This is a genomic window from [Clostridium] aerotolerans DSM 5434 (assembly GCF_000687555.1).
GTDB classification, from domain to species: Bacteria; Bacillota; Clostridia; order Lachnospirales; family Lachnospiraceae; genus Lacrimispora; species Lacrimispora aerotolerans.
Window position 1 is genome coordinate 1 of record NZ_JHWJ01000002.1, and the last position, 57,671, is coordinate 57,671.

Genomic DNA, 57,671 nt, shown 5'->3' on the forward strand with positions numbered 1-57,671 from the left:
CACATTTTGTTGGCATTACACAAGAGGGCTTTTCTACACATTTTGCCGGCATTACTCTTGCTGGCATCACGCAAGAAGGTTTTTCTGGGCATCTTGCCGGCATCACACAGGTTGGTCTCTCCGGACATTTTGCTGGCATCTCTCTTGCTGGCATCACGCAAGTGGGTTTCTCTGGGCATCTTGCCGGCATCACACACGTTGGTCTCTCCGGACATTTTGCTGGCATCTCTCTTGCTGGCATCACGCAAGCAGGTTTTTCTGGGCATCTTGCCGGCATCACACACGTTGGTCTCTCCGGACATTTTGCTGGCATCTCTCTTGCTGGCATCACGCAAGCAGGTTTTTCTACACATTTTGCAGGCATTACACAGGAAGGTCTCTCCGGACATTTTGTAGGCATCTCTCTTGCTGGCATCACGCAAGAAGGTCTTTCCGGACATTTCATTGTGCAATTATTTGCAGCGCTGTCTGATACATTACAGCATGGTCTTTGGTTCCAAGAACATGGGCCTACAGAAATATCCTGGCGGCTCATTGGTATGGGAGCTGGTACCGGATCATTGGTCCTTGCCGGGCCTGAACCGAGAGGCATATCAGGGCGGATTACCGTACCGGGGCTCATAGACATATCAAAGCCCATAGCAGGCTCCCATGGGTAGGATGTACCGTTACGGTCGAAACCGTCGGGATATCCTTGTTTTGCATAACAATCCATAGGATGTTTGACTCCTTTCAATTATGAAAAGTTTCTACTATCAATCTATGAAAGGAAGACTCTGTTGTGCAGGGCCAGCAGAAATTTTTCCATTTATTTCGAAGCCTGAGCCATGGCAGGGGCATTCCCAGCGCTTGTCATATTGGTTCCAGATCAATCTGCATCCCATATGGGGGCAATTGACTGCTCCTGGCTTAACTCCTGCTGACAATCCTTTTACTGACTCCAGACCATGTTCTGCAAACCGCAGAGCGGACGCTTTTACATTATGTCTCTGAGGAGAAAATACGGCATCATAAGGCGTTCTCTTACCTGTGATCTGCATAGAAAGCATTTTAGCGGCTACCATGGAGGAGCTCATTCCCCATTTGCCAAAGCCGGTAGCAACGTACCAGTCCGGGCGGAAGGCAGAAAATGTTCCAATATAGGGAATACTGTCTAAGGTCATGCAGTCCTGAGCTGTCCAGCTTCTAAACTCTTCTGCCTGATGAAATAAATGCTCTGCCGTATGCCGCATTGTGATAAATGGGTCCGTATCCGGTGCTTTCCCCGTCCGGTGGCTCCCATAACCCAGGAGAAGCTTTCCATCGTAATTTCTAAATGAATATGCTTTTTTATCCACTCCCAGATACATACCTTCAAGATCCTCTACCGGACCAAGCTCCATGACATAGCTTTTCTCCTGATACATTTTTGCAAAATAAAATCCAGGCACATTAACAAAAGGATAGTGGGAAGCAAAGACAATCTTTTCTGCCTTTACGATACCTCTGTCCGTTATTACATCATGTCCCTGTACTTTTAAAACTTTTGTCCGTTCATATACAGTTATCCCGGAGGATATCTCTTTTATAAATTCCAAAGGGTTAAATTGTGCCTGACCGGTAAATTTGACAGCTCCGCAAACTGGAAATGGCAGCTTTGTCTCTCTGACAAAGGAGGCTGGCATACCAAGTTCTTTTGCTGATTGGGCTTCCTCCAACAGCTTTTTTGATTCCTGGACGGAATAGAGATAAGCATCTTTTTTCTCGTAATGGCACTGAATGGAGTATCGTTTGATCAACTTACCATACTCCTCCACCGCTAACTGATTTGCTTTTCCGTAAAGTCTGGCACGTTCTTTTCCAACGGATTTTTCCAGTTTATGATAAATTAAATTGTGCTGAGATGTGATTTTTGCAGTGGTAAAGCCTGACTGTCCGCTTCCTATGCGGTTCGCCTCCAATACAACGACGTGGACTCCATGTCTTTGCAGATAAAATGCAGTTAAAATTCCAGCCATTCCAGCCCCTATGATCACAACCTCAGTCCGTTTGTTTCCTGTCAGGGAATTACGTCTGGGAATTAATGTTGAATCCATCCAAATTGATTTCATTTTTTACCTCCTGCATGCGTTCCATACCAATAGTATTCTCCCAATTTTTAGAATAATGCTTATGAATTTCCTGCCAATTATTTCTTGCTTTCACCCATTAATTGTCATACAATAACTTAAGACACAGACAGAAGAAAACAGGAGGCAGATTCAATGAGTTGGTTTCGAAAAAAAGAAAACAAACCAGACGGGATGGTGGTTAAACCTCAGGTTGAATCACAGGCCGAATCAACGGCAGAATCAGCAGCTGAGAAAAATAAGCTGGAACGGGATTCTTGCTATAAGCATTTAAATCAAGCCATGGAATCAGGAGAACGAGGCGTTGTATTAAAGCTTTACATTGAAAACTTCAAGCGTCTGAATCAGATTTTCGGATATGATTACTGTGAATCTCTTTTAGAACAGATTCTTGATTTTTTAAGGGAATTGACACAAAAGAACGTTTATCATTATATCGGTGTGGAGTTTATCATTATTTTGGACGGATATACTCAGGGTCAGGCTCTTTATTTGGCAGAAGATGTGGCAGAACGGTTTGACCGGGCATGGAAAGTGAATGGAACCGACTGTTTATGCTCCGCTCAAATGGGAATCTGTCCCTATCCCGGCCATGCACAAACGACGGATCAGATGCTTAAATGTCTGGATCTTGCTGTTTCAAAAGCAGGAGAAGGCGGACCTAACCAGGCCGTTGTTTTTGATACCGCCTTGTATCAGCAGCTTCTGCGCAGACAAACCATTGCACATTATTTAAAGACTGCTCTTGATAACGATGAGGTGGAAATTCGTTACAGACCTACTCTAAATGCAGGTACAAAGGTATTTGTCCGGGCAGAGCTTTATATGCGCATCTTTATTAAGGGTCTTGGACTGATCGGTGCAGGAGAATTCCTGCCCGTGGCGGAAGACTCCGGGCAGATCAAAGCCATACAGTATTATGGACTGAAACAGGTGTGTGAGTGTATATCAGAGCTCCTTAAAAATGGATGTGAGTTTGAATCAGTGGCTCTTCCCATCTCCCCGGTACTTCTTTTGCAGGAAGATTTTCCCCAGGAAGTGAAGCGGGAGCTTAAAGAGTATGGAATTCCCAAGGGAAAGCTGGCTTTGGAGATTCAGGAATCTGCTCTGACCACCGGGTATCTAAATGCGAATGTCACCTTACAGACCTTAAAGGATTTAGGGGTTGAGCTGATTCTTAATGAGTTCGGTTCCGGCTATTCGGGAATTTCCACGATTTTAGACCTTCCGGTGGATACCTTAAAGCTGGAGCGTTTATTTGTGTGGCAGCTGGAAACCAATCCGAAATCCCGGTACATCATGGAAGGCCTCATTCGAATGGCAAGAGATTTGAACCTTACCATAATTGCCGAGGGTGTGGAAACAGAAAACCAGGTAACACTTCTCACGGAAGCGGGGTGTAATTATCAGCAGGGATTTTACTACTCTCCTACTCTTGAAAAACTTGCTTTGTTGCAGATACTTGGAACTTCCTTAGATGATTCCATTCCTCTTCTGTCTGAAGAAAAACAAAAGATGAGCCGAACATAAAAAAGAAGCGCTTCCTGCCACTTCGGCGGGAAACGCTTCTTTTTAATATTCATTTCCAATCACTGACTGGCTTTTCACAGCCGGTTTTTGTACTTCCTGAGACTTTTCATAGAAATAGCGGATAATATCCTTGCGAGTAATTATCCCGATGAAATTCTTCTGGTCATCTACCACAGGGACGAAATTTTGCTTTAGTGCTTTATCAATTAAGCCTTCCATATCAGAATCCGCATAGACCGGGCGATTGTCAGATCTTCTGTCAATGGCCGCCACAGTTACCCGCTCTGATTCTTTCAGGCTTAGATTCAGCTTGTTCTTAATCCCCCAAAGCATGTCCCCTTCAGTTATGGTACCAACGTATTTCCCCGTACGATTAATAACAGGTATGGCTGAGTACTTATGATACTCCATCTTCTCCAGCGCCTGGCGCAGAGAATCATCCTCGTAAATATAAGCCACTTCGTTCTTTGGTGTTAAAAAAAATAATATGTTCATAGCCACACTCCCCGTTTATTGTTCGGTATCAGTATAGCAGATGACTCTTAATCGTGTATGAACAATTTATTATTTTTTTATAACTTTTTTCCAGAAGTTTTTATTGTTATTTCATCTGATTCAGAGGATCAATGGCTTTGTCCTCATGGGTAATTTCGAAGAATATGTTTGCTCCTTCTACGGAATAATACTTGGTAGGTTCAGCCACATAGCCTAATACCTGACCTTCTTTCACATATTCATTTTCCTTTACCTGCATCTCTTTTAACTGACCGCAGACAGCAGTATACTTGTTGCCCATATCAAGAACAACGTAGTTACCAATTTCTTCATTGGCTCCGATTTCTTTCACCTTAGCATTGGCTGGTGCGACAACCGGTGTGCTTACATCTCCCTGGATCACAACGCCTGGATTGCATTTATACTGGTCCAGAGTTGGGAAGTAGATGGTTGAATCCATGCTGTAGTCTAAAATGACATTTCCCTTTACCGGCCATGTCATTCTGGTTGCATCGGTAAAATTAAGTACCATAGACTTTGCAGCATTTTTGTCTGTTCCGGCTTTTACTGCTGGTGCCTGTGTTTCCTGCTTTGCAGTTGCTTTTGCTGAATCAACTGCCTGCATTTCTTCTTTGCTCTTGGTTGCATTGGAATCTCCTGCAACGGCTACTTGTGTTTCCTGGGGAACTGATTCCTGAACAATCATATTGCTCTGATCCGGAACTTTGAGATAAGGGCTTTCTCCTCCACCATTTCCTCTTTGTACAGTAATAACTCCTGCTGCAGCTACTATAGTCAGCAGGCCTAGAACCAACAGGACAAGGAATACTTTATCCTTGAACATTTGACCTATTCTCTCTTTCACGTTTATCACCTCGGTAATATTCTTACCAAGTGTGAAAGAGTTATACAGGATTAATCACAATATTTTTATAAAAATATGAGAGAATTTTTTCTGCGGTCCACCCCTCGTCTGCTTTGCATTTTGCCCCGAACTGGCTCATGCCGTATCCATGGCCAATTCCCTGGCATACAATGCGGATTTTGCCCTCATATTCTTCAAAGGAAAAGGAAGTGGAAGGCAGCCCAAGGGCACGCTGGATATCTTCTCCGCTGTATGTTTTGGTACCAATCTGAATCTGTCCCACATAGCCGCCTTCATCCCGGCTGATGATCTGAATGCTTCCTGGAATCTGATCTGCCTTTACCGGCACATCTCCTGCTATCTGATTGATTTTACCTGCAAAATCTTCTTTGCTTAATTCATTCACCGATAAATATCCCTCTGCTTCCACATCTCTTTTGCATTCAACAGGCTGCAGATAAGGGTGGTTATCATCTCCCTTTCTTGTCTTGCCGGTGCTGGCACGATGAAACAGGGGATCTATCAAGGTATCGTTATAGGTCATGACCATTTTTGACGTAGAGCGCACGGCATCCTCAATGAGTGTATAGCTTGCCACAAATGATTCGCTGCCCCAAAGCCGCTCCATCTGCTTTTTTTCCAGGTACTCCATGTGAAGCTCTGATTCGTTAATTTCATTTTTGCCATTCATTTTACCGTAGATATAGGTTCTTGCAATGATTGCCTGGGCTCTTAATGCTTCCTTTCCATAATCAGCTGGCATCTGTTTTGCCACTACTCCTGGTAGATATTCCTCCACATCCATGGACGAAGAAGCGCCTTTTCTATCAAGAATAATGGTCTTTCCGCTCATTTCCAAAGGAAAGCTCTTTTTTTCTTCTATTTTACCCGTCCAGGCCAAAGTTATTATATAAGGAAATAACAGAGCGATGATGCATGCCATTGTCATTTTTTTCACCATAAACATACCACCTTTCTGCCTGGATACAGATTGTAACTTAATTTTGTCCAAGGCCTTTTTCAATATATGCAAAAAAACGCCCCGGAATCACTTCCGAAGCGTTTTAATCTTTAATCCTCCAGCTCGACTTTTACCTTACTTAAGTGCCAGATGTCATTGACATATTCTGTTATGGTACGGTCTGAGGTGAACTTGCCGCTTGAGGCTACATTTAAAATCGCTGCCTTGGCCCACCATGCTTCATCCTGGTATGCAGAAGCTATCCTGCTTCTTGCCTCTGCGTAGGACTTAAAATCCTTCAGTATAAAATAGGTATCCGCCCGGTCGCTGCTTATGGTATTTAATAAGGAATTGTAAATGTCCCGGAACAGCTCCGGGTCTTCCGGGGAATAGTAGCCATTAATCAGCTGCATAAGCACCCGGCGGATCTCATAATCCTGATTGAAGATTTCCATAGGATCGTATCCGCCTTCTTTTTCATAACGGATCACTTCATCCGAAGTCATGCCAAAGATGAAGGCATAATCAGCTCCCACTTCCTCTACAATCTCCACATTGGCTCCATCCATGGTTCCAAGGGTGAGAGCGCCGTTTAACATAAATTTCATGTTGCCGGTACCAGAGGCTTCCTTACTGGCTGTGGAAATCTGCTCGCTGACATCAGCTGCCGCAAAAATAATTTCTGCATTGGAAACCTTATAATCTTCAATAAAAACCACTTTGATCTTGCCACCAATACTCCGGTCATTGTTGATTACCTCAGCAACTGCATTGATCAGCTTTATGGTAAGCTTCGCTCTCTTATATCCGGCTGCTGCTTTGGCTCCAAAGATAAAGGTTCTTGGCACCATCTCCAAATTTGGATTATCCTTTAACTGATTGTATAAGTACATCACATGAAGTATGTTAAGCAGCTGGCGTTTATATTCATGGAGCCGCTTCACCTGAACATCAAAGATGGATCTTGGGTCTATCTCGATTCCGTTATGTTCCCTGATATAGTCTGCCAGACGGACCTTGTTCTGATACTTGATATCCATAAATTCCTGCTGGCATTTAGGATCCTCTGCATAAACGGCCAGACGGCGGATGTGGGGAAGGTCAACAATCCAATCCTTACCGATCTTCTTCGTCACCCAGTCCGCGAGGAGAGGATTACCATGAAGAAGGAAGCGACGCTGGGTAATGCCGTTTGTTTTGTTGTTGAATTTATCCGGCATCATCTGATAAAAATCTTTTAATTCCTGATTTTTTAAAATCTCTGTATGAAGCCTTGCAACTCCATTGACGGAAAAGCCGCCTACAATGGCCAGATTTGCCATGCGGACCTGCCCATCATAGATGATTGCCATGCTTTTTACTTTATCCTGATTGCCGGGATACATCTCCATGATCTTTAGCTGGAACCGGCGGTTTATTTCTTCTACGATCTGATAGATTCTTGGAAGGAGTCTGGAAAACAGCTCGATGGGCCATTTTTCAAGGGCTTCCGACATAATGGTGTGATTGGTGTATGCACAGGTCTTTGTGGTGATTTCCCATGCCTCATCCCAGCCCAGACCATACTCATCAAGAAGGATTCGCATGAGCTCTGGAACGGCTACGGTGGGGTGGGTATCATTGAGCTGGAATACGGTCTTTTCAAAGAACTTATGGATGTCCTCATGGGCCTCCATGTACTTTTTCACTGCCCTTTGAACGCTTGCAGAGATAAAGAAATACTGCTGCTTTAAGCGGAGTTCTTTTCCAGCATAGTGGTTGTCATTGGGGTATAAGACTTCTACAATGGTCTTTGCCAGGTTTTGCTGCTCCACGGCCTTTTGATAGTCGCCTTTATCAAAGGAATCCAGGCTAAAGGTGTTGATGGCTTCTGCATCCCAGATACGAAGGGTATTCACCACGTTATTTCCATAGCCTACAATGGGCATGTCATAAGGCACGGCACGGACGGACTGATATCCCTCCTGCACAAACCGTTCCTTTCCATTTTCCCATACAGTATTGACGTAACCGCCGAATTTTACTTCGGTGGCGTATTCGGCCCGGCGGATCTCAAAGGGATAGCCATTTTTCAGCCAGTCATCCGGCACCTCTAACTGGTATCCATTCTCGATCTTCTGTTTAAACATACCGTAACGGTAGCGGATTCCGCATCCGTATGCCGGATAGCCAAGAGTTGCCAGAGAGTCTAAGAAGCAGGCCGCAAGACGGCCAAGGCCGCCATTGCCAAGAGCCGGGTCCGGCTCCTGGTCTTCTATGGCGTTTAAATCAAAGCCCAGCTCATCTAAAACTTCCTTTACCTCTGGCTGTGCCATAATGTTTATGATATTGTTTCCTAGAGCGCGGCCCATTAAAAATTCCATGGAAAGGTAGTAAAGCGTTTTTACATCCTTCTTTTCATACTCCTTATGGGTCGCGATCCATTCATCGATAATCACATCTTTTACTGCATAGGCAACTGCCTGGTACATCTGCTCTTTCGTTGCTTCATCTACTGTCCTGCGAAACACGTTCTTCATATTAAAGAGAACGCTTTTTTTAAAGGTTTCCTTATCAAATCCCATGCCCATTCCACAAAACCTCCTCACCGTTTACTGAATCTTTTCCACTCCTAAGGTCACGTTTTCCCCGTTAATGTTCCATTCTTTCACATATCCGGCTGCTGTTCCAAATTGAATGCTGTCTGCAAGGACCTCGCTCTTTACTTCCTCTTCGTTGTCCTTTAAGATTCCTTCAATGGTTTCATTGTCCTTACTGTACACCAGAATGTGGTCCATGACTTCAAAACCAGCTTCCTTACGCATGGTCTGAATCTTGCTGATCAGCTCACGCACAAAGCCTTCTGCAAGAAGCTCTGGTGTCAGATTGGTATCCAGTACTACGGTTATGGTGTTATCTCCCTCAGATACATATCCTTCTGTCTGAGCGGTATCAATGAGTAAATCTTCTTTGGTGAGCACTACTTCTGTTCCGTCAAAGGTAAAGGTCAGCGCTCCGGTTTCATTTAAGGTATCCATTGCCTCATTTCCGTTGATTTCAGAAAGGGCATTTTTAATACTTCCAAGCTGCTTGCCGTATTTTGGACCTACGGTCTTTAACTGGGGCTTGAAGCTGTAGGAAGTGAAGTCACGTACATCATCGGTAAATACTACCTTTTTCACATTCAGCTCTTCCTCAATGATCTCCTGATAAAAGACAGGAAGACTGTGAGGTGCTTTTACGAACATCTGGCCGATAGGCTGGCGGTTTTTGATGTTGGCTGTATTTCTTGCGGCACGGCCCATTACTACGATTTTTAATACTTCATCCATATCCACTTCTAACTGCTTGTCGATAAAGGATTCTTCTGCAACAGGATAATCACAAAGGTGAATGCTTTCCGGCGCTGTTTTATCCACTGCGCAGACCAGGTTCTGATAGATCTGCTCGGTCATAAATGGAATGAGCGGAGCTGCGATCTTACTTACGGTCACAAGAGATGTGTAAAGGGTCATATAAGCATTGATCTTATCCTGCTCCATTCCCTTTGCCCAGAAACGTTCTCTGCTTCTGCGTACATACCAGTTGCTCATATCATCTACAAATTCCTGAAGAGCTCTTGCAGATTCTGGAATCTGATAATTCTCAAGGCAGGTATCCACGGTTTTCACCAGCGAATTTAACTTGGAAAGCAGCCATTTATCCATGACCGGAAGCTTCTCATAATCCAGAGTGTATTTTGTCGGGTCAAATTCATCAATATTCGCGTAAAGCACAAAGAATGCATAGGTATTCCAAAGAGTACCCATAAACTTACGCTGTCCTTCCATAACGGCTTTCCCATGGAAACGGTTTGGAAGCCATGGTGCACTGTTTACATAGAAGTACCAACGGATGGCATCTGCTCCATATGTCTCAAGAGCATCAAACGGATCCACCGCATTGCCCTTTGATTTACTCATCTTCTGACCATTCTCATCCTGAACGTGGCCAAGAACGATAACATTCTTATATGGCGCCTGATTGAAAATCAGAGTGGAGATGGCAAGAAGGGAATAGAACCAGCCTCTTGTCTGATCCACAGCCTCGGAAATAAAGTTAGCCGGGAACTGCTGTTCAAATAAGTCCTTGTTTTCAAATGGATAATGATGCTGTGCAAATGGCATGGAACCGGAATCGAACCAGCAGTCGATAACTTCCGGGACTCTCTTCATCTCTTTGCCGCACTCCGGACAGGAGATGGTCACTGCATCGATATATGGGCGGTGAAGCTCGATTTCATCCGGGCAGTTCCCTGACATCTTCTTTAATTCTTCAATGCTTCCAATGGCATGCTGATGGCCGCACTCACATTCCCATACATTGAGTGGAGTTCCCCAATAACGGTTTCTGCTGATACCCCAGTCCTGAACGTTCTCCAGCCAGTCGCCGAAACGTCCTTTGCCGATGCTTTCCGGAATCCAGTTGATGGTATTGTTGTTGCGGATTAAATCCTCTTTTACCGCTGTCATCTTGATGAACCAGGATTCTCTTGCATAATAGATCAGAGGAGTGTCGCATCTCCAGCAATGTGGATAGCTGTGCTCAAAGACGGGAGCTGAGAAAAGGAGTCCTCTTTCTTCTAAATCCTTTAAGATCATTGGATCTGCCTTTTTACAGAACACACCGGCCCACTTGGTTTCCTCTGTCATCTCTCCTGCTGCATTCACCAGCTGTACAAAGGGAAGATCGTATTTTCTGCCTACCTTGGAGTCATCCTCACCAAAGGCCGGGGCGATGTGAACCACACCGGTACCATCGGTCAGAGTTACGTAGGTATCACAGGTAACAAAGAAAGCTTTTTTATCTGGATTTACAAAGTCAAATAATGGCTCGTATTCCTTATACTCTAAATCCTTGCCCACAAAGGTCTCAAGGATGGAATAGCCTTCTTCTAACACCTTTTCGCAAAGAGCTTCTGCCATATAGTAGGTGTATTCTCCGCTTTTTACCTTTACATAAGTCTCGTTTGGATTCACACAAAGACCTACGTTGGACGGAAGGGTCCAAGGAGTTGTGGTCCATGCTAAAATATAGGCATCTTCTCCTTTTACCTTAAAACGCACGATAGCGGAGCGTTCTTTTACATCCTTATAGCCCTGAGCAACCTCGTGGCTGGAAAGAGGAGTTCCACAGCGTGGGCAGTAGGGAACGATTTTAAAGCCTTTATAAAGAAGGCCTTTTTCCCAGATCTGCTTTAATGCCCACCACTCTGATTCAATAAAATTATTTTCATAGGTAACGTAGGGATCATCCATATCGGCCCAAAAGCCAACCGTCTTTGAAAAATCCTCCCACATTCCTTTGTATTTCCAAACGCTTTCCTTACAATATTTAATAAATGGCTCCAGACCATATTCCTCGATCTGCTCTTTGCCGTCAAGTCCAAGGAGCTTCTCCACTTCCAGCTCTACCGGCAGTCCGTGAGTATCCCAGCCTGCTTTACGTGGTACGTCATACCCTTTCATGGTACGGTATCTTGGAATCATATCTTTAATGACACGGGTTAAAACGTGTCCGATGTGAGGCTTACCATTGGCCGTTGGGGGACCGTCGTAAAACGTATAGGTCTCCGCTTCCTTCCGGTTCTCCATGCTCTTTTTAAAGATCTCACGGTCTTCCCAGAATTTTTCAACCTCTTTTTCTCTCGCTACGAAATTCAAGTCTGTAGGGACTTTTCTGTACATATTTGCGACCTCCATTTCTTTCATATAAAAAGTCTGGCATGCCAGACTCTGGCGCTGCCACCTTCGTGACAATCTTCCTTAAAAGCGTTATATGTCTCCCGCCCGGCAGGACTTTTATGCAATAAGACGTATTTCTTTTTACATAAAAAAAAGCCACGTCCGTAATCAGGACGAAGGCTATACTTACGCTTCGTTATACCACCTATTACCGCATACCAACATATGCTTTCCTTTAACGCAGAAACTACGTCCTGACCTAATGCCAAAGCGTTCAGCCGGAAACTCCGGAGTGATATTCGATTCCAGCTACTTTCACCAGGTTTCCACCCTCCCCGGCTCTCTGTCCATTTCGCTGAGACCTACTGTCTCCATCAACGTTTTTATTTTTAATATAAGGAGATATTTTTCTTATATACTTCCTAATTATAGGGATTTGGAAATGAAATGTCAAGGCCATTTTAGATTGGTATCAGAAAGGCAAAAAAGAAGAACGGGTACCGAATCATATTCATGAAATTCGATACCCGCCCTACATGCTTTCATCCATTCGTTTCTAATTACCTTTCTCTCGTTATTTTCCTTTGGCAATCCTTGGATGCTCTATATGAATTTGTTCCGTTCCCTTTTGTCTTTAAAGCCTTATCTACCAACTTATTTTAACTGCTTTCCTGATTTATTCTTCTATATTGTTATTTTACTGCCTGGGTAAATTTGATTACGTGAATCAAATGATTTGATTCGGGGAATATTCCCTTGCAGTTATAACGAATGATAGGCATATATGAGATTGGTAAATGTTTGTTCTGCAAAAGTGAAACGGTTAGTCCTATTGCCTGATGCTTTTAAAAATCAGGCTAAGTTTACATTTTTGGTGGAATCGACCTCCTTTTCTACCTGCCATCTTTCGTAGTACCATTGGAAAAATGGTTCTGTATTTATCTTTTGTTGATGACTTTATTATATACTATACTTTTCCTTTTTGCAAGTCTTTTTTATATTATTTTTAAAATAAATTATTAATTGTCATATTATATAGCTTTATTCTGATAATTTAAACTGTTTCAAAAACTTATTTATTGTTTCTGATCTTGTCGACATTGTTATTTTTTTATCAAATCCATTGTTTTTTTGTAATCTTGTGGTATAATGTGCGAAAAGGATTTGTAAAAGGAGAAAAACTATGAGCCAGCGAAATTTGACTTTATTAACAGATCTCTATGAATTAACCATGATGCAAGGGTATTTTAAAGAAAAGGACGCCAACGAGACTGTCATATTTGATGCTTTCTACCGCAGTAATCCCAGCGGTAACGGATATGCCATCTGCGCTGGCTTAGAGCAGGTCATTGAATATATAAACGAGCTGAGCTTTAATCAGGAGGATCTTGAGTACTTAAAATCAACCGGACTGTTTGAAGATGACTTTCTTGAATACCTTCGTCATTTTAAATTTTCCGGCGATATTTATGCCATTCCGGAAGGAACCGTGATATTTCCAAGGGAGCCACTTATTAAAGTGATTGCTCCTATTATGGAAGCGCAGCTGATTGAAACAGCTCTTTTAACCATCATCAATCACCAGAGCTTAATTGCAACGAAAACCGCCAGAGTGGTCTATGCGGCTGCCGGGGATGGGGTCATGGAATTCGGACTTCGCCGGGCACAGGGGCCGGACGCCGGAATCTATGGGGCCAGAGCTGCCATGATTGCAGGCTGTGTGGGAACCTCCAATGTATTGGCGGGCAAGATGTTCAATGTTCCCATTCGCGGAACCCACGCACACAGCTGGATCATGAGCTTCCCTGATGAGCTGACTGCATTCCGTAACTATGCAAGGCTATATCCTACCTCCTGTATTCTTCTGGTGGATACTTATGATACCTTAAAATCTGGTGTACCAAATGCTATTCAGGTGTTTAAAGAAATGAAGGAGGCCGGAATTCCACTTAAGAATTATGGAATCCGGCTGGATAGCGGAGACTTGGCCTATCTTTCCAAGAAGGCAAAGCGCATGCTTAACGAAGCAGGCTTTTCCGATGCCATTATTTCAGCTTCCAATGATCTTGATGAGACCCTTATTAACAGCTTAAAGATTCAGGGAGCCACCATCAATTCCTGGGGTGTTGGAACCAATTTAATCACGTCTAAGGACTGCCCTTCCTTTGGAGGCGTATATAAGCTGGCTGCCATCCTTGACCGGAAAACAGGGGAATTTGTACCTAAAATAAAGCTATCAGAAAATGCAGAAAAAATCACGAATCCAGGAAATAAGGTCATTAAGCGTATTTACAGCAAAGAGACCGGAAAGATTATTGCAGATTTGATCTGCCTGGATGGAGAGACCATAAAGGAAAGTCATTCCCTTTTACTCTTTGACCCCATTGAGACATGGAAGAAAACCCATCTGGCGCCGGAGACCTATACCATACGTGATCTTATGGTTCAGGTATTTAAAAAGGGAGAATGTATCTACCACTCTCCTGCTGTTATGGATATTCAGGCTTACTGTACCAAAGAGCTTAACACCCTTTGGGAGGAGTCAAGACGTCTTGTTAATCCTCACGAGGTCCATGTGGATTTATCGAAGAAGCTTTGGGAGATGAAAAATGAGCTGCTGGACAGCTATCATTTTACCAACACCTGATAAAACGTTACAGCAAAAGAACAGGAGCATGACCGAATAAAGGGACATGCTCCTGTTCTTTTTAAATTATTTTCTGTTAAGAAAATGATAAAGGGCTCCTCTTAAATTGGAGTCGTTATAATACTCACATGCTGTAATCTTAGGCTTCTTTACCGCCATTCCATAGGCTGAACTTGGGTGGGCTTCAAACAGGTAATCAATCTCTTTTTTTATCTCTTCTAATAAGATTGGCTGCTGGCTGATGCCTCCGCCTATGGCGAAGATCTCCAGATCCAAAAGCGTCTGGAAATTATAGATGCTCCCTGCAAGCTTTTTCACATAATTGCGAAGGACTCTGCAGGCTGTCTCATCTCCTTCATTGATCAGTTCAAACATCCTGTGTCCGTCGATTTCAGATGGGTCGATTCCGGTCTCTTTGGCATAGGTGCGTCCCAAAGCCAGGGAGGAACCGTTTACTGCCATATAGCTGTCTGACTGCTTTGGCTTATCGATATAAAGGTTTAAAAAGCTGATTTCTCCAGCCGTATAATTAGTTCCCCGGTATAGCTTACCATCAATAATAATGCCCATTCCAACACCGGTTCCAAGAACAATGACAGCTCCGTTCTTTACCCCCTTAAGACTTCCGTTCCATTGCTCTGCCATGGCAGCGCATTTAGCGTCATTGTCTACGGAAGAGGGCAGATGGTAGCGTTTCTCTATCTCCTCACACAGGTTAAGGCCCATAAGGTATACAAGTCCGCCTGCGGTATGCAAAAAGCCCGTTAAAACATCTACCTGTCCGGGCGTGCTGAATGCAATCCCTTCTATCTCCTGTTTTCTGGGCAGAACAATCTGATCTAAGACATGAAAGTAATCTTCTGCTGTTTTTTTATGGTCCGGGGTAGGCTCTTTGCCTTTTTCCAAAATATTACCGGACTCATCCATTACAGCATACTTGATAAAAGTTCCTCCGTTGTCAACTGCCAAGTATTTCATCCTTCTCCTCCTGTCATTCTGATTCGTACATGATTCTGAAACCATCGGTATCAGGAATCCATAACCCCTCCCAGATTCTTTTTACGGCTTCAGATATGTCCTATCTTATTATTTTGTGAAATAAAAGGCAATATGTTTTTGTTATATTTTTTAGTTTTTTGATGCCTCATGAAGTCTGGCATAGAGACCGCCCCGGGCGATCAGCTCCTCATGAGTGCCGGTCTCTGCAATTCCCGTTCCCTCTAACACCACGATCTGATCTGCATTTCGAATGGTAGAAAGTCTGTGAGCCACCACCAGCGTGGTCCTCTCCTTGGAAACCTCATCAAGTGCCTCCTGGATCTCCTGCTCTGTTTTCGTATCCAGGGCAGAGGTCGCTTCATCAAGGATTAAGATAGGAGAATTACGCAGTATGGCCCTGGCAATGGAGATTCGCTGCTTTTGGCCTCCTGAGAGCCGGATTCCCCGCTCCCCGATTTCTGTCTCATATCCCTGTTCCAGTTCTTCTATGAAGCTGTGAGCATTGGCAGCCTCAGCCGCTGCAATGACCTGCTCTCTCGTAGCTTCCTTCCAGCCATAGGCGATGTTCTCATACACAGTGCCATGAAATAAAAAAGTATCCTGAAGCACCATGGAAATGTTATCTCTGAGACTTTCTAAGGTCACTTCCCGGATATCTACTCCATCCACCAGCACAGATCCCTTCTGGGGATCGTAGAACCGGTTCACAAGATTTGCTATGGTACTTTTGCCCACACCGGTAGCTCCAACCAGGGCCACGGTCTGACCTGGTTTTATGGTAAGGTCTACATTTTCTAAAATGGGAATTTCCTCATTGTAGGAGAAGGATAAGTTCTTTAACTGAATCTCACCCTTAACACGAGGCAGCTCCCTGGCTTGCTTCCCTTCCTTGACATCTGATACCTCGTCTATGACCTCAAAGACACGACGACACCCTGCTGCTGCTTCTCCTGCCTTTTCCACAAGACTTGAGAAGTTTTTGACCGGGCCATAAAACATGGAAAGATACATGACAAAGCCTACGATATCAGCAATGGAAACGGTGCCTACGCTGATTAAGTGGCCTCCATAAACAATCACTATAACAGTTCCAAGGGCTGTTACAAAGGATAACAGGGGATATGTAGTCTCAAAAAAGAAGCTGGCGCGAAGGTATGCCATGCTATGCCTTTTTGCTAACTCAGTTACTTTTAATTCCTCCTGCTTTTGCTGGTTGAAAATCTGAATTTCCTTAATTCCGGAAAGGTTATCCTGTACGGTTCCAGCTAACTCTCCTCTTATTCTGGAATTTTCTTTCCATACGGGAGAAACATGATTGCTCTGCCAGATGGTAATCCATACCAGTATGGGAACAGTTACAAGGCTTACAATGGAAAGTCTCCAGTTGATGGTAAAAAGAAGGGCTCCGACCCCTAAAAAGGTCAGGATATTCGTAACAAAATCAGGGATCACATGAGCCAGTAAAACCTCTGCATCCAGTGCGTCGATGACCACACGACCCGTTAAGTCTCCGGTACGGCTTTTATGAAAATACTTTAGGCTCATGCGCTGTAGCTTGCTGTAGAGCCGGGTTCTTAAATCAGCCACATAATGTAAGGCTGCATAGTGATTTAAGTATCCGGAGGCCGAACTGCCTGCTGCCTGGAGCGCAGTGGCAAATAAAAGAAAAAGGCCGATACGGAGAGCTTCTTTCCCGAAATCAGCAGTGCCCTCTGTAGCAAGCTTCGTCAGTTCCCGAAGCGCCCAGGGCGTGTAAAAGCCTGCTGCGGTTGAAACAATCAGGGAAAGCAGAGCTACGATCAAATGTACCCAGTATTTTTTTGCTTCTCTGAATATTCGAAGGGAGGTCTCCATGATCCTTACACCTCCTTTTCGCCAGCTGGTTCTGCAGATAATAAATCATAGGTAAGACAAACAGGCCGTCCGGTCTTTGGCTCAAGAACAATCTGAGCGTCTATGGAGAACGCTTCTTTTAGTACCTCCGGCACCATAACTTCTTCTGGTGCTCCATGTTTGATTACCTTGCCGGAACGGATTGCAATCATATAGTCGGAAAAACGAGCGGCCAGGTTTAAATCGTGCAGCACCATGGCTATGGTGCAGCCCTGTCTGCGGTTTAAATCGTATAACAGCTCCAAAACCTCAAGCTGATGGGCAAGGTCCAAATAAGTCGTAGGCTCGTCCAGAAGAATTAAATCGGTCTGCTGGGCAAGGGCCATGGATATCCATACTCTCTGTCTTTGTCCGCCGGAAAGGGTATCAACCTCCCGGTTCTCAAATTCTGTCAGCTTTGTCACAGAAAGAGCCCACTGTATGATTTTTTTATCCTCTGGTGTCAGCTTTCCAAACCCTTTTTGATGAGGAAATCTTCCGTAGGCGACCAGTTCACTGACGGTCAAACCGCTTGGAGCTGTTGGAGTCTGTGGAAGAATCGCCATTTTTTTGGCTATTTCTTTGGTGGGGAGCTTTCTGATATCGTCTCCATTTAAATAGACCATTCCGTTCTTTGGTTTTAAAATACGGCCCACGGCCTTTAATACCGTTGATTTTCCGCAGCCGTTGGGACCAATGATGGTTGTTACCTTTCCTTTCGGTATATTTATATCCAGGGATTTTACAATCATGGCATCTTCATATGCAATATCTAAATCTTCTGTTGTAATGCTGTTCATAAATCCTCCTTTTCTAAAAAAGCTACCCGTTTGATTTTCCTAATAGATATAAGAAGTAAGGGGTGCTTAATACGGTGATGACAATTCCTGTGGGCACATCAGTGCCAAGGCTTATGGTTCTGGTTATGGTATCGGCAACGAGTATGAGGATGGCTCCTGATAAGCAGGATGCAGGCATTAAAAGCTTGTGGTTTGGTCCCACCAGTTTTCTTGCCATATGAGGGGTTATCATTCCCACAAAGAAAAAATTGCCGCCAAGTGCAACACCGCCGGAAGCAAGAGCTACGGCTGCAATGGAAAGCCCTATGAATTCAGGCTTTACTGCAACGCCAAGTCCGGAGGCGGTCTCATTACCAAGGTGAAGCGTATTGATGATACGTGATTTATAAATTACGTACAGGATTAAAATGAGGGTCCAGGGAGCCAGCACCGCTAAGTATTTCCAGTCATCTCCCCAAAGGCTTCCAGCGCCCCAGCGCTGTATAAAGTCCATTTGATTCTGATCCAGCTTTAACGTTAAAAGTGTAGTTAAGGCACTGTACCCGCTTGATAAGGCAACACCAGTTAAGATCAGTCCAGTGGGTGAAATATCTCTTCCTCTCCGATAGGAAAGTATGAATATCAGTCCTGCAGCAGTCAGACCTCCGACAAAAGCAAGAAGAGGGAGGACAAAGGCAGAGGATACTCCTTTGGAAGCAAACATTACGACAAAAATAAGGACGAACAGACCGGAGCCTGAACTGATTCCCAGGGTACCCGGACTTGCCATATCATTTCTTAAAAGGCTTTGCATGATGCAGCCGGAAGCCCCCATACCAAAGCCAACAAGGATGGCCAGGATAATGCGGGGAAGACGGAATTCAAATACAATAAGATTTTGCTTATCCGTTCCTTCTCCCAGGAGAACACGAAATACTTCAGAGACAGACAGGCTCATTTTACCCGTATTGATACTGATGATTGCAGCTAACACCATAATAAGGGCCATTAATATGAGAATCGTAATTCCCCGGCCATAGGTGAACCGTTTCTTTTTCATTCGAATTCCCTCCTTTGCTTTCTTGCGAGGTAGAGGAAATAGGGAACTCCAATGACAGCGAAGATAATGCCGATGGGAGTCTCATACGGTTTATTGATCAGACGTCCTGTGAGATCTGCAAATACAGTTAAAAGGGCTCCGTAAAGCCCTGAGGCTGGAATGATGTACCGGTAATCCACGCCAACCATATAGCGGACAATATGAGGGGTAATAAGGCCGACAAAGCCAACAGGCCCTACCACAACTACGGAAAGACCTGTTAAGACCAGTACGATCACTGTGGAAATTATTTTTAACAATCCAGTATTAAGTCCAAGACCGATTGCCACATCCTCACCTAAACTCATCAGTGTAACCTGGGAGGACACTCCTATGGCAATCAGGAGACCGCACACAAAAAAGGGTGCAACTATGGCAAGCTCACTCCATTTAGCACCCGCGGTCCCGCCTGCGGTCCAGTAAGCCAGTGCCTGTCCTAAATGGTACCGAATGGACAGGTATTGGCTGAATGCCCCAAATAACATGGAAATGGAGATACCTGCAAGTACCAGTCTTTGAGGCGTCATCCCCCGTTTTCCCAGGGAGGCAATGAAATATGTGATCCCAGTGGCGATTGCTGCTCCCAAAAAGGCAAATGCCATGGTCTGACCATAGGTACGTGCTGGAAAAAATGCCATAGCAACCGCGATGGCAAAGGTTGCACCGCTGCTGATTCCCATAAGGCCGGAATCAGCCAGCGGGTTTCTGGTGGTTCCCTGCATCAGGGCACCGCAGACTGCAAGGCTGCATCCCACGATAATATCCGCCACGGTCCTTGGAAACCGCAGGGACTGAATGATCTGATGTTCTGTGGATGTGGGATCAAAGTTAAAAACCGCACCCCAGGCGGTGGACAAACGCATATCGGCAGCGCCAAAAGAAATGGATGCTGCCGATACCAGTATAAGTAGTCCAACCCCCAATATCATATAGAAGGAAAAGCGGGCCACGCCTTTCCACTTGTTGGGGAAATTCTGCATTATTTTCGTTCCTTTCCAGTCTATTTTGTTATGGAATTAATGGCATCTACAATATAATCCATCTGGGCGGTCAGGCTTAACACATCTGAATAATAGAAGAGTCCAGACTTACTGCTTGGTATGCTTACCACCTGATTGTTCACCACTGCTGGAAGGCTTTTCCATATGTCAGACTTTTCATATTCGCTGGGCTCTCCCTCAGCGGAATCATAGGGGTGGAACCAAAGCATGTAATCACCGAAATAATTGGCTGCCACTTCATAGCTTAAGCCTTCTCGATTTTCTCCTTTTTCTTTAATGAGCTGCTCCAGCTTTTCCGGCTTCTTTAAGCCAAGATATTTATAAACAAGGGTGCCTCCTCTTGATTCTGTTTCATAGAATATGCCATAAGAGCCAGAACCCCAATCCTCATTGATGCTGAATGTTTTGTCTTTAAACTTATCGCTGTGAAGGGTCTCCTTTGCAGCCGCCAGTTTTGTCTCGAAGGTATCTACCACTGACTGGGCTTTTTCTTTTGTGCCGGTTGCTTCTCCCAGAAACAATACCCTGTCGATGGAACTTAAGTCTCCCTCAGGAATTACAATAACAGGGGCAATGCTTTTAAACTTATCGTAATCTTCATCACTATAGGTTACAATAAGGTCCGGTTCCAAGGCCATGACCTCTTCCTGCTCCCAGTTTTGGATTTTTGTTGTAGCCATCATCTTATCATAGTAAGGCATACCTTCATGTTCCCAGCCATAATAGCCCACTAAATTTAAGTCGAGTGCTACTACATCTCCAACATACCAATTTACTATTACCCGCTTTGGGTCTGAGGGCACTTCAATCTCTCCCTTTACTGTCTGTACCCTCCGGGTCTCTTTTGCCTCAGACTGAGTCGGTTGTTCTGTCTCTGTCCCAGTGCCCGCCTGTGTGCTGGTTTGGGAGGCTTGTTTTGTGCTTTGACAGCCAGTCACTGCTAGTAACATGGTCATGCCTAAAAAGGCAGTAAGAATTTGTTTGCTGCTTTTCTTCATCATAGTATCTCCTTTTATCCTGATCCCTGAAATGGTATTTATTATATTGCACGAACATTAGTTAGACTTAGCTAACTCGCGGTGATATTCTATCATGTTAACTCTATTCTGTCAATGAGAAAGAGCTATTATAAGGGTAGGTGGATTCAGGTAATATAGATTGAATATGTCCCGTTTTATATAGCTTTTCATCTATAAATCACAACTTTCTTATTACATATTTGGATTACTCTTATCACATTTTGGATTATATCAGCTTGAAAGCCCCGGGGAAAGCATGATATACTTTTAAGAACTGACGGAAGGAGGAATTGACTTGGAATATACCGATGAATACAATTTAGGGTGGGGCGCTTTTTCAAAGCATTTTGGCTTTGATACGAAAAGAGAGGGAAATTATGCCATGCATACGGTACCCGGCAACTGGGAAAATGGCTGGATCACAGAGGTGAATCCTGCCGAAGGACTGTTTATTGCCAGTGCATGGTTTAAAGCGGATGAGAGGCTGGATTATAAGATGTATACAGAAAAACCATGTCTTCTTATTCTCTGCATAGATACCGGTGATATGACAATCACCCAGAAAGGTAAGAAGGCCAAGACCCTAAGCCCTTTCACCCAACTGATCATCAGCAAAGGAACCCCTCTTCGCCTGACCATACCGGCAGGTATGCATATGTGCTTTACCAGTGTGCTGATCTTTGATTCCTGCATCGAAAAATTTCTCTCTGCCACAGGATATTCCTACCCCATTCGTGTTCTTGATGCAGTCAAATGGAAACCTGGGAATATAGACGCCCCCAATGTCATGCTGGTCATGGAGCAGCTCCGCTGGGGGGTCCGCGGAAACCGGCTTCCTCTCCCGGCATACCTTTGCAAGGCCATAGAGCTTCTTTGCCTCTTTGCACATAACAGGGATAAGGAAGCGAAGAAGCCAGAACGCCGCAAATACGTCACCTGGAGCGATGAAATAAAGCTTTACCGGGTCAAGGAACGGATTGATGAGTCTCCTCTCTCCCTCCCCTCCAACGAGGAATTATGCCGCTTGGCTCAAATGAGCGGAAGCAAGCTGCGCATTTCCTTTAAAAGCCTCTACGGCAAAACGCTTTACGCATATATCAGGGAATCCACTATGAAACGGGCCATGCAGATGCTGGCTGATGACGATTTGAACATCAAAAATATAGCCCACCTTTGTGGATATGAAAATGCCGCAAAATTCGCTGCGGCATTTAAAGAAGTTCACGGAATCACACCAAGTGATTTCCGAAAAGGATTTGATTTGTAGGGTTTTTGATTTATTTACCGGTCAGCTCTTTCATGAGGAAATCAAGCTGTACATTGGAAGAATATAAATCAATGTCATAGAAAAGGTCGTGGTTAATCCGGATTACATGGCCTTCCTTTACCGCAGGAATGGAGTTCCAGACAGGATTATCGGAAAGAAATCCCAGTTCACCGCTTAAAATAATATAGTCACCGGCATACTCTTTGACAGACTCCATGGAAAGTTCCCGGTACTGGTCTTTCCCTATGATATCTTTCTGGATCACATCAGGTGCTTTCAGTTTAAGCTGGCTGTAAATCAAATCTCCGCCCCGGCCCCATTTATCCCCATAGACAAATATGCGTCCGTCGCTACTGGTATCAAAAATACTATAGGTCAGGGTGTCAAGACCGCTCTCTTTCATGGTCTCCTTTGCTTTTCCTATCTTTTCCTTAAATTCTGAAAGAGCTTTCTTTGCCTCTTCCTCTTTATTTAAGACTTCGCCCAGGTATGTAACACGTTCTTCCAAGGATAGCTCTGTGAAAGGAATCATAATAGTAGGTGCAATTTTAGAAACCTGGTCATACTGTTCTTGATTGACAACAAAAATCAAATCCGGTTCATAGGACATAATCTCTTCTGACTCAAACTTATCCCATACCGGCAAATCTGCCACTTCTTTTTCGTAGGCTGTTCCCTTGGCATTATTGGTGGCTACCGGTTTTACACCCAGTGCCAGCAAATCTCCCATTCCGTAGGTAGCGATGACCCGTTTTGGTTCTGCGGGTACCTCCACATCTCCCTGAGAGGTGTTAATAATTCTCCCTGAATTCTTTAAATCATTGGAAGCATCCGTGACTGCATTGGCTGCCGGAGCCTTGCTGCAGCCAGAGATAATGAGGGAAAGGGATATTGCAGATATTAATACTCCGGCAATTCTTTTCATTTTGTACATGATAGTTGCTCCTTTTATATGAGTTCGTTGTGACTAACTCGAAAAAGTATATCATGGAAGGGAATAAAAGTACACCCTGTCAGTGGACAATGTTCACATTCTGGTCATAATCTTTTTACAACATGGTCAAACTCTCTTCATATTTGACCGATATACTAAGTTTATCAGATAAAGATGTTGCCAACATACTTTAAGAAAAAATTTTTTTCATAATTGCCGGTGTTCCAGATTGGAATACCGGCTCCTCCCTTTTTATAGGGCTTTTTTTATATCTGCTTTCTTACAATGGTGTACTCATCTCCGAATTTGTAATAGGGACACTGCCTGGATGAGCTGGTGATAAAACGCATATACTCGTCCTCATCTAAATTCATTTCACATTCGTAGTACTCATATTCTTCGTTATAATTATAATACATACAGCTTTCGCAGCTATCTTTTCCTGCCATGTCTAGTTCTCCTTTTTTAATTTCCCTTTTCTTTTGAGAGCCTCCGCCCCCTTTTTCAACAACTTTACCACTGTTTCATCTAAAATGACCGCCACTGCCAGGGAAATTAAAAAGGTCAGCGCCGTCTCAAGCAGTATCCTTGGGATATAGTAATGACGAAATCCTGTTTTTTCTATGATTCCTTTGACCACCTGATTTAAGATCAGGTAATGAATCAAATAAATAGAAAAGCTGTAACGGCTGATAACGGTCACAAGTTTCCTAAAAACCGGAATTTTTATATCGCCGAAATGCTCAAAGAACAAAAGTATGGATATTGACATGGCGATCATGGGATAAGCCATATCGTGAATTCCGGGAGTAAAGCCAGGAGTGACGATTTTTTGAAATAAGGTAATGAAAAAGCCTGCCGCCCCAAGGACTCCAAAGGGCAGATACGTTTTTTTTCCGTATAATCGAATGATGATGTATCCTAAAACAAAATATATCAGCCAGCCTTTAAATATCAGGTATTCCATAACCGGCCCAATCTCAAGACCAAGAGCCGGCAAATAGGTATGAATACCCTGAACCAAAAGAATCATGATGAAAAAGCTTTTTAATTCCCGGTCCGTCATGGCATGGAACATACGGGCAAGAAACGGGGTGCACACGTAAAGTGCTAAAATGACATACATAAACCACAGATGGGGTGCCGAAGGGATTGACTCTGTGATAAATTCCTGGATAAAGAGTCCTGCATGTTCCTGTAAGGTCCGGGGTGTAAGGGAAAGATATATATTATAATACCAGTAATAGATTCCACTATAGACTGCAAAGGGAATGAGTATTCCCAAAAATCTCTTCCAGTAAAATTCTTTGATATCCTGTTTGTAGGATTGCAATAAAAAAAGGCCGCTTAGCATAAAAAAGGTGCCAACTGAGGTTAAGAGCAGGGGAGTGAGGGCAGCGGAAAACAGCCATTGCTTTTCATTTGCCGTCTCTCCTGGAATGGCATGGACCATGATGACTGCAAGGACAGCCAGGGTTCTTAAATAGTCGTATTTGATTTCACGTTTCTTTGATTCCATGGCAGCTTACACCTCCCTTTTTAGTAGAAAGTATATCATAAAAATACGGTCATTGACAAATTTTTTATTTTTTTCAAAAAAAGTGTAGACAAACGAAAAATCCTATGGTATTATTATGAAGCTGTCAGCAAGGACAGAGAAAAAACGGCCTATTGGTCAAGCGGTCAAGACGCCGCCCTCTCACGGCGGAAACCCGGGTTCGATTCCCGGATAGGTCATAAAACCTGATTTTCCTTTTTGGAAAATCAGGTTTTTTTTGCGTTCATTGCTAATTGATTGAAAAATAGATATCGTTGGATATGAATCCATCTAAAAGGAATAATAAGGAATATAATTTTTCAAAATACGTCTTGACTTATTCCTTATTATTCCCTATAATCAGATTATAAGTAACAATAAGGAGCAAAAACATATGAATGAGACATACTACTCTGTGGAACAGATTTCAGAAATGCTTCACATTCACCCGAAGACAGTTCAACGCTATATCCGGGAAGGAAAGCTTCGGGCTGCCAAGCTGGGAAAAAGCTGGCGTGTAACAGGACATGATTTAAGTGTTTTTATGGAGCTTACGAAAACAACCGTTGATTTTGATAGAGACAAGAAGGAAGTGAAAGGACAGTATGATATAAAAGTATCTTCTGTGATTGATATTGAAGTAAAAGGAATTGACGAGGCTGACCGCATCACAAATATGCTTCTTGCGGCCCTTAATTCCCCTCACACCAATTACGATTATCCAGCCGTTCACGCTCTGTTCATTCAGCCAGAGAGTAAGGTCCGAATTACGTTATATGGAAACTTGAAGCTGGCTCAGGATGTGCTTCACTTCATTGATACTATGACAGAAGGAATGAAAGGAGAAGATTCTTATGAATCGTAAAACCAATAAGGTGTTTAAAACACCAGAAGGAAAAGAGAAGTTTTTAACTTATTACAATCAGATTTTAAGCCATCTCCCTGGAGAATCTATTTATCTTGATACCACATATGGAAAAACGTTTGTGCTTGCCTGCGGACAGCCTGATCTTCCGCCTATGGTATTGCTGCATGGCTCCTGCAGCAACAGTGCATTCTGGGCTGCTGAGATATCCCGGTTTTCAGATAAATACCGGGTGTATGCCATTGATACCATTGGAGAAGCTGGTAACAGTGAGGAGAATCGGTACGATATAAACGACAGCGACTATTCCCTTTGGATGAAAGAGGTATTTGACCAGCTTATGATTTCCCATGCTGTTATTATAGGCAATTCTTTTGGCGGATGGATGGCTCTTAAATTTACAACTGCATTTCCGGAATATGCTGATAAACTAGTGCTGATCTCCCCTTCCGGCTTATCTCCTATTAAGCCTGAATTCTTATCAAAATCATCTGAGTATGTATCTCAGGGGTCCGATGAGCTGGAGTCTTTTGACGATTCCATTATTGGAGAGAGCGATATTCCTGATAAGGCAAAAGAATTTATTATGCTGATACTAAGAAACTTTGACCCTATGACAGATCCCCTTCCCGCATTTTCAGAGGAAGAATTAAGGAAGCTTCGTATGCCGGTTCTCTTGATTGCAGGAGAACAGGATGTGACCATTGATGTTCACCAGGCGGCTGACCGGCTCACTGCTCTTACACCTTCCCCTGAAATCCATATCCTTTCCGGTTATGGTCATATCATTGGGGATGCAGGTGGCATCATCGCACCATTTCTTTTAAAGGAGGGTAACAAATGAATGTGATTACAAGAAACAATCGCTCCATCGGAGTGGTGGATAAGGAAATGAGAATTACCGACGTTCAGACCATGCTTGATCTTATGGCTTCTGCTCATTACAACAGTGAGTGCATAGGAGTCGTTCTATATAAGGAAAGTCTTGATGAAAGCTTTTTTGAGCTTAAAACTGGATTTGCAGGTGAGATTTTGCAGAAATTTGCTAATTATAATATGAAGCTGGCTGTGGTCGGGGATTATTCCCATTATACCAGCAAAAGTCTGAGAGATTTTATTTATGAAAGCAATAAGGGGAATCTGGCTTTCTTTAAGGATACTTTAGATGAGGCGCTTGTGGCGCTGGTTCCGTAAATAAATGTGCTTACGGCTGAAAGAAGGTGCTGGGACTTGCGTCCTGGCACCTTCTTTGTCTACAGTCTGACCTGATTTTCCTTTTTGGATAATCAGGTTTTTAAATATTTATCAATTCCTTTTGCGCCGGCCTTCCCTGCTCCCATTGCGAGAATGACAGTGGCCGCTCCTGTAACGGCATCACCGCCTGCAAACACACCTTCTTTTGTGGTCTGTCCGTTTTCTTCATCTGCAATAATACATTTCCACCGATTAATATCAAGACCTTTTGTAGTGGAAGAAATTAACGGATTGGGAGAGGTACCCAGAGACATGATTACCGTATCTGTTTTTATTTCATATTCCGATCCCGGTATTTCCTCCGGGCGTCTTCTTCCTGATGCATCCGGTTCCCCAAGCTTCATCTTAACGACCTTCATGCCCTTTACATAGCCGTTCTCATCCACAAGTATTTCTTTCGGATTTGTAAGAAGGTCAAAGATAATGCCTTCTTCCCTGGCATGATGAACTTCCTCTGCTCTGGCTGGAAGCTCTGCTTCACTCCTTCTGTAAACAACGTGCACGGTTGCACCTAGTCTTGCCGCTACTCTGGCCGCATCCATGGCAACATTACCGCCGCCTACTACAGCAACGTTAGTCCCCGCAAATATGGGGGTGTCATAATTTTCATCGAACGCTTTCATGAGGTTGGCTCTTGTTAAATATTCATTGGCTGAGAAAACACCATTTGCATTTTCTCCCGGAATTCCCATAAACATCGGAAGTCCGGCGCCGGAGCCTATGTAAACAGCTTCAAATCCCTCATCTTCAAACAGCTGATCAATTGTCGTTGATTTTCCAATGATTACATTGGTCTCAAACCTTACGCCCAATTCTTTTACCTTTTCGATTTCTTTTGCTACAACTTTCTCTTTTGGAAGACGGAACTCCGGAATTCCATAGACAAGCACTCCGCCTAATTCGTGAAGAGCCTCAAAGACGGTAACACAGTAACCCAGCTTTGCCAAATCCCCTGCGCAGGTTAGACCTGACGGGCCAGAACCGATTACAGCCACCTTGTGTCCGTTTTTCTCTTTGGGGCATTCTGGTCTGATGTCATGTTCCAGGGCATAATCTGCTGCAAATCGTTCCAGCTTACCAATGGAAACCGGCTCTCCCTTGACTGCGCGGATACATTTCCCCTCGCACTGGGATTCCTGTGGACAGACACGCCCGCAGACAGCAGGGAGGGCAGATGCCTTGCTGATTACCTGATATGCTTCTTCTATATTTCCTTCCTGTAACTCTTTAATAAAACCGGGAATATCAATTGCTACAGGACAGCCCTGAATGCATTTTGCGTTTTTACACCCGAAGCATCTGGAAGCCTCTCTGACTGCTTCTTCCAGATTGTATCCTTCACAGACTTCTTTAAAATTTGTAACACGTACTTTTGCATCCTGTTCTTTGACAGGTACTTTCTTTAACATATCAGCCATTAGTTACCTCCCCCGCAGTTCCCGCAGCCGCCATGATGTGTGTTTCCTTCCTTCTGCTTCAGCATGACACGGCCTTCCTCTGTTTTATACATCTGGCTTCTTTTGATTGCCTGGTCAAAATCAACCAGATGTCCGTCAAATTCCGGTCCGTCAATACATGCAAACTTAACCTGATCTCCCACCATAAGACGGCATGCTCCGCACATTCCTGTGCCGTCTACCATAACCGGATTCATGCTGACAACTGTTTTTAAATCATACTTTCTGGTCAGCAGGCATACAAATTTCATCATTATCATAGGTCCGATTGTTACACACGCATCATACTTCTTCCCCTGGTTCTGGATTAAGTCTTCCATTAAGTTAGTCACAAGACCGGTTCGTCCGTAAGAACCATCATCGGTTGTTACATACAGATTGCCGGAGACTTTTTTAAGCTCATCTTCCAGGATAAGCATATCCTTTGTCTTTGCTCCAATGATAACATCTGCCTCAATTCCATTCTCATGCAGCCATTTCACCTGGGGATAAACCGGTGCTGTCCCGACTCCTCCCGCAACAAAAAGGAGCTTTTTATGTTTTAATTCTTCCAGATCTTCATGGACGAAATCAGAAGGGTTTCCTAAAGGTCCTGCGAAATCACGGAAACTGTCATTTTCATTTAAATCTGCCATCTTTACGGTGGAAACTCCTACTTCCTGAAATACAATGGTGATTGTTCCTTCCGCCCTGCTATAATCACAGATCGTAAGCGGGATTCTCTCACCATTCTCTCCCATCTTAACGATTACAAACTGTCCAGGCTGGCAATTGGCTGCTATGCGCGGCGCATACACGTCCATAAGAACTATTTTATCTGCCAGCTTTTGTGCTTTTAATATTCGATACATCATCTTCTCCCTTCTTTTGCGACCCGCTTTTCCCATAATAATCGTTGTATTCTTACCGGATTATTTCTATCATGACCAGTATAGATAATTTATTAACACTTTGCATCGGAGCATGATGACAAAAAAGAAAAAGCGGTTTATCCAACTTAGATAAACCGCTTAAAGTCTATTTCTTATTATAGTTTTCAATCATTCTGTAAACTACAAGACCGATTCTCACGGCCAGCCTTTCGTTGGCATTATCAAAATCAATCCCTGTTATTTTAGAAATTTTTCCAATCCGGTAAGCAGCTGTTTTATAGTGAACATATAAGTCCTGAGCCGTCTTGGAAAGATTTTGATTGTAGTTTAAATAAGTCTTCAGCGTTATAATAAGATCCTGCTGCTGGGGCTTTTTATAGTTAAACAGCTTCTGAAGGGATTCGGGAACATATTCCATTAAAAGCGCCGGATCGTCCACCTGACACAGAAGCTTAAAGATTCCCAGATCGGAAAACATCATGATATAGGCGTTCCCCTCATAAGAGATATCCGCTGCAATGTCAATAAAGGAAAATGCATCTGCAGCTTCCTTATATGACCCCTCCAGCTGCATGATTCCCTCTACGATCTTGCCTACACCTGCCTTTACTACAAGCTTTTTGTTATGCTGTGCCATACCTGCCTGAACCTTACTCCACATCTCTTTTAAATCTTTGCGGTACTCGGCCTGGGTCCGGTTGGGATTGGCAGTTTTTATGGCAACCACTTTGTCCATGTCCGTATGTACTTTTACATCAGTCAGCCTCTGTCTTACCACATCTTCCAGCCAGTTGATCTGCTGAAGCTTTTCATTCATTTTCTTCTGGGTGCTTCCTTCGTATGTGACTCCAAAGACAATCACACGGTAATGGTCATTGGGATCCATACCAAGGAGGCTGGCATTCTTTTTCAGCTCGTCTACAGAGGTGACTTTTCCATTTAGAATATTATTTAATAAGTCGTGCTGGTACTTTTTCTCCAGTTTTGATACCGCGAACTTTCTTGAGAATTCATATTGGAGGGCAACAATGGCATTTTCCACCGCAATGCAGTCCATCATATTAAATTTATCGTATTTTTCCGTTATAACAAGATACATCTGTATTCCCACATTCAAATTCATTCTGACAACATAACAGGGGCATTCCCCCTCCTGCCTGGTATATTCGTAATTGGAGAAAATACCCGGATCAAACTCAGCTGCTTTAGGGGATAATTCAAATTCATATTCCTCGCTGCCAGTTGCCGCATAACAGGACATATCCTGATTATAAAGAGCAATGGGATTGCGGATCAGCTTATTTAACATATCAAGAATATCCCCTACCGGATTTTTCTTAAAATTATTGGAAAGGGATAACGCCATAAAATTATCATGAGTTGTTTTATAATACTTTAATTTTGTCACTTCCTCATTAAAAAGCCGTTCCATAACCAATGACATAATGGTCTGGAAGGAGACTTCAAAGGAGACTTCAATCAATGGAATCCCGAAGTTCTCTGCGTATTCCCGAAGAAGGACAATCTTGCTTTCCACGCCTTCTACCAGTTTTCTCTTTTTTAAAATCAGTCCGCTGACATTCTTCTTCTCAAGCTCGGAAATATAGAATTTAAATTCTTCAATGGTACAGGTGTTAAATGCATATAAACCAGTCAGCAGCAGTTCTCCTCCATTAATAAATTTAACAATATCCGGTGCCTCAATGATCGTCGCGCCCTTAATTTCCTTCCTTAAGCCACTCTCTCCGCAAATCAGAGTCATTTTCCCCAAGTTCTCTGTTTTGAGAAATTCTTCTACTGTAAATTTCATTTCCTTCTCTGCACAGCCCCTTCTTATTATTTTTTCTCCTTTATCAGTATAACATAATGCAGCGGTAACTGTTAGTTCATGCAAGAAAGGCCGGGCTTTCCTGCCCGGCTGATTCCCTGCTGTATAAACGTCTCATTGCCCCCCGGCTCATTTATACAAGCAGTTTTATTGCAAGTTCCTCCATTATAATAGAAGCTTTGGCGAAATCGCTGAATTTAGTAAATTCTACCGGACAATGGCTTCTGCCATCCTTGCTTGGTACAAAAAGCATCACAGTGGGTATTACCTGTCCGATTTCCAGTGCATCATGCCCGGCTCCGCTAGGAAGGTACTTATAACTGAAGCCATGGTTCCTGCAGCTTTCTTCCATTGTGCTCAGCATTTCCTGGGATAAGTTCACAGAAGTAATGGTAAGCTTATTGTCCATTTCGTAAGTGCCCCCGATCGCTTTCACTTCCCGATCTAAAGCGGCACGGATTCTTTTCGCAATATCATTAATATGTTCGTTGTTTCTGGACCGTATATCAACGGTAAACTGGCATTCTTCCGCTACGATATTCATACCGCCCGGTACTGTATTGATATAACCAACGGTTGCAACGGTTCCATCGGCTTTTTCTCTTGCCCAGTCTGCTATCTTTGAGATAACCTTGGAAGCTGCATCCACGGCATCCTTTCTCATATCCATGGGAGTTGTTCCCGCATGGTCTGATCTTCCGTGTACGGTGACCATATATCTTTGAATTCCAACGATACAGTCCACCAACCCCAGCTCAATTCCTTCTGCATCAAGGACTGGTCCCTGTTCAATGTGGGTTTCCAGGAAATATCCGATGGAGCCGATAGGCCATCTGGCTTCTTCCACTCTTTCAGGATCCAGACCATATTCTTTCATGGCGTCATAGATGGAAATGCCATCCGTATCTTTGTATTTTCTGCAATACTCTGCATTCCTGTTTCCTAACATTGCACCGGAACCAAAATATCCGGTTCCAAACCGCATGCCTTCTTCATCACAAAATCCAACAACCACAAAGTTTCTTTTTGGTGTCAGGTTTTTGCTCTTTAATTCCCGTGCAACTTCGATTGCACATACTATTCCGGCAATGCCGTCAAAATCTCCGCCGTTTACTACGGAATCGTAATGAGATCCCATCATAACACAGGGCAGATCAGGAGCTTCCCCCTTAAGAATCCCAAATACATTACCTGCCGCATCTTCCTGTACCAGAAGTCCGGCTTCTTCCATAACTGTTTTAAGATAATTCACCGCAGCTCTGGACTCTTTTGTGAAAGGAAGGCGGGTGCAGCCTTCTCCCGGAGTCGCAGTAAACTTTTTTAAACATTCCAAATCCTTGGCAATTCTGCCTGTTTTTTCTGCAACAGCCATTTATTTACCCTCGCTTATTTTGATTTATCGTATTTCAGGCAATCGTAAATATACTTTTTACAAGGTGAATAAAGCATTGCAGCAATAATAATTACTAAACCAGAGAAGCACAATACTTTATTGGCATGATTAAGTCCAACTATTATTGTAACAAATGCAACCATAATTGCAAGAAAGGCAATGGTTAATCCCCCTTCTTTTGTCCGAAAAAAATCATTCTTTTTCATCTCACATTTACTTTCACTTTCTATGTATTTCCTAAATTGCCAGCATGAAGAACAAAAATACTCCAATTGCAATTGTCACAGGGACTGTAACCATAAGAATTCTTTTTAACACTTCCCCTTCGCTTCCAAGAATATTGGCTGTTGTGGTCCCCAGTATGATTTTGCTTGGACTGACCGCACTTCCGATGGAACCGCCGGCTGACTGTGCCCCCAGAACCGCTGCCGGATTCACATGCAGAAGATTTGCTGTGGTCATCTGAAATCCTCCGAACAAAATATTGGAACTCATGTTGCTTCCAGTCATAAATGTTCCTAAAAGCCCTACAAAAGGCACCAGAGCGATATATGCTTTTCCCAGCACCTTTGCTATTCCATCTGCCAGTACTGCAGTCTGTCCCGTTCCGTCCATGATCTTAGACATAATGACCAGACCGATTACTGCAATTCCCGATGGCATGGTCATCGAAACCGATTTGACAAATACACGCTTTGTTCCTCCCTTTTTAATCCAGCCATTCTTCTTGTAATAAATCAGTCCGGCAAGGGAAGATACCAGCAGGAAAAAGCTTGCTTGGGTAAATGGGGACAACGGAGAGAAGCTGCTGCTTGCTTTGTTTACATGTCCGTATCCGGTTACTGTCTCCGGGAATGCAAAACCAAACTGAAATTTTGCTAAAAGATCATGTACCGGTTTTATGGTAAGAACAATCAGAGTAATCGCTGAAAGAAGAAAATAGGGAACAAACGCCTGTACAAGTGTCATACCCTGGGGAAGCTCTTCCCCTTCCTGCTTTGTAAATTCCCGGTTCATAATCGGACTGTCTTTCAGGCTCCATTCCTCTTTGTACATCCGGGTTCTTCCCAGAAGAAGGATAACAATTAAAGAAATGCAGGAGGGAACAAAACAGGAAATGGTTGTGTTGACCTGGGTCAGCAAAAGCTGTCCGCCTCCCTGAATCAGGGATATTAACATTACGGCAGCCAGACCTTTCTTAACAGCCCTGCCTTTTCCGTAAAACCAGCATACCACAACTCCTCCCACAATATTCCAGAACCAGATAAAAACAGCAGTCCAGAATGCAGTTAATAAGTATTCTTCGCTGCCTGCCTCCAGATTTACACTCATAGCCAGGGAATCCCATGCAACTCCCAGTGTTCCGAAGGTATTTCCCCAGGCCTGTCCAAGCAGAGGGATGATAACTGCCCAGATTGGGTGGACACCGATTCCGATTAAAAGGGGAGCACCCACTGCAACGGGAACCCCAAATCCTGTGATTCCCTGGAGAAAGCTTTCAATCACCCAGCCCATGGCAAATACCAGAAGCAGCTCGTTAGGCAAAAGCTTTCTCATTCCATCCCGGATAACCAGAAAGGCTTTTGCTTCGTCTCCCACCTGGTACAAAAGGATTGCGGTCCAGACAATAATGAGGATAATCAGTGCATTCCAGATGCCCTTTGCACTTTCCGCCGCAATGATTGTGAGTCCTGCCTTAAAAAGAAATACTCCTGTAACGACTGTGATCATAAGCCCAACTGCCGCAGCTTCCGTTGCACCCCAATGAAATTTAATCATCAGGATTATGAGTGCAATAATTGGCAGAAAGGCCATTGCCCATGTAAATAGATTTACTGGTATATTCATTTTAAATTTCCTCGTTCTTACTAAGCATGAATAACAGTTCCTGTCTTCCCGGCAATGCCGTCAGCGGCTTTATCAAGCAGTGTTATTAATGTTTTTCTGCCTTCTCCTGATTCTGCAAACCGGAGAGCAGCTTCAATTTTAGGAAGCATGGAGCCTTTGGCAAACTGCCCCTGGGCAATGTATTCCCTGGCTTCTTTTGTACTCAGCTCTGACAGCCATTCCTGGTTTTCTTTTCCAAAATTAACCGCTACCTTTTCCACTGCTGTTAAAATCACCAGGTAATCCGCATCAATCTGAGAAGCCAGCAGACTGCTTACATTATCTTTATCAATAACTGCATTGACACCGGAAAGCTTTCCTTCTTCGCTTACTACCGGAATTCCTCCGCCGCCGCAGGTTATGACTACATGACCTGCATTCATTAAGGTTTTGATCGTTTCCAATTCCCGTATTCTCACCGGCATAGGAGAAGGAACTACGATGCGGTAACCTCTGCCTGCATCCTCCATACACCTGATACCCTTTGCCTCATTTTTTTCTGCCTCTTCCTTTGTAAGAAATCTTCCGATTGGTTTTGCCGGATTTTGAAACGCTTCATCATCCTTACTGACTTCAACCTGAGAAAGAATGGTTGAAACTTTTCTGTCCATGCCCCGTTTGTGAAACTCATATTTAATTGCATTCTGCAAGTCAATTCCTATGTATCCCTGGCTCATTGCCACGCTGGTGGGAAGGGGCACCTGTTTCATGCCTTCCTGCATCAGGGTAAGATGATCCATGGCAGTCTGGATCAGCCCAACCTGGGGTCCGTTTCCATGGGTGACGATAATGGACAGACCCTGCTGTGCAAGATCTGCAATTACCTCTGCCGTCCTGGCGACAGCTTCTTTTTGCTCTTCGATATCATTGCCCAGGGCGTTTCCACCCAGAGCAATTACTATTTTTTTATTTTCCACAACGTTCTCCTAAAATCTACTGAGTGTATCCCAGTTTCTTTGCATAGGCTGTGATTGCTTTTTCAAAGCATTCCATTGGCGGATGCACGGTTCCTGCTCCAATTTGTCCATATCCTGCAACTTTATGGGCAATTCCCGTATTAATTACCGGTGTAATGCCTTTTTCTACTACAAGTCTTGCATCAATTCCCAGAGTGGCTCCCTGGAAATTCCAGTTGGGAATGATAAAATTTGGGTTTCTGTCTATGGTGATCTCCGCCATCTCTGTGCTGGTACGCAGAGCATCTTCATATCCGCCTGCGCCCACAAATCTGGTAACAGCGGGAGCTGCAATCATTGCCATACCTCCTACTCCAAAGGTCTCAGTGATGGCGCTGTCACCCATATCCGGACAGCCGTCCTCTTTGTCATATCCGGTGAAATACAGTCCCTGAGGCGTATTAACCGGCCCTGTAAACCACTGATCTCCCATACCTGCAATGCGGATTCCAAATTCCACACCATTTCGGCACATGGCAGTCACTATCGTACCATCGGTCACAGTACGTGCAGCATCCATAACGGACTTGCCGGTTGCCATCATTATATTTAAAAAGAACTGGTCCGTATCGGATAAGAATTTAATGACATCGTAACGATCCTGATCGGATATCTTCATCTTTGTAATAACAGGTGCGACTTCCTTTAAAAACGCCAGGGAGGCAGCAATATTTCTCTGATGGAATTCATCTCCCATCGCAATGGCTTTTGCTACCAGAGGATTCACATTAATTCCGCCAAGCTCCCTGATCGCAGCCTGTAACACGGGTCCAAGAACATCTCTCATCCAGCGAAGTCTGTTAACAACCTCCTCGGAGTAGGCACCAAAACGAAGTACCTTTCCGATTCCTTCATTCATGGTGCAGTAACCTTCGTTGCCGTCTGTCTTATTTTCCACAACGAATACTGGCATGTTTGCAGTAGTAATCCCGCCCATGGGACCCACTGCTCTTACACTGTGACATGGCAGGAACTTCACTTCTCCGGATTCCAAAAGCTGTCTGGCGGCCTCTTCGGTATCAGCCCATTCTTCAAAAAGGATTGCACCCACACAGGATCCCTGCATGGGATCTGGCATATCTTTATAGGCAACCGGCGGACCTGCATGAAGAATCACTTTTCCATTGTTTAATTCAGGAATTACATTTTTTGCCCGTGTATTATCTGTGATGACTGGCTGACTGGCAACCACCTTCATAATCACTCTGCGGTTTGCTTCATCGATGTCCAGATTTTTATTGTTTCTAAGGAAATTAAGGGTTTTAATCAATTCCACATTTCCCCCTGCTGGAGGCATCCAGTCGTACTGAACCACTTCACAGCCAAACTCCTTAGCAACTTCAGAAAAGCTTTTCAGTCCAATATTGATGATTGTTGGTTTCTCTGCCAGCATCTGAAGCAGTTTATCAGATGCCTTACCAGGAATGGTATCAGAAGCTTTCTTTGACCGGATCTCTTTCTTCACCTCAGCAAAGTCAAGACCGATTGCCTGAATCGCTGTACGGACAGCCAGTTTATTGGTTTCGCATACGATTACTCCAGCATCAGTCAGCTTTATAACCGCCTCATCATACCCCTGGAAATCCTTTCTGGTTCCGCATACAGTTGCAATAAAGAAAACCTTTCTGCCTTCTCGTTCTGCCTGATCGCCAAATTCCCTGATTGCAGGAAGCAGAGCGCCTGCCATATCGGCATGGGAGCCATATCCCAGCATGACATCAAGAAGAATGACTCCTGTTGATTTGTCATCAATGGCTTCTTTCATGCATTCAATTCTCTTAGCCGGATCGATCATTGGGTGGGGTTTTCCCTGTGTATATACATCATCGCCAAGATCAACGACAATGTGTCCTCCGGTCTTTAACATGTATCCTTCTGCTTTTTCAGGCGGGATCTTTAAATCCAGTGCATCTTTGATCAGCATGGCAGCTTCTCCAGCGAGGGTACCGCCGGAATAATATGCCTTAATTGTCTTCTTTTCTTCCCTGCGGTAAAAGAATGATCGATCCAAGGTTACTTCGCCCTCTTTAACCGTCTCTCCCCGTACCAGGCTGACTGCCAGGCGGGCTGCTTCATCAAGGGTATAAGTATGATAGAAATTCTCCTCATGATACTCTGGTTTTTCTCCCAGGAATAAAGTAATAACCGGCTTTTTGCAGACACTGAGCCTTGCTGATACTTTTTCTCTGACTGCCTTTGCCGGCGGCTTGGAAATAACAATCATGACAGCAACACTGTCATCATCTTCCATTGCATCAATCATATCCATCATGGTGATTCCGCCCACCTGGGTTGATAAATCACGGCCTCCGGTACCAATGGCATTTTTAACCCCCTCTCCAAGGCGGTCTATGATGGTAGTCAGTTCCTGGATACCCGTTCCAGATGCACCTATAATTCCAATGGCTCCCGGTGTTACACTGTTGGTAAATGCGATAGGTACCCCCTGAATGATGCTGGTTCCGCAATCAGGTCCCATGACCACAAGCCCTTTTTCATGAGCCTTCTCTTTTAATTTCTTTTCGTCCTCAATGGTGACGTTGTCGCTGAACATGAATACATTCATGCCCTCGTCAAGCGCACGGTCCGCCTCCAGAGCCGCGTAAGCTCCTGGTATGGAGATCACTGCAAGATTGGCATCTGGTAATTGACCAAGTGCCTGATCCCATGATCTTGCACTTTGGGATTCTTTTCCATTTCCTGCTGATACGGATTGCTTCTGAAAGAATTCCTCTGCCTCTTTCATAATGGTTTCCAGAAGACTTTCCTCTTCTACGTCAGCAACGATAACCATATCATTGGCCGTTGATTCCATTAATTCTTTTGTATCCAACCCGCTCTGCTTAAAGATGTCCTTGTTAGCAGGTGTGGCCATCATAACAGAAGCCTTCTTCACTCCCTGAATCGTTGAGATCTGATTGGTAAGAAGCATCAGTACTACAGAATCGTGATAACTTCCCTTTTTTACTGCTGTTCTTAACATAATAATATTTCTCCTTATTCTGCAAATCGGTTCTTGTGGTCATATCGGTTAAAATGAATGGCATCACTTTTTAAGTACTCATAGATTGCATCTACAATTTCAATTCCGCCATTGTTATAATATTTATCTCTTCTCATAACGGCTCTTTCGCCTGGATAATAAACTTTGTCATATCCGTCTGCCGGTGGGATTGCATTTAATTCATCACAGGTAACGGACATATTTTTCATGAACTCTTCGATGTTTGTAAAACGCTTTGGATCCATAACAATATGCATATGGCCCAGTTCTCTGCCCTTTGAGCAGTCATGATACATGGAGCTTACATGCTTGCCAAAGGGTACGCCTAAGAGAATACCGGAAAAAATATCAACCATCATCATAAGACCGTAACCCTTTGCACCGGCAATGGGAACAAGTGCATTTACTTTGTTTGGATCTGTAACCGGATTTCCTTTTTCATCTACCGCCCATGTATCCGGAATGGATTCTCCTCTGGATCGTTTGTCCAGGATTTTTCCCCACGCCTGTACGGTTGTTGCCATGTCAAATACCACTTTTCTCTCATCTGCGGTCGGAGCTGCAAAGGAAATTGGATTTGTTCCGTAATACGGTTCTGTCCCGCCTGTAGGTACTGCCATTGGATCTGACTGGCAGAAGGAAATGGCTAACAGGTTCTGGTCTGCTGCCATCTCTGTATAATAACCAAGAGCGCCGCTGTGGGATATGTTGCGGACACCGACTACAGCGATGCCGTTTTTCTTTGCCATCTCAATTGCCTGTTCCATTGCTTTTGTGGCAGCCACATATCCGCAGCCGTTGTCACCTTCAAAGATTGCAGAACATGGACCTGTCTCTTTGAATTCAAAATGAGGATCTACGGTAATGCCTCCCTTGGAAATCCGTTCACTGTAATACTCCACTCTTACTGCTCCATGGGAATGGTATCCCCTCTCATCTGACCAGGTAAGAATCTCTGCTGTGATATCAGCATGATCTTCTTTCAAACCGGCTCTCATTAATTTTTTCTTCATCAAGTCTTTTAATTCAGCTCTTACAAGTTTCATTTATCCTTCCTCACCTTCCTGATTTATGGTTATTTTTGTTCAGCAAATTGCTGCCAACCAGCTTTTCTTTATCTATTATGGTTATTTTTCACCCCCGTTTCAATCAAATAACTAGATAAATGTAGGTTTGATTTTTATCCACTTTCGTGGTATTTTAGAAAAATAAAAAAATAAAAAAACTGGCTTTCCGGTATGAATCAGACACCGGAAAACCAGTTTTTTGTATCTATAAAAATTCTTAGGAAGAACATCAAAAACAATGGTTACAGCTTTACATCCCTGTTGCAGTCCTTGGAATAGATATAAGTTAAATCTTCTTCCCGTCCTACTGCATAGCAGGCCTGTGGGCAATAAGCATCCATAAATACATAATCACCCTTTTTCACAGGAACCCAGTCATTATCCAGTCTGTACATCCCACTTCCCGTAAGGAAATACATGCCGTGCTCCTGAATATGAGTCTCTATGTAGCCGTGGGATGCACCTAAATGGAATTTTAAAATATGCATATTCATATCGAATCCAAAATTCTCTGCTGCAGGCAGGAAATCACGGATATAACAGTTCTCCATACCTTCATATGGAATCCATGGAAGATCATTTGCATTCCCCACTACAGTGTAGGCGCTGTATCCAGTCAGCTCGTCATATCTGCGTTTATAAGCAAAGAGCTTTGCATCCTCTTTTCCCGCATTTTCAAAAGAAATGGTGTTGCTGGCAGGGGAATAAATATATCCACCCTCAGTAAGCGTCTCTTCTTTGTCCGCATTTTTAACCTTAATGGAACCTTCCATTACATAAATGAATGATTCCAGTCCCTCTCCGCCGAATGCAGAATTCTTTCCGCCTTCGTGGACTGTCACTAAGTAATCCGCAAAGGAAGCTCCCATCTGAGGAGAGCCAAGAATCGTGACATCACACTTTTCATATCCTGGAATCGCATTTTTTACAATTCCGTCCGGCTCAATTAAAACATAATTTTCTTTTTTAACGACGGATCTGGTGGCTAATAAGTCATCACGGTATCCTGTCTGTCCGTTTAAATAACTCATAATAAGGCTCCTCACTTTCCATTAGGTCATATTGATTCAGTCAACCAATTTATACCTGTTTATTATGGCAGGCATTTCAAAGTATTTCAATTCTATTATGAGATAAAATACCGATGCCGTTTTATCCACTTTTCCCCTGATTGTTTATTTTTTAACAGTTATAATGATCTTACATTCATGTGTTTTTATCGAAAGAAGAAAGGAAATCACCACAATGACGGAACAAATAGAAATGACACTCAACGAATTATCTTACCCGATTAATGTTACGGTATATCGTAATACGGCAGTTGTACCTAAGGCCTGCATCTTATATTTTCATGGCGGCGGTCTTTTGTACGGCTCCCGTCTGGATCTGCCGCAGCTGCATGTGAACAGCCTTACCAATGCCGGATATCTCATTATTTCCTATGACTATCCCCTTGCTCCCGCCGCCAAAATTGATATAATACTGAAATCTGTAATTGATTCCATCAATCACTATATTTTAAATCCGTCACTTTATGTTTCCCAGGAACTTCCCTACTTTCTATGGGGCCGTTCTGCAGGGGCATACCTATGTTTACTGGCTTCAAAAGATAAGCGTCTTCTGCTTCCTCCAAAGGGAATCCTGTCTTATTACGGTTATGGTTTCCTGTGCGACAGCTGGTTTGATACTCCAAACAGTTACTATTGTTCTCTTCCACCCGTTAACAGTTCCTGCCTTAATGCAGTTTCTGATCAGGTTCATACTGAAGGCAATTTAGATACCCACTACAGCATTTATGTTTACGCCAGACAGACAGGATCATGGAAATCGCTGTTTTATGAAGACCGGGATAAATATTTCTTTCTGGAGTATTCACTCCGAACCTGTGAAAAACTTCCCGCTCCTTTATTCTGTGCCCACAGTATGAATGATACAGACGTTCCTTATACAGAATTTCTTAATCTTTGCAGTATGTATCAGGCAAAGCAGTTTGTTATCCCAGGTTCCGTACACGATTTTGACAGAAATGAAGGGGACCCTGCAACTGCTCAACTTTTAAATGAAACTGTTGAATTTTTAGACAACCACACGGAACGCTTCTTATAACCGTGAACTTGATTGCGGATTCTTATGAATCCGCATATTACAGTTTTTTAACCAGGTTTCCGAATCCTTTTTCACCTACAACTTTTCCGTCTTCTGCTACTACCTCACCGCGGACAATGGTGCAGACCGGCAATCCTTTTCCCTTCATTCCAACAAAAGCAGAAATCTTATTTACGTAGAGAAGGGAATCTTCTGTTATTTCCCATTCCTTATTTGCATCTACAATAATGAAATCCGCATCAAATCCGGTTCTGATATCTCCCTTTTTCCCATAGATTCCAAAGGCCTTAGCCGGTTTCTTTGCCATTGCATTTGCAAGAACAGATGGTGAAATTCCCCGTTTTACGCATCCTTCATGGAAGCTTACCTGAAATCCGCTCTGGATTCCACTGATTCCTCCCCATACATCAAATGGAGTTTCGATTTTATTACCCAGAATTTCCTTGAATTTTTCATCATAGGAACACGGGGAATGATCACTTGCAATACCGCTGAATGTACCATCCTCCACATAGGTCCACAGCCTGTCCACTTCTTCCTGGGAACGCAGAGGCGGGGCGCATTTAAACAACGGTCCGTTCTTGATCACATCTTCATCCGTCATGCTTAAATAATGAGAACAGGTTTCTGCTGTAATATCGTAACCTTCCTGCTGCGCTTCCTTAATTTTCTGAGCAACATCAGGACTGCTTACGTGGCAGATGTGTGCTTTGCAGCCGGTGGCTTTTGCAAGCTCAATGACATCAACCGTGGCTACCATTTCTGCAACAACCGGTCTTGATTCTAAAAATCCTTTCCAGTCCAGTCTGCCCTCTTTTTTCATTCTCTGTTCCTGCCACTTAATTGCGGCAAAATCTTCGCAATGGAAACCGGCACGTCCGCCAAACTCATGGATGATCTGCATTGCCTCATAAACCTGTCCATAATTTAAGGAGCTGTAATCAGGAGAAACGGGGCCGATAAAGGATTTAAACGCAACGCAGCCCTTCTCATCCATCCCCTTTAAATCCTGAAAATTATCAGGAATCAAACCACCCCAGAAGCAATAATCTACATATGCATTGGGAGATACCTTTTCGAACTTCTTATCAAAAATAGCTGCGTTAGTCATGGCTGGCTCGTTTTGCAGCGGCATATCAATAATGGTTGTATATCCGCCTACCGCAGCTGCGGCAGTTCCGTGCTCATAATCCTCACGCCATTCGTAACCGGGATCATTTAAATGTGCATGGGTATCAATTGCACCTGGGAAAACATAATTTTCTTTTGCATCAATTACCTTTTTTGCTTCCGGTTCTTCTCCTGCAAGAAGCACTGCTGCAATTTTACCCTCTTTTACCGCAATGTTTCCCGAAAATACACAATCCGCTGTTACAATCTTCCCATTTTTTACTAATAAATCATACATACCTTCTCCTCCGTTTCTGGTTAATGAATGATAACTGACTGACGAAACATTTCATTATTTTATTAAATAATGCCTGGGAAAACAATGCAAAATGAGGTAAAATTTCGTTATGTTTTTTGTCCAATATGTATAATTTGTTTTATAATGTTTGTGTTTTTTTCAGCTTTTTGCTAGAATTTATACTATCAGCAAAAGGAGATAACAAGTGATCATGCATCTTAATATTACAACCATTGGTTCTTATGCTCTGGAGATATTAAATTCTGTGTCAGAAGGCCTGGTACACTCTGTATACAGAAAAACCATTAATATACAATTCGGAGATTATTTACTGGCTTTACAGGCAGATTTGTCGCCTGTATCACCTGTCAGTCTCATTACAGAAATTGACGCTGCATCCATGGAAACACTTCCTGTTTCTCCAGGATTAAAGGTGAAGGTAAGTCCGGGTATCCTTTCTATATACGGCTCTGTTTTTGTTATTAACTTCTATTTTTTAGAAGCAGACCTGTTTGAATCCAAACTAAACAGTAAATCTCCACAGCTTTTGCGGGATACGTTAAAGACAGTACTGGATCATTCTGCTACAGAAGGTTTTTCCACCATATTTGCTCCCGCCTGTAGGAAGGAGCAGGAAAATAATCTGGGGGCGGAGCTTGTAACTGCAGCGGCAAAGAACCATCTTACAGCCTGCAGTACCTATATGCAGACAGCGGATTATGAAAAAGCCACAGAAGAACTGGTTTCTCTGATCGGACTTGGAGTGGGTCTTACCCCAAGCGGAGATGACTTTTTGTGCGGTGTACTGGCAGGGCTGATACTAACGGGAAACTCAGATGGAACGTTTACTTCCCTTCTTAAGAAAAGGATTGGTACGTCTCTCAACAATACAAACGATATCAGCCGTACCTTCCTTCGATGTGCTCTTTCATCACATTTTAGCAAACCAATTAAGGATCTTGTTTTTCCAGCATCTGCCGAAGATATCCACGCTTCCTTTGAGGCTGTGGGGCATTCCTCCGGCTTTGATTCTCTCTGCGGAATTTATTACGTTTATACTCTGATTCTTAATTAGTAAACCTCATAAAAAAGAAGCCTGCCGAGACAATGAATGCCACGCAGACTTCTTTCTTTTTCTTTATTTCTTCTTTTTAAAACACTTTATGAGCACATAATAAACAATTCCTGCAGGCAGAATACTTGCCAGCCATGATATTTTTATAAAGGTAAGAGCTGCAGCCATTCCTGCGATTAAACCTCCGATTGCAGCAAGGTTGATTCCTTTAAACGCTCCGTCCGGATTGTAATAATCACTCAGATCAATTTTCTGTTTTTTGATGATATAATAATCCACCACCAGAATTGCAAAAACCGGTCCCAGTACAGAAGAGGAAATCAAAACAAACAGGTTGAGTCCAGCTGCAGATGACTCCTTAACAAGCTCCCATGGAAATGTAGCATATGCAAGCAGTCCCACGATAATCGCACTCTTTTTAACTGATACTTTTAAAAGATCTACCAGTACATAGATGGGGGGAAGTGCGTTATTAAGCATATTGGTAGTCAATGTGCCGCAAACGATACAAAATAACGTAATTACAACGATTGCTTTATTGGGCATGATATATGCAAAGCCTATGATTGGATTGGCAATTCCGGTTACACTTGTAACAAGAAGTCCGATGACGCCCATAAATACTACAGCAGGAATCATTGCAAACGCATAGGCAGAGCCTCGTTTCAAAGGGCCACATCCAGGCTTTAGCTGCCTTACTGAATCGCCGATATTGACCAGAAGCGCGCAGTTGACTCCAATAAAGGTGGTTACAGCTCCGAAAAATGGAAGTCCCCAGGATCCCTTTTTATTAACTACTTGTGTCACTACATCGCCATGCATACCAAGAATTGTGACCAGCATATAGACCAGAGCAATAATAACAACAGCTCCGCCAATATTGTTAATTACCTTAATTCCCTGAAAGCCCAAGGCTGAAAGTCCGATCTGCATTGCCTGAAACAAAATGAACCATAAAACAATGCTGTCAAAGCCAATGACGATTTTACTGATTTCATTCAGGGCCGAAGCACCGATCCAGCTTTGAAAACCATACCATATAACGGCTGGAATCCCTCTGCAAAGAGCAGGAATTACAGTACCTTTAAAGCCAAAAGCACCTCTTAGCTGCACCACATATGGAATTCCTGTTGTGTAACATAGTTTATCGTTTAAGACCATGCATATAACGCAAAGCGCTGATCCCATCGTAATTGCAATAATCGCCTGAACAAGGTTCAGTCCTCCTGAAACAAGATCAGAACCAAGTGTTAAGTTAGCCGTGGAAACACAGCCCCCAAGCCAGACCAACCAGTAGGAAAATGCCCCCATTGTTCTCTTACTAACCGGAACCGGCTCCATCCCATCCTGTTTTATTACACCTACCAATGCCTTTTCTTCTGTCATCACACTTTCTCCCATGTTTTTCTCCTTATATACGTTTACGGCTTACGACATTCTGGCAGGAGTGATCAGCTTTCCGCCTGAAACGGCTGTAATCTTTCCGTCCTGAAAGATAGTTCTTCCCCGCACAATCGTCTGTGTAACCTGACCCCTAAACTTCATTCCCACATAGGGACTTACTTTATGTAAATAAAATAAGGAATCTACATCCAGCACATATTCTTTATCCAGATCAACAATTGCAAAATCCGCATCAAAACCTGTCTGAATCTTCCCTTTTCCTTCGATATGAAATACTTCATTTACATTGGAGGCAGTAAGCGCAGCAACCTTTGTAAGCATCAGCTTTCTATCGTGGTAACCATGGGTTAAAACAGCGGGAAGTGTACTCTGGCAGCCAGAGATGCCTCCCCAGGCTTTCATGAACTCTTTTTCTTTTAATACAGGATCGCTGGGAGAATGGTCGGATGAAATAAATGTAATTTCACCATTAAACAATTTTCCCCACATCTTCTGCTGGTTTGCTGCGTCACGGATTGGCGGAGAACATTTTCCAAGAGTACCCAGTCTTTCTACATCCTCATCTGTGAGAATGAGATAATGACCAATTGTTTCACAGGAAATATCCACGCCCCGTTTTCTTGCCTCTGTAACCAGTTCCACGCCCTTTGCCGTACTTACATGAGCAATAATCAGCTTACAGCCTGTTTCTTCTGCAAAGGTGATCATTCTGGAGATGCTTTCGATTTCTGTAATAGGCGCATGAGCCTCAAAGTAATCCTTCACTCCAGTTTTGTTCTGCGCATTCTTTAAACCGGTTACTTTTCCTGTGATACCGTCATTTTCGCAGTGGACCATAAGGGGAAGGTTCAGTTTTTTTAATTTCTCCATACCCTTGTAGGCAGTATAGTCATCAATTCCAGGGAACTCATCAATTCCGCTGAAGCAGGAAAATGCTTTAAAACCCACAACTCCGCATTCCGCAAGCTCCTCCAGTTTGTCTAGGTTTGTGGGACATAATCCTCCCCACAGACCGAAATCACAGACGGAATCTCTTTTTGCAATGGCAAGCTTCTTTTCGAAATTAACTCTGTCCAGTGTACAGGGAGAACTGTTTAAAGGCATATCAAAAAATACACCGCCGCCGCCTGCTGCAAGAGCCTGGCTGCCATTTTTTATGGTCTCCCATTCCGTTCTTCCCGGATCATCAAAGTGTACATGTCCGTCGGTGGCTGCTGGAAAAATGTGTTTGCCTGCCGCATCAATTACTTCTTTTCCATCCTGAGAAATCTCCTGTGATATCTCCACAATTTTTCCGTCACTTACCCCAATATCAGCCTTTTCTATACGGTCTGGGAAAACAACCACTCCATTTCTAATGACAAGATCCATGCTTTTACCCATTCTGATACCTCCTCTTTGCACTTTGTTCACTTTTTTAATAAATACCGGCGATTTATTGTGTTATTTGCATTATAGTTTTCACCATAGTATAATTCATTGGTAAAAAAAGACAAAAAAATAAAGTATTTTCATCTGATATAGTTAAAAATACTTTATGGAAAAAATAAAATAAGCCATGGATCACTGCTAAGCATCAGCAACAATCCATGGCTTATCTTTTATATTAAACTTATGCAAGTGCCTTTCCAAGCTCTACACACTGTGCTTCTCCATCTGCATCTGGCTCGTTGTTACAGATTACGCTTTCATGAGCGAGCACTGCGCCATCCTTTTTACAGGTTTCTTCCCAGTCTCTCATCCATTCGCCGTCTCCCCAGCCGTAGGAACCGAATAATGCGATCTTCTTTCCTGTCAGCTTGGGCTCACAGCCCTTGAACATTGGTTCAAATTCGCCGTCTTCTAATTCTTCGCTTCCCATGGAAGGACATCCAAAGGCAATTGCATCGAATTCATCTACCTGCTCTGGCTGGAAATCAGATGCGTTAAATAAAGAAATCTCTGCGCCCGCTTCCTTTGCTCCATCAGCTACCTTCTTTGCCATTGCTTCTGTATTTCCTGTGCCGCTCCAAAAAACAACTGCTACTTTACTCATCTTATCCTACCTCTTCTTTCCTTTTATTTGCTCAGGCAGCAACTGTTAACTGCCAGACCGTTCTGCCGTTTTTCCATAAACGCGAGTAAATGACTCTGCATTTGCGGTATCTTGCAAATTTTTTCTCCGCCTCGCATTCATTGCAGTAAACCTTCCAGCAGCCGATACATTTGCAGTTTTTACCTGCATTGTTAATAAACCCGATCACATCACCCAAAGGATATCCAAGAAAGAGTCCTATTTCATGAGGGAAGGAGCCGGATTCCTTCAGCCGCTCCGTCAGCCTGGTAAGAGCATACTCTACATCCATTTGCTCATAACCGTATTTTTTAAGAAATCTGCACACACCGGGACGATTCAAATCAGCTTCCAAATGAGTTTTCCGATAAACATAGATCAGCGCCTTGTTATTGCGGCGGTATAATTCTATGAGAGATATTCCTTTTTCACCCAGCTGGTTGTTTAAGTGATCCAGCTGTTTTTGAAGCTCTTCATCCGATGTGAAGGAATGATTAAACAGGCTGGCTGTCTTTAAGGAAGCCAGCGTTGGGGAACAATATTCGATTAGATGTCTTTCTAGTAGCATTTCAATACCTCCACAGTCAAATTGTTGTTTCCCATTATTCCTTTTTTTGCAGGTTTTAGGTTAGTTTTGGCTAACTAATATATAAATATCATATTTTCCACCTACAGGCAATACTGAATTTGCTTAATGGGAAATTTTCTACTATATCATATTATCTGCAACATAGGCTCGTATACTTTTCCAATTTTTTACAGAAATTCTTCATTAATTTTATGCTTTCTTTAGGAGCAGGACAAAATTTCTTCACAATTTTACGGTATGATATTAATACGAACATAGAAAAAACCCAAAGCAGTCAGAGCGCTTACTACATATGTTTTTCTAAGTCGGCAGAGTCGTCCTGAATGGCCTCTTTGCCGGCTCAACCTAATGATTAAGACTGATTCCTGGATTTCAAATGCCTGGAACGGTCTTTTATATAGAGAAAGAAGAAGCCTCGGCTTCTTCTTTTTTATTGGTCGTAATTTATATTTCTCATTGCAGTAATTCCACTAAGCTGTTTTTATAGGGCTGTAATCAATCCCAGGGCAAGGGAAGCGGTCTTTTCAAGCTGATCCACCGTCGTATATTCCTTTGTGGTATGGACTTCATTCATGCCACAGGCAACTACAATTCCTCGGATGCCGTTCTTAACAAAATGGTTATTATCGCTGCCTCCTAAGGTAACCTGAGTTACTGGAGTGAGACCAAGCTGGCTGCAGACCTTACGGAATCGTTTTACCACTTCCTCTTCGTCTCCGATTTCATAAGCTTCAATCTGCTTCTCATAAAGAAATTCTATACTTCCCTCATAAAGAGTTGCTGTCCTTGAAAATATTTCTCTTAATTTTTCCAGCTCCTTAAGCGCCCTCTCATCCTTTAAGCTTCTGATTTCTCCCAGTATGATGCAATCATCCGGCACGATATTGGTCTGTTTTCCGCCGCTGATTTTTCCGATATTCACGGTTGTCACTTCATCCACCCAGCCCTGCTTTAACTGGGAGATGGCATGGGCACCTATTTCAATGGCATTGATTCCAAGCTGGGGACAAAATCCAGCATGAGCATTTCTCCCCTGTATTCTGATTTCAAAAGAAATGAGGGTTGGCGCTGCCGTGGCGGCCAGACCGATCTCTCCGCTTAAATCAAAGACGTATGCCAGATTGGAACTGACTTTAGAATAGTCAAAGATCTGACTTCCTTTTCCATAGTTTTCTTCTGCCACCGGGAAAAGTATTTCAATGTCCGGGTGAGGGAGATTTTCTTCCTTTATGACCCGGACTGCCTCTAAAATGGCTGCAACACCAGAAAGGTCGTCAGCACCAAGTATAGTCTCGCCTTCTGAAGTAATGACTCCGTGTTCGTCCTGAATGGCACGTTTTCCGATGCCAGGACGTACGGTATCCATATGGGCCGATAAAAGAACGGGGCTGCCCTCTGTGTTTCCTTTTAATCGTCCATAGAGATTTCCGGTGGAGGACTGATTTCCGTATCCGGTAATGCGCTCTTTTAGCTGTATTCCGGCATCATCTTCCTCCACCTCAAATCCCAATTCCTTTAACTGAAGGGTCAGATAGTCTGCAATCTCTCTTTCGTGGTAAGTTTCAGAATCAAACTCTACCATTGTTTTAAATTGGCTGACAAGCCTGTTTGTGTTTATCATACGATCACCTGCCTGGATTATTCATTTCCTTTTCCGTGGCGTTTAAACTTCTCCTCTGGAGTTTTGCTTAATTCCTTCCGGTTTTGAGGGGCAGACCAAATACCTTCGTAATCAATCTGATTCACAAAACGGGAATTAAAGTCCTGGAAAAGGGATTTATTCTCTGACCGGGGCGCCGCAATATCCCGGAAATATGTGTTATTGCGGAAAGCCGGAATTACATATAAGTCTCTTAAGTATGCCCATATATTCTCATAATCCACCACCCGTCGCTTAATTGGGCCAAGATTGCGGTAATAATGGGTGTCAAACCTCGCTAATGTAACAAAAAGCCGGACATCACTGTCTGTGACATAATCGCCGAATAAAAAGCGGTTCTTTGACAGTCTCTCTTCTATCTCATCCAGAGCCTTGTAGAAATCTTCAAATGCCTCTTCATAGGCAACAAGGGACTGGGCAAACATCATACGGTAGGTTGCATTGTTTACATTGGGAAAGAGCCAGTCATTGTAATCATCGATTTCCTGACGTAATTCTTCCGGATATAAGTCCGGAGCGTCGGGAGCCTGGAACGGCCGGAAGGCTGTTTCAAAATAGTTGGTGAGCCTGTGGTAATCATTGTTCACCACCTGTTTTGTCGTGATGTCTACAAGAGCCGGAACGGTACAGCGTCCCTGATAATCCGGATCAGCGTTATAATAAAATTCACTTAAGAACTGAGCCCCCAGTACCGGATCTTTTCTGTCCTCATTATACACGAATTCCCATCCAAATGCACTGTTTTCCTTGCTGTGGCCCACAAGATTGATTCCAATGGCATCTGTAAGCCCCAGAAGCTCCCTTACGATGGAGGCCCGGTTGGACCAATGACAGCCTTTGGCCCAGAAGAGACGGTATTTTCCTGCTTCTGCCTTTAACTCACCTTCTCCCTCTCCAAAAGGAGTTGTAAAATGATTGGGCTGGCGGATGAATGCCCCTCTTTCATCAATTTCATTTTCGATTTCTTTTGGACGCAGTCTTTGTTTCGTACTCAAGCTTGACATATGATATCCTCCTGTTTAGATATATTTTTCCGTATGGATAATCTGAAAGATTCCTCCATCTATTTTTACTCCGTAATCCGGCTGATAGCCCAGGGCTTCATAAAAGCCAACTGCTTCATCCCGGCTGGTGATGACAATTTTTTTAACGCCCCATTCCCGGATCCAGTTCTCAGCTTCGCTGATCAAAAGTCTTCCGACTCCCTTACTCCGGTATTCACTTAAAACGCTGACACGCTCGATCTTTGCTATGTTCTCTTCCTCCAGAAGATGGATTCTGCAGGTTGCCACAGGGTAAATATCATCAAGAACTAAAACATACAGGGATTCGTTAAAATCTCCCTCATCGAATTCTTTCTCCATGGGAATATGAAATCCTTTTACCATGGTTTCAACTCTGACATAATAGACACCTGCATACTGCCAGTTTTCCGATACTCTTACTGCTTTCACCTTTTCGCCTCCTCTACTTGTAATTGATACTATCTCTTCCATGAGGTTTTAAAAAGCCGGAGAGCTCAGGGCCATCAGGCACAATTCCGTAAGGATTATTGGATACGGCACATAGATGGTAATGCTTTTTAATGGCATCAAAATCTGTGGTATCCCCAAAGCCTTTCTGAGAGTATAAGTCTCTTACATAGCCCCAAAGATTTGGAAACTCAGAAATCCGGTTACGGTTTAAGTAAAAGCCATTATAGTATGCAACGTCAAACCGGACCAGTGTAACATACAGTCTTACATCCGATTCTGTGATTTTATCTCCAAATAAGTAACGGCTGTGGCTTAAACGCTCTTCCAGCCAATCCAGACGGTTAAATACGAGAGAATAAGCCTCTTCATATGCCTCCTGGCTTCTGGCAAATCCAGCCTTGTATACCCCGTTGTTGATCTCGTCAAAAAGAATCTGGTTTAATGCGTCAATCTCTTCCCTTAATTCCTCTGGATAGAGATCAGGGGCACCCGGCTTATGGTATTTGCTCCACTCTACCTCCCAGTATCTGGTCAGGTGATAGTAATCGTTATTTACTACGGTTCCTGAAGCCACATCCACTACGGCTGGAACGGTAAATCTTCCTGTGTAATCCGGGTCTGCTTTTAAATAGGCCTCGCTGATATAATGAATCTTTAATACCGGATCCACCTCACCATCATCTAAGGTAAATGCCCAGTCCGTCCGCTCCACATCGGGTCTTACAGGGTCTAAGGTACCCAGGCTTACGACATCTTGAAGGCCTAAAAGGCTTCGAACAATCACAGATCTGTGAGCCCATGGACAGGCTGGAGACCAAAGCAGGCGGTATTTGTTAGGTTCTACGGGGAGCTGCCCCTCCTCTATTCCAAAGGGAGTGGTAAAACGATTCTTCTGTCGTTTAAACTTCCCGTCTTTTTCTACTTCACTGGTGATAAATCTTTCTGACATGGCAATTTCCTCTTTTCTTATTGGCTGTTATGACCTTTTCATGTCTTCTCTTCCATACTCATCCACGAACCGGTATGATTCCGGAAGCATGAATCCTTCCTCCTCCATAAAGGCTCTGGACTCTTCGGAACCGTTAAAGATACACATGGCGGTCTTGCTTCTTCGAAATCCCATTTTTTCATATAGGGCTACCGTTCTTGGATGGGTATAAAGAATCACATTCTGGCCTTTTACCTGATCAAGAAGAAGAGTGATCAGCTTTCTGCCCACTCCAATTCCCTGAAATTCTTCCTCAATAGCTATGTTATAAATAGCTGCCTGGCAGACTCCGTCGGATAAGGCTCTCCCCACTCCGATGAGTCTTTCCCCGTGGTAGACAAATACCACGGCATAGCTGTTTGTGAAGATGGTCTCCTGCTCCTCTTTCGTATGGTCAGAAAGTCCGGACCGGCGAAGGATATCGGAAACTTCCTGCCAGTTCACATGTTCTCTTGTTGTCTTATAGGTAATATCGTTCATGTAAAACCTCCAGAAGCTTAAACTTTTTCCTGCTAAATTGTAAAATCCGGACTTTCCAGCATATGAATCTTTACCAGGAACTCTTTTAAGCGTTCATTTTTAGGATTATCAAAAATTTCCTTGGGAGTTCCATCAGCTACTATTTTTCCATTTTCCAGAAACAGGATTCGGTTTGCTACGTTTTTAACAAAGTTCATTTCGTGAGTGACCAGTAATATGGTGTTTCCCTCTTTGGCTGCATTCCGAATGGTGGTCAGTACTTCACTGACTAATTCCGGGTCAAGAGCGGAGGTGGGTTCATCCATGAGAAGAAGTCCCGGGTCCATGGCAAGTGCTCTGGCTATGGCGACACGCTGCTGCTGTCCGCCAGATAAGTGTCTGGGATAATGAAAGAGGCGGTCTCCCATTCCTACCTTTTGAAGGTGCTTTATGGCAAGCTCCCTGGCCTCATTCTTTTTTAACTTCTTTACTACCATTAAGCCTTCCATTACATTTTCAAGAGCCGTTCGGTTCTTAAAGAGATTGAACTGCTGGAAAACCATTTCCGTATATCGTCTCAGCTCCAGCTTCTCTTTGGAGGATTTGGTGGTCAAATCAATGGTTCTGCCATTGATGATTACAGTGCCCTGTTCTGGCTTCTCAAGGAGATTGATGGAGCGTAAAAGGGTTGACTTTCCCGTACCGGAAGGGCCGATGATAGCTACTACATCTCCCTTGTTAACGGTTAAATCCATGTTATCGAGTACCACATTTTCGCCGTACTTTTTACTCAATCCGCGAATTTCAATTGCGCTCATTTCCCATACCTCCTTTTACAACTGTTACCTGCTCCGGTACGCTCATCCTTTTTTCAATGTATGAGAACAGTCTTTCAATGAAGATTGTCAGCACCCAGTAGATGATGGCAAGAGAACAGTAAATCTCAAAATAACGGTAGCTGCTGCCAGCTAAAATCTTACCCTGAGCGGTTATTTCCACCACGGAACAGGTAAATGCAAGAGACGTGCCTTTTACCAGACCGATGAGCGAGTTTCCAAGGGACGGTATGGCAACCGTCACTGCCTGGGGAAACAGCACTCTCCGAAAGATCTGGAAGCCGTTCATCCCTAAGGATTTAGCGGCTTCCACCTGGCCTTTTTCTACGGACTGGATGGCAGCACGTATGGTTTCCGAGTCAAAAGCGGACTGATTTAAGCCCAATGCCACGATGGCAAAAATAATTGGCGGTATCCCGTTGACGTTATATTCGGTTCCATTGTAGAAATTGTAGTATTTTAAGGCAATGGGAATCCCAAAGTAAGTTAGGTAGAGCTGAACGATAATAGGGGTTCCTCTTACTACCGATACGAACAGCGCACAAATTTGCCGTAAGACCGGAATGTTGTGAATTTTTACAAATGCGATCAAAAGCCCTACTACCCAGCCGATTACCAGGGCGATTACCGTCAGTTTTAAGGTTACGGGCAAGTATTTTAGTAATGCGGGAATTTCCGTAAATACCAGCTGCCAATCAAATATTTTGCTCATCTTGTTCCTCCAGCTAATCCTTCTTTATTTATAGGAAGGAGAATAATCGTTACCAAACCATTTTAAGTTGATTTCCTTTGAGGTTCCGTCTTCAACGACTTCTTTTAAGGCTTTGTTTAAATCTTCCACCAGTTTTTCATTTCCTTTGCTGACGATTAAGTAGCTGAATGGTTCTCCCATCAGTTCCTTGGAAATATCATTATTTAAAGAAATGCCGGTTACATTAAAGTTGAACTCTTTCTGGTAATACTCAAACATTGGTTTATCCATTAAAACGAAATCGTATTTTCCAGCCTCTACATCCTGAATCTGAAGAACAAGGTCTTCTTCGCTGTATTCGATGTTGATTGGTTTTGATGGATTGGCGGCATTATAATTTTCAAGTGCAGTGGTTATGTTGATGCCCGCCTGGGAAATGGTCTTTAAACCAGCAAGGTCATCCCAGGATTCAATTGTTTCTGCTTTGGCATTGTCTTTTTTAAAGATGGCAACGTATTCATTGGCAAAAATCGGGTCTGTAAATAAGTACTTTTCTTTTCTCTTTTCATTCTTTGCAAAGTTATTTACACCAATCTGGTAACGGTCTGAATCAAGTCCTGCAAAGATGGAAGGAAAATCAGTCACTTCGATTTCAAGCTTATACTGAGGAAGACGTTCAAAAATAGCTTTGATTAATTCAATGTTATGTCCTGTCAGTGTATTGTCTTTATCTACGAAGGTAAATGGCTTTGGAGAGCCGCCTGTAGCCGCGTAGATGGTGATTGGCTCTGTTTTATTCTCTCCTGCAGCTGTTGTGCTTTCCGCTGTCTTTGTTTCCTCTGAGGAAGCCTCACTGGCTTTACTCGTCTGAGCTTCTGTTGGTTTGCTCTCCTGCTTTGCGCAGCCTGCCAATGCGCCGATTACGGCTGCTGCTGTAAGGAATCCTAATACTGTCTTTTTTGCAAAATTTTTCTTCATAACTTTTCTCCTCATTTTTAAGTTTAATATTGAACTAGTCTTTTTCCAAATTTCTCATCTCTGTTATGTGGTTCGGACCAAATGGAAGTATCCGGGCCAAGGGGAAGGATATTGTAAGGATTATGTGCGTGATTACCCAGGAGATATCCTTTCTTAATGGATACAAAATCCGTTGCTTCTTTAAAAGCTGGAATGGAATATAAGTCCTTTGCATAATTCCACAGGTTCTCAAAATCCGTAAGCCGGTTTCTGTTTGTCTTAAAGCAGAAATAATAGGCTGTATCAAATCTTGCCAGGGTCACGTATAAGCGGATATCGGAATCTGTGATCTGATCTCCAAACAGATATCTGCTTTTTGACAGGCGTTCCTCCAGCCAGTCAAGCCGTTCAAACAGTACCTCATAGGCTTTTTCATATTCCTCCTGGGACTGGGCAAAGCCGGACTTATAAACTCCGTTATTGACATCGTGGAACAAAATAACATTCAGTTCATCGATTTCTTTTCTTAATTCTTCTGGGTATAGATCAGGTGCCCCTTCTTTATGAAGCGGCTTCCATGCCGTTTCCCAATGGTTTGTCAGGTGGTGGTAATCGTTATTTACTACCTTTCTGGTCTTTACATCTACCACAGTTGGAACCGTTGCTCTTCCCTCATACTCCGGTGCTGTCTCTGCATAGATTTCTGGAAGATAGCGAATCTGTAATACCGGATCAACACCTCCTTCATCTAAGGAAAATTCCCAGCCCTGTTCTGTTCTTATGGGGCTTACAGTTCCTACGCTGATTGCATCCTCTAAGCCAAGAAGCTTTAATGCAATGATCTGTCGCGTGGCCCAGGGACAAAGGGGAGTCCAGATAAGGCGGTACCGTCCGGCCTCCACCGGAAGCTCTCCTTCCCCATCTCCAAATGGAGTAATAAAGTAATTTTCCTGTCTTACAAATGCTCCTGTCTTTGATACTTCGTGAGCATCTTCCGATGTTACCACCTTGCCGAATTTCTCATCTATCGCCATAATTTTTTCCTTCTTTCCGATTTTTGGGTACAAAAAAAGCAGATGCCGTCCGACCCCTGCTCACCACAGCATACGATGCATAGGATATCAGGTTTCGCTATACGTACAGCATAAGGAGAGTCTGCACATGACGGTTAAATTATTGCTTGATTTCATTTTCCAACGCTTCATCTGAAAACTCCTTTCTGGGCTTCCTTGCTTCTTTCTTAAATCATACCATTCCTATAGGTTTCTGTATAATACGAAAAAAATACAGCTGGCAATAAGATTTTCTTATAACCAGCTGTAAATACCACCAGTCACCTTGTATGTCAGATCTCTTTAGCCAAATAATGGGGTGGACAGATAGCGGTCACCGGAATCAGGTAATACCACAACAATGGTCTTTCCCTTGTTTTCAGGTCTTTCTGCTAATATTTTTGCTGCTCTCAATGCTGCACCAGATGAAATACCTACAAGGATTCCCTCGGTAACTGCAAAGGTCTTTCCTTCTGCAAATGAATCTTCATTCTCTACTGTGATGACCTCATCATAAATTTTTGTATCCAATACCTCTGGTACGAATCCTGCTCCGATTCCCTGAATCTTATGAGGACCTGGATTTCCTCCGGAAAGTACCGGGCTGCTTGCAGGCTCTACGGCTACGATCTTAATATCCGGATTCTTCTCTTTTAAATAAGAGCCTGCTCCAGTGATGGTTCCGCCAGTTCCTACGCCTGCAACAAAGATATCTACGGTTCCATCGGTCTGCTCCCAAATCTCTGGTCCGGTGGTCGCTCTGTGCACCTTAGGATTTGCTGGATTTACGAACTGGCCAAGGATTACAGCACCAGGAATGGACTCCTTTAATTCCTCTGCCTTTGCAATGGCGCCCTTCATGCCTTTGGCTCCTTCTGTCAGTACCAGCTCTGCGCCGTAAGCTTTTAATAAGTTTCTTCGTTCCACACTCATGGTATCCGGAAGAGTAAGTACAGTCTTATAGCCCTTTGCTGCTGCAACTGCTGCAAGGCCGATTCCTGTATTGCCGGAGGTTGGCTCGATAATGGTAGCACCCTCCTTTAATACGCCGCTTGCTTCTGCGTCTTCGATCATAGCAAGTGCGATACGATCTTTTACAGAGCCTGCCGGATTTAAGTATTCCAGCTTCGCAAGAATGGTAGCGTCCTTGATCCCTTCCTTTGCACTGTAGCGGTTTAATTTAAGTAACGGTGTTCCTCCAATTAATTCTAATGCGCTTTCTTTGATTGCTCCCATGATATGTTCCTCCATTTTTTAATTTGATTATGAATAAGAGCAGCTGCCACTTTGGCACCTGCTCTTTGGTATTCATGAAATAGAAATATACTGCTATTTCATCCCTTAAAGCTGTCAGGCAACGCAAATGGCATTACAATAAAACCGTATCACTCTCCATACATACAGCCTGACAACAACATTTATTATTAAAATAGATCCGATTAGAGATAACATTCGTATTATATTTCATATGAGACCACCTTTTCCATTTACATACATGTTTAATATGTTTATATGTTATA

49 protein-coding genes and 1 tRNA gene are annotated in these 57,671 nt (G+C 43.4%); 10 read left to right on the forward strand and 40 right to left on the reverse strand.

Going from position 1 to position 57,671, the window contains the following annotated elements; translation table 11 throughout:
* Positions 1–659: hypothetical protein (locus tag T546_RS25510; protein WP_034597695.1), on the forward strand; the 659-nt coding region annotated here is incomplete at its 5' end.
* Positions 660–755: 96 nt separating this feature from the next.
* Here the strand turns inward: T546_RS25510 and T546_RS0102810 are convergent.
* On the reverse strand, positions 756–2,090 hold the full coding sequence (locus T546_RS0102810; RefSeq protein WP_026890310.1) for an FAD-dependent oxidoreductase: 1,335 nt from the start codon (positions 2,088–2,090) through the stop codon (positions 756–758).
* Positions 2,091–2,243: 153 nt separating this feature from the next.
* Here T546_RS0102810 and T546_RS22695 point away from each other — a divergent pair, with 153 nt between their 5' ends.
* Positions 2,244–3,638: a GGDEF domain-containing phosphodiesterase gene (locus T546_RS22695; protein ID WP_034597699.1), complete on the forward strand. Its 1,395-nt coding sequence runs from the start codon at positions 2,244–2,246 to the stop codon at positions 3,636–3,638.
* 42 nt (positions 3,639–3,680) lie between these two features.
* Here T546_RS22695 and T546_RS0102820 read toward each other — a convergent pair whose 3' ends face one another.
* The 5 genes from T546_RS0102820 to ileS form a co-directional block, all read right to left on the reverse strand.
* Positions 3,681–4,133 (reverse strand): CBS domain-containing protein, encoded by a 453-nt coding sequence (locus T546_RS0102820; RefSeq protein ID WP_026890311.1) that lies wholly within the window; start codon positions 4,131–4,133, stop codon positions 3,681–3,683.
* Positions 4,134–4,239: 106 nt separating this feature from the next.
* Positions 4,240–4,998, reverse strand: coding sequence for a peptidoglycan DD-metalloendopeptidase family protein (locus tag T546_RS0102825; RefSeq protein ID WP_024836742.1), 759 nt, complete (start codon positions 4,996–4,998; stop codon positions 4,240–4,242).
* Between the two features lie 40 nt (positions 4,999–5,038).
* Entirely contained in the window at positions 5,039–5,959 is a 921-nt protein-coding gene (locus T546_RS0102830) for a SpoIID/LytB domain-containing protein (protein ID WP_026890312.1), read from the reverse strand.
* Between the two features lie 110 nt (positions 5,960–6,069).
* On the reverse strand, positions 6,070–8,529 hold the full coding sequence (locus T546_RS0102835) for a glycogen/starch/alpha-glucan phosphorylase (RefSeq protein ID WP_026890313.1): 2,460 nt from the start codon (positions 8,527–8,529) through the stop codon (positions 6,070–6,072).
* Positions 8,530–8,550: 21 nt separating this feature from the next.
* On the reverse strand, positions 8,551–11,664 hold the full coding sequence (ileS, locus tag T546_RS0102840) for an isoleucine--tRNA ligase (RefSeq protein ID WP_026890314.1): 3,114 nt from the start codon (positions 11,662–11,664) through the stop codon (positions 8,551–8,553).
* Between the two features lie 1,180 nt (positions 11,665–12,844).
* Between ileS and T546_RS0102845 the strand changes: the two genes are divergently transcribed.
* Positions 12,845–14,308, forward strand: a complete 1,464-nt coding sequence (locus T546_RS0102845) for a nicotinate phosphoribosyltransferase (RefSeq protein WP_026890315.1) — start codon at positions 12,845–12,847, stop codon at positions 14,306–14,308.
* A gap of 66 nt (positions 14,309–14,374) precedes the next feature.
* Here the strand turns inward: T546_RS0102845 and T546_RS0102850 are convergent, their stop codons facing one another.
* The 6 genes from T546_RS0102850 to T546_RS0102875 form a co-directional block, all read right to left on the reverse strand.
* Positions 14,375–15,286 (reverse strand): ROK family protein, encoded by a 912-nt coding sequence (locus tag T546_RS0102850; RefSeq protein WP_026890316.1) that lies wholly within the window; start codon positions 15,284–15,286, stop codon positions 14,375–14,377.
* A 150-nt stretch (positions 15,287–15,436) separates the two neighbouring features.
* The gene (locus T546_RS0102855; RefSeq protein WP_026890317.1) at positions 15,437–17,161 is read right to left on the reverse strand and encodes an ABC transporter ATP-binding protein; all 1,725 of its coding nucleotides are present in this window, start codon (positions 17,159–17,161) and stop codon (positions 15,437–15,439) included.
* Between the two features lie 5 nt (positions 17,162–17,166).
* Complete coding sequence (locus T546_RS0102860) at positions 17,167–17,979, reverse strand: ABC transporter ATP-binding protein (RefSeq protein ID WP_026890318.1); 813 nt, start codon at positions 17,977–17,979, stop codon at positions 17,167–17,169.
* 22 nt (positions 17,980–18,001) lie between these two features.
* On the reverse strand, positions 18,002–19,018 hold the full coding sequence (locus tag T546_RS0102865) for a FecCD family ABC transporter permease (RefSeq protein WP_026890319.1): 1,017 nt from the start codon (positions 19,016–19,018) through the stop codon (positions 18,002–18,004).
* The gene (locus tag T546_RS0102870; RefSeq protein ID WP_024836751.1) at positions 19,015–20,037 is read right to left on the reverse strand and encodes a FecCD family ABC transporter permease; all 1,023 of its coding nucleotides are present in this window, start codon (positions 20,035–20,037) and stop codon (positions 19,015–19,017) included. Before T546_RS0102870 ends, T546_RS0102865 begins: the two co-directional genes overlap by 4 nt.
* Positions 20,038–20,057: 20 nt before the next feature.
* Positions 20,058–21,059 carry an ABC transporter substrate-binding protein gene (locus tag T546_RS0102875; protein WP_034597708.1) on the reverse strand — a complete coding sequence of 334 codons (1,002 nt, stop codon included), beginning with the start codon at positions 21,057–21,059 and terminating at the stop codon, positions 20,058–20,060.
* Between the two features lie 313 nt (positions 21,060–21,372).
* On the opposite strand from T546_RS0102875, the gene T546_RS0102880 reads away from it, so the two are divergent.
* Positions 21,373–22,344: a helix-turn-helix domain-containing protein gene (locus T546_RS0102880; protein WP_051629560.1), complete on the forward strand. Its 972-nt coding sequence runs from the start codon at positions 21,373–21,375 to the stop codon at positions 22,342–22,344.
* Between the two features lie 10 nt (positions 22,345–22,354).
* Here T546_RS0102880 and T546_RS0102885 read toward each other — a convergent pair whose 3' ends face one another.
* The 3 genes from T546_RS0102885 to T546_RS22700 form a co-directional block, all read right to left on the reverse strand.
* The gene (locus T546_RS0102885; protein WP_084326124.1) at positions 22,355–23,278 is read right to left on the reverse strand and encodes an ABC transporter substrate-binding protein; all 924 of its coding nucleotides are present in this window, start codon (positions 23,276–23,278) and stop codon (positions 22,355–22,357) included.
* Between the two features lie 266 nt (positions 23,279–23,544).
* Positions 23,545–23,727 (reverse strand): DUF6472 family protein, encoded by a 183-nt coding sequence (locus T546_RS0102890; protein ID WP_024836755.1) that lies wholly within the window; start codon positions 23,725–23,727, stop codon positions 23,545–23,547.
* 2 nt (positions 23,728–23,729) lie between these two features.
* Positions 23,730–24,797 carry an acyltransferase gene (locus T546_RS22700; RefSeq protein WP_034597711.1) on the reverse strand — a complete coding sequence of 356 codons (1,068 nt, stop codon included), beginning with the start codon at positions 24,795–24,797 and terminating at the stop codon, positions 23,730–23,732.
* A gap of 146 nt (positions 24,798–24,943) precedes the next feature.
* Between T546_RS22700 and T546_RS0102900 the strand changes: the two genes are divergently transcribed.
* The 4 genes from T546_RS0102900 (at position 24,944) to T546_RS0102915 (ending at position 26,874) form a co-directional block, all read left to right on the forward strand.
* Positions 24,944–25,015 (forward strand) — tRNA-Glu (locus tag T546_RS0102900).
* Positions 25,016–25,209: 194 nt separating this feature from the next.
* Positions 25,210–25,680, forward strand: coding sequence for a helix-turn-helix domain-containing protein (locus T546_RS24465; RefSeq protein ID WP_051629562.1), 471 nt, complete (start codon positions 25,210–25,212; stop codon positions 25,678–25,680).
* Complete coding sequence (locus T546_RS0102910) at positions 25,670–26,524, forward strand: alpha/beta fold hydrolase (protein WP_034597713.1); 855 nt, start codon at positions 25,670–25,672, stop codon at positions 26,522–26,524. Before T546_RS24465 ends, T546_RS0102910 begins: the two co-directional genes overlap by 11 nt.
* Positions 26,521–26,874 (forward strand): DUF4180 domain-containing protein, encoded by a 354-nt coding sequence (locus T546_RS0102915; RefSeq protein ID WP_026890324.1) that lies wholly within the window; start codon positions 26,521–26,523, stop codon positions 26,872–26,874. The genes T546_RS0102910 and T546_RS0102915 overlap by 4 nt, the downstream gene beginning before the upstream one ends.
* A 92-nt stretch (positions 26,875–26,966) precedes the next feature.
* Here T546_RS0102915 and gltA read toward each other — a convergent pair whose 3' ends face one another.
* The 10 genes from gltA to allE form a co-directional block, all read right to left on the reverse strand.
* A complete protein-coding gene (gene gltA, locus T546_RS0102920; protein WP_026890325.1) occupies positions 26,967–28,352 on the reverse strand; it encodes an NADPH-dependent glutamate synthase in 1,386 nt (461 codons plus the stop codon).
* The gene (locus tag T546_RS0102925) at positions 28,352–29,242 is read right to left on the reverse strand and encodes a sulfide/dihydroorotate dehydrogenase-like FAD/NAD-binding protein (protein ID WP_026890326.1); all 891 of its coding nucleotides are present in this window, start codon (positions 29,240–29,242) and stop codon (positions 28,352–28,354) included. The genes gltA and T546_RS0102925 overlap by 1 nt, the downstream gene beginning before the upstream one ends.
* A gap of 166 nt (positions 29,243–29,408) precedes the next feature.
* A complete protein-coding gene (locus T546_RS0102930) occupies positions 29,409–31,073 on the reverse strand; it encodes a PucR family transcriptional regulator (RefSeq protein WP_026890327.1) in 1,665 nt (554 codons plus the stop codon).
* A 151-nt stretch (positions 31,074–31,224) separates the two neighbouring features.
* Positions 31,225–32,463, reverse strand: coding sequence for a M20 family metallo-hydrolase (locus tag T546_RS0102935; protein WP_026890328.1), 1,239 nt, complete (start codon positions 32,461–32,463; stop codon positions 31,225–31,227).
* A 14-nt stretch (positions 32,464–32,477) separates the two neighbouring features.
* A complete protein-coding gene (locus tag T546_RS0102940; protein WP_026890329.1) occupies positions 32,478–32,690 on the reverse strand; it encodes a hypothetical protein in 213 nt (70 codons plus the stop codon).
* A gap of 31 nt (positions 32,691–32,721) precedes the next feature.
* Positions 32,722–34,332 carry an L-lactate permease gene (locus tag T546_RS0102945; RefSeq protein WP_026890330.1) on the reverse strand — a complete coding sequence of 537 codons (1,611 nt, stop codon included), beginning with the start codon at positions 34,330–34,332 and terminating at the stop codon, positions 32,722–32,724.
* 20 nt (positions 34,333–34,352) lie between these two features.
* A complete protein-coding gene (gene arcC, locus T546_RS0102950) occupies positions 34,353–35,288 on the reverse strand; it encodes a carbamate kinase (RefSeq protein ID WP_026890331.1) in 936 nt (311 codons plus the stop codon).
* 16 nt (positions 35,289–35,304) lie between these two features.
* On the reverse strand, positions 35,305–38,310 hold the full coding sequence (gene fdrA / locus T546_RS24935; RefSeq protein ID WP_034597714.1) for a bifunctional FdrA/YlbE family protein: 3,006 nt from the start codon (positions 38,308–38,310) through the stop codon (positions 35,305–35,307).
* A 14-nt stretch (positions 38,311–38,324) separates the two neighbouring features.
* The gene (gene allD, locus T546_RS0102965) at positions 38,325–39,377 is read right to left on the reverse strand and encodes an ureidoglycolate dehydrogenase (RefSeq protein WP_026890332.1); all 1,053 of its coding nucleotides are present in this window, start codon (positions 39,375–39,377) and stop codon (positions 38,325–38,327) included.
* Positions 39,378–39,640: 263 nt separating this feature from the next.
* Complete coding sequence (gene allE, locus T546_RS0102970; protein WP_026890333.1) at positions 39,641–40,429, reverse strand: (S)-ureidoglycine aminohydrolase; 789 nt, start codon at positions 40,427–40,429, stop codon at positions 39,641–39,643.
* A gap of 214 nt (positions 40,430–40,643) precedes the next feature.
* Here allE and T546_RS0102975 point away from each other — a divergent pair, with 214 nt between their 5' ends.
* Positions 40,644–41,504: an alpha/beta hydrolase gene (locus tag T546_RS0102975; RefSeq protein WP_026890334.1), complete on the forward strand. Its 861-nt coding sequence runs from the start codon at positions 40,644–40,646 to the stop codon at positions 41,502–41,504.
* Positions 41,505–41,541: 37 nt separating this feature from the next.
* Here T546_RS0102975 and allB (T546_RS0102980) read toward each other — a convergent pair whose 3' ends face one another.
* A complete protein-coding gene (gene allB, locus T546_RS0102980; RefSeq protein ID WP_026890335.1) occupies positions 41,542–42,912 on the reverse strand; it encodes an allantoinase AllB in 1,371 nt (456 codons plus the stop codon).
* A 211-nt stretch (positions 42,913–43,123) separates the two neighbouring features.
* On the opposite strand from allB (T546_RS0102980), the gene T546_RS0102985 reads away from it, so the two are divergent.
* Entirely contained in the window at positions 43,124–43,987 is an 864-nt protein-coding gene (locus tag T546_RS0102985) for a DUF2877 domain-containing protein (protein WP_034597716.1), read from the forward strand.
* Between the two features lie 63 nt (positions 43,988–44,050).
* On the opposite strand, the gene T546_RS0102990 is transcribed toward T546_RS0102985, so the two are convergent.
* The 14 genes from T546_RS0102990 to cysK all read right to left on the reverse strand — a co-directional run bounded on the left by T546_RS0102990 (position 44,051) and on the right by cysK (position 57,387).
* Positions 44,051–45,388: an NCS1 family transporter gene (locus tag T546_RS0102990; protein ID WP_051629563.1), complete on the reverse strand. Its 1,338-nt coding sequence runs from the start codon at positions 45,386–45,388 to the stop codon at positions 44,051–44,053.
* Between the two features lie 27 nt (positions 45,389–45,415).
* Positions 45,416–46,774: an allantoinase AllB gene (allB, locus tag T546_RS0102995; protein ID WP_026890338.1), complete on the reverse strand. Its 1,359-nt coding sequence runs from the start codon at positions 46,772–46,774 to the stop codon at positions 45,416–45,418.
* 229 nt (positions 46,775–47,003) lie between these two features.
* Positions 47,004–47,426 carry a flavodoxin gene (locus tag T546_RS0103000; protein WP_026890339.1) on the reverse strand — a complete coding sequence of 141 codons (423 nt, stop codon included), beginning with the start codon at positions 47,424–47,426 and terminating at the stop codon, positions 47,004–47,006.
* 31 nt (positions 47,427–47,457) lie between these two features.
* The gene (locus T546_RS0103005) at positions 47,458–48,012 is read right to left on the reverse strand and encodes a DUF3793 family protein (RefSeq protein ID WP_026890340.1); all 555 of its coding nucleotides are present in this window, start codon (positions 48,010–48,012) and stop codon (positions 47,458–47,460) included.
* Between the two features lie 502 nt (positions 48,013–48,514).
* Positions 48,515–49,654: a M20/M25/M40 family metallo-hydrolase gene (locus tag T546_RS0103010; RefSeq protein WP_034597718.1), complete on the reverse strand. Its 1,140-nt coding sequence runs from the start codon at positions 49,652–49,654 to the stop codon at positions 48,515–48,517.
* 17 nt (positions 49,655–49,671) lie between these two features.
* Positions 49,672–50,697 (reverse strand): glutathione S-transferase C-terminal domain-containing protein, encoded by a 1,026-nt coding sequence (locus T546_RS0103015; protein ID WP_026890342.1) that lies wholly within the window; start codon positions 50,695–50,697, stop codon positions 49,672–49,674.
* Positions 50,698–50,712: 15 nt separating this feature from the next.
* Positions 50,713–51,147 carry a GNAT family N-acetyltransferase gene (locus tag T546_RS0103020; RefSeq protein ID WP_026890343.1) on the reverse strand — a complete coding sequence of 145 codons (435 nt, stop codon included), beginning with the start codon at positions 51,145–51,147 and terminating at the stop codon, positions 50,713–50,715.
* A gap of 13 nt (positions 51,148–51,160) precedes the next feature.
* Positions 51,161–52,117, reverse strand: a complete 957-nt coding sequence (locus T546_RS0103025; RefSeq protein WP_026890344.1) for a glutathione S-transferase family protein — start codon at positions 52,115–52,117, stop codon at positions 51,161–51,163.
* Positions 52,118–52,144: 27 nt separating this feature from the next.
* Positions 52,145–52,636, reverse strand: coding sequence for a GNAT family N-acetyltransferase (locus T546_RS0103030; RefSeq protein WP_156951279.1), 492 nt, complete (start codon positions 52,634–52,636; stop codon positions 52,145–52,147).
* Positions 52,637–52,668: 32 nt separating this feature from the next.
* A complete protein-coding gene (locus T546_RS0103035) occupies positions 52,669–53,433 on the reverse strand; it encodes an amino acid ABC transporter ATP-binding protein (RefSeq protein ID WP_026890346.1) in 765 nt (254 codons plus the stop codon).
* Positions 53,420–54,163, reverse strand: coding sequence for an amino acid ABC transporter permease (locus T546_RS0103040; RefSeq protein WP_026890347.1), 744 nt, complete (start codon positions 54,161–54,163; stop codon positions 53,420–53,422). Before T546_RS0103040 ends, T546_RS0103035 begins: the two co-directional genes overlap by 14 nt.
* Positions 54,164–54,187: 24 nt before the next feature.
* Positions 54,188–55,120 (reverse strand): transporter substrate-binding domain-containing protein, encoded by a 933-nt coding sequence (locus tag T546_RS22715; protein ID WP_051629565.1) that lies wholly within the window; start codon positions 55,118–55,120, stop codon positions 54,188–54,190.
* 23 nt (positions 55,121–55,143) lie between these two features.
* Positions 55,144–56,133 carry a glutathione S-transferase family protein gene (locus T546_RS0103050; RefSeq protein ID WP_156951280.1) on the reverse strand — a complete coding sequence of 330 codons (990 nt, stop codon included), beginning with the start codon at positions 56,131–56,133 and terminating at the stop codon, positions 55,144–55,146.
* Between the two features lie 321 nt (positions 56,134–56,454).
* Positions 56,455–57,387, reverse strand: a complete 933-nt coding sequence (gene cysK / locus T546_RS0103055) for a cysteine synthase A (protein WP_026890349.1) — start codon at positions 57,385–57,387, stop codon at positions 56,455–56,457.
* Positions 57,388–57,671 lie beyond the last annotated feature (284 nt).

Bases quoted from the DNA above. Each gene is read 5' to 3' on its own strand.
- T546_RS0103050 (WP_156951280.1), bottom strand. From the start codon at position 56,133: ATGGCGATAGATGAGAAATTCGGCAAGGTGGTAACATCGGAAGATGCT.
- T546_RS0103025 (WP_026890344.1), bottom strand. From the start codon at position 52,117: ATGTCAGAAAGATTTATCACCAGTGAAGTAGAAAAAGACGGGAAGTTT.
- ileS (WP_026890314.1), bottom strand. From the start codon at position 11,664: ATGTACAGAAAAGTCCCTACAGACTTGAATTTCGTAGCGAGAGAAAAA.
- T546_RS0103015 (WP_026890342.1), bottom strand. From the start codon at position 50,697: ATGTCAAGCTTGAGTACGAAACAAAGACTGCGTCCAAAAGAAATCGAA.
- T546_RS0102930 (WP_026890327.1), bottom strand. From the start codon at position 31,073: ATGAAATTTACAGTAGAAGAATTTCTCAAAACAGAGAACTTGGGGAAA.
- T546_RS0102975 (WP_026890334.1), top strand. From the start codon at position 40,644: ATGACGGAACAAATAGAAATGACACTCAACGAATTATCTTACCCGATT.
- T546_RS0103040 (WP_026890347.1), bottom strand. From the start codon at position 54,163: ATGAGCAAAATATTTGATTGGCAGCTGGTATTTACGGAAATTCCCGCA.
- cysK (WP_026890349.1), bottom strand. From the start codon at position 57,387: ATGGGAGCAATCAAAGAAAGCGCATTAGAATTAATTGGAGGAACACCG.
- allD (WP_026890332.1), bottom strand. From the start codon at position 39,377: ATGAAACTTGTAAGAGCTGAATTAAAAGACTTGATGAAGAAAAAATTA.
- T546_RS22695 (WP_034597699.1), top strand. From the start codon at position 2,244: ATGAGTTGGTTTCGAAAAAAAGAAAACAAACCAGACGGGATGGTGGTT.
- T546_RS0103000 (WP_026890339.1), bottom strand. From the start codon at position 47,426: ATGAGTAAAGTAGCAGTTGTTTTTTGGAGCGGCACAGGAAATACAGAA.
- T546_RS0102810 (WP_026890310.1), bottom strand. From the start codon at position 2,090: ATGAAATCAATTTGGATGGATTCAACATTAATTCCCAGACGTAATTCC.
- T546_RS22715 (WP_051629565.1), bottom strand. From the start codon at position 55,120: ATGAAGAAAAATTTTGCAAAAAAGACAGTATTAGGATTCCTTACAGCA.
- T546_RS0102945 (WP_026890330.1), bottom strand. From the start codon at position 34,332: ATGAATATACCAGTAAATCTATTTACATGGGCAATGGCCTTTCTGCCA.
- T546_RS0102860 (WP_026890318.1), bottom strand. From the start codon at position 17,979: ATGAACAGCATTACAACAGAAGATTTAGATATTGCATATGAAGATGCC.
- T546_RS0102875 (WP_034597708.1), bottom strand. From the start codon at position 21,059: ATGATGAAGAAAAGCAGCAAACAAATTCTTACTGCCTTTTTAGGCATG.
- T546_RS0102915 (WP_026890324.1), top strand. From the start codon at position 26,521: ATGAATGTGATTACAAGAAACAATCGCTCCATCGGAGTGGTGGATAAG.
- T546_RS0103010 (WP_034597718.1), bottom strand. From the start codon at position 49,654: ATGATAAACACAAACAGGCTTGTCAGCCAATTTAAAACAATGGTAGAG.
- T546_RS0102865 (WP_026890319.1), bottom strand. From the start codon at position 19,018: ATGAAAAAGAAACGGTTCACCTATGGCCGGGGAATTACGATTCTCATA.
- T546_RS0102985 (WP_034597716.1), top strand. From the start codon at position 43,124: ATGCATCTTAATATTACAACCATTGGTTCTTATGCTCTGGAGATATTA.
- gltA (WP_026890325.1), bottom strand. From the start codon at position 28,352: ATGGCTGATATGTTAAAGAAAGTACCTGTCAAAGAACAGGATGCAAAA.
- T546_RS0102990 (WP_051629563.1), bottom strand. From the start codon at position 45,388: ATGGGAGAAAGTGTGATGACAGAAGAAAAGGCATTGGTAGGTGTAATA.
- T546_RS0103030 (WP_156951279.1), bottom strand. From the start codon at position 52,636: ATGAACGATATTACCTATAAGACAACAAGAGAACATGTGAACTGGCAG.
- allB (WP_026890335.1), bottom strand. From the start codon at position 42,912: ATGTATGATTTATTAGTAAAAAATGGGAAGATTGTAACAGCGGATTGT.
- T546_RS0102890 (WP_024836755.1), bottom strand. From the start codon at position 23,727: ATGGCAGGAAAAGATAGCTGCGAAAGCTGTATGTATTATAATTATAAC.
- T546_RS0102830 (WP_026890312.1), bottom strand. From the start codon at position 5,959: ATGGTGAAAAAAATGACAATGGCATGCATCATCGCTCTGTTATTTCCT.
- T546_RS24465 (WP_051629562.1), top strand. From the start codon at position 25,210: ATGAATGAGACATACTACTCTGTGGAACAGATTTCAGAAATGCTTCAC.
- T546_RS0103005 (WP_026890340.1), bottom strand. From the start codon at position 48,012: ATGCTACTAGAAAGACATCTAATCGAATATTGTTCCCCAACGCTGGCT.
- T546_RS0102855 (WP_026890317.1), bottom strand. From the start codon at position 17,161: ATGGAGACCTCCCTTCGAATATTCAGAGAAGCAAAAAAATACTGGGTA.
- T546_RS0102925 (WP_026890326.1), bottom strand. From the start codon at position 29,242: ATGTATCGAATATTAAAAGCACAAAAGCTGGCAGATAAAATAGTTCTT.
- T546_RS0102935 (WP_026890328.1), bottom strand. From the start codon at position 32,463: ATGGCTGTTGCAGAAAAAACAGGCAGAATTGCCAAGGATTTGGAATGT.
- T546_RS0102850 (WP_026890316.1), bottom strand. From the start codon at position 15,286: ATGAAATACTTGGCAGTTGACAACGGAGGAACTTTTATCAAGTATGCT.
- T546_RS0103035 (WP_026890346.1), bottom strand. From the start codon at position 53,433: ATGAGCGCAATTGAAATTCGCGGATTGAGTAAAAAGTACGGCGAAAAT.
- T546_RS0102910 (WP_034597713.1), top strand. From the start codon at position 25,670: ATGAATCGTAAAACCAATAAGGTGTTTAAAACACCAGAAGGAAAAGAG.
- T546_RS0102885 (WP_084326124.1), bottom strand. From the start codon at position 23,278: ATGTACAAAATGAAAAGAATTGCCGGAGTATTAATATCTGCAATATCC.
- fdrA (WP_034597714.1), bottom strand. From the start codon at position 38,310: ATGTTAAGAACAGCAGTAAAAAAGGGAAGTTATCACGATTCTGTAGTA.
- allB (WP_026890338.1), bottom strand. From the start codon at position 46,774: ATGGGTAAAAGCATGGATCTTGTCATTAGAAATGGAGTGGTTGTTTTC.
- T546_RS0102940 (WP_026890329.1), bottom strand. From the start codon at position 32,690: ATGAAAAAGAATGATTTTTTTCGGACAAAAGAAGGGGGATTAACCATT.
- T546_RS0102845 (WP_026890315.1), top strand. From the start codon at position 12,845: ATGAGCCAGCGAAATTTGACTTTATTAACAGATCTCTATGAATTAACC.
- T546_RS0102820 (WP_026890311.1), bottom strand. From the start codon at position 4,133: ATGAACATATTATTTTTTTTAACACCAAAGAACGAAGTGGCTTATATT.
- T546_RS0102835 (WP_026890313.1), bottom strand. From the start codon at position 8,529: ATGGGCATGGGATTTGATAAGGAAACCTTTAAAAAAAGCGTTCTCTTT.
- T546_RS0102870 (WP_024836751.1), bottom strand. From the start codon at position 20,037: ATGCAGAATTTCCCCAACAAGTGGAAAGGCGTGGCCCGCTTTTCCTTC.
- T546_RS22700 (WP_034597711.1), bottom strand. From the start codon at position 24,797: ATGGAATCAAAGAAACGTGAAATCAAATACGACTATTTAAGAACCCTG.
- allE (WP_026890333.1), bottom strand. From the start codon at position 40,429: ATGAGTTATTTAAACGGACAGACAGGATACCGTGATGACTTATTAGCC.